The sequence below is a fragment of the Pseudomonas oleovorans subsp. oleovorans genome (assembly GCF_002197815.1).
GTDB classification, from domain to species: Bacteria; Pseudomonadota; Gammaproteobacteria; order Pseudomonadales; family Pseudomonadaceae; genus Aquipseudomonas; species Aquipseudomonas oleovorans.
The window spans coordinates 1-43,790 of the sequence record NZ_NIUB01000036.1; the positions used below are offsets into that span (position 1 = coordinate 1).

General features: G+C 62.8%; 38 protein-coding genes and 2 pseudogenes. 28 read left to right on the top strand and 12 right to left on the bottom strand.

All coding sequences use genetic code 11. The features are described from left to right. Positions 1-194 precede the first annotated feature (194 nt). Both PSOLE_RS18580 and PSOLE_RS18585 read right to left on the bottom strand, forming a co-directional pair. Positions 195-3,482 (bottom strand): sensor domain-containing protein, encoded by a 3,288-nt coding sequence (locus PSOLE_RS18580; protein ID WP_074859067.1) that lies wholly within the window; start codon positions 3,480-3,482, stop codon positions 195-197. A gap of 103 nt (positions 3,483-3,585) precedes the next feature. Then, complete coding sequence (locus PSOLE_RS18585) at positions 3,586-4,467, bottom strand: LysR family transcriptional regulator (protein ID WP_074859064.1); 882 nt, start codon at positions 4,465-4,467, stop codon at positions 3,586-3,588. Positions 4,468-4,690: 223 nt separating this feature from the next. On the opposite strand from PSOLE_RS18585, the gene leuC reads away from it, so the two are divergent. From leuC to PSOLE_RS18660, 15 genes are all read left to right on the top strand, one after another. Further along, positions 4,691-6,118, top strand: a complete 1,428-nt coding sequence (gene leuC / locus PSOLE_RS18590; protein ID WP_074859061.1) for a 3-isopropylmalate dehydratase large subunit — start codon at positions 4,691-4,693, stop codon at positions 6,116-6,118. Between the two features lie 11 nt (positions 6,119-6,129). Next, positions 6,130-6,777 carry a 3-isopropylmalate dehydratase small subunit gene (gene leuD / locus PSOLE_RS18595; RefSeq protein WP_074859058.1) on the top strand — a complete coding sequence of 216 codons (648 nt, stop codon included), beginning with the start codon at positions 6,130-6,132 and terminating at the stop codon, positions 6,775-6,777. 75 nt (positions 6,778-6,852) lie between these two features. Continuing rightward, entirely contained in the window at positions 6,853-7,935 is a 1,083-nt protein-coding gene (gene leuB / locus PSOLE_RS18600) for a 3-isopropylmalate dehydrogenase (RefSeq protein ID WP_003461105.1), read from the top strand. Positions 7,936-7,991: 56 nt separating this feature from the next. Next, complete coding sequence (asd, locus tag PSOLE_RS18605) at positions 7,992-9,104, top strand: aspartate-semialdehyde dehydrogenase (RefSeq protein ID WP_003461106.1); 1,113 nt, start codon at positions 7,992-7,994, stop codon at positions 9,102-9,104. A gap of 135 nt (positions 9,105-9,239) precedes the next feature. Further along, positions 9,240-10,250 (top strand): aspartate-semialdehyde dehydrogenase, encoded by a 1,011-nt coding sequence (locus PSOLE_RS18610; RefSeq protein WP_003461107.1) that lies wholly within the window; start codon positions 9,240-9,242, stop codon positions 10,248-10,250. Between the two features lie 154 nt (positions 10,251-10,404). Continuing rightward, on the top strand, positions 10,405-13,227 hold the full coding sequence (locus tag PSOLE_RS18615; RefSeq protein WP_074859055.1) for a FimV/HubP family polar landmark protein: 2,823 nt from the start codon (positions 10,405-10,407) through the stop codon (positions 13,225-13,227). Positions 13,228-13,234: 7 nt separating this feature from the next. Continuing rightward, positions 13,235-14,098, top strand: coding sequence for a tRNA pseudouridine(38-40) synthase TruA (gene truA, locus PSOLE_RS18620; protein ID WP_003461110.1), 864 nt, complete (start codon positions 13,235-13,237; stop codon positions 14,096-14,098). Between the two features lie 24 nt (positions 14,099-14,122). Beyond that, on the top strand, positions 14,123-14,776 hold the full coding sequence (locus PSOLE_RS18625) for a phosphoribosylanthranilate isomerase (RefSeq protein WP_074859053.1): 654 nt from the start codon (positions 14,123-14,125) through the stop codon (positions 14,774-14,776). 138 nt (positions 14,777-14,914) lie between these two features. Next, the gene (gene accD / locus PSOLE_RS18630) at positions 14,915-15,799 is read left to right on the top strand and encodes an acetyl-CoA carboxylase, carboxyltransferase subunit beta (RefSeq protein WP_003461114.1); all 885 of its coding nucleotides are present in this window, start codon (positions 14,915-14,917) and stop codon (positions 15,797-15,799) included. Beyond that, complete coding sequence (folC, locus tag PSOLE_RS18635; protein WP_074859050.1) at positions 15,796-17,073, top strand: bifunctional tetrahydrofolate synthase/dihydrofolate synthase; 1,278 nt, start codon at positions 15,796-15,798, stop codon at positions 17,071-17,073. The genes accD and folC overlap by 4 nt, the downstream gene beginning before the upstream one ends. A gap of 14 nt (positions 17,074-17,087) precedes the next feature. Then, a complete protein-coding gene (locus tag PSOLE_RS18640; protein WP_074859048.1) occupies positions 17,088-17,705 on the top strand; it encodes an SPOR domain-containing protein in 618 nt (205 codons plus the stop codon). Between the two features lie 86 nt (positions 17,706-17,791). Continuing rightward, entirely contained in the window at positions 17,792-18,313 is a 522-nt protein-coding gene (locus PSOLE_RS18645; protein ID WP_003461125.1) for a CvpA family protein, read from the top strand. 75 nt (positions 18,314-18,388) lie between these two features. Continuing rightward, on the top strand, positions 18,389-19,897 hold the full coding sequence (gene purF, locus PSOLE_RS18650) for an amidophosphoribosyltransferase (protein ID WP_003461126.1): 1,509 nt from the start codon (positions 18,389-18,391) through the stop codon (positions 19,895-19,897). Between the two features lie 47 nt (positions 19,898-19,944). After that, on the top strand, positions 19,945-21,156 hold the full coding sequence (locus PSOLE_RS18655) for an O-succinylhomoserine sulfhydrylase (RefSeq protein WP_074859045.1): 1,212 nt from the start codon (positions 19,945-19,947) through the stop codon (positions 21,154-21,156). A gap of 2 nt (positions 21,157-21,158) precedes the next feature. Further along, on the top strand, positions 21,159-21,935 hold the full coding sequence (locus PSOLE_RS18660) for an SDR family oxidoreductase (RefSeq protein ID WP_074859042.1): 777 nt from the start codon (positions 21,159-21,161) through the stop codon (positions 21,933-21,935). A gap of 122 nt (positions 21,936-22,057) precedes the next feature. Here PSOLE_RS18660 and PSOLE_RS18665 read toward each other — a convergent pair whose 3' ends face one another. After that, positions 22,058-23,722 (bottom strand): electron transfer flavoprotein-ubiquinone oxidoreductase, encoded by a 1,665-nt coding sequence (locus tag PSOLE_RS18665; protein WP_074859039.1) that lies wholly within the window; start codon positions 23,720-23,722, stop codon positions 22,058-22,060. Between the two features lie 323 nt (positions 23,723-24,045). On the opposite strand from PSOLE_RS18665, the gene PSOLE_RS18670 reads away from it, so the two are divergent. Both PSOLE_RS18670 and PSOLE_RS18675 read left to right on the top strand, forming a co-directional pair. Continuing rightward, the gene (locus tag PSOLE_RS18670) at positions 24,046-24,795 is read left to right on the top strand and encodes an electron transfer flavoprotein subunit beta/FixA family protein (protein ID WP_003461132.1); all 750 of its coding nucleotides are present in this window, start codon (positions 24,046-24,048) and stop codon (positions 24,793-24,795) included. Next, positions 24,796-25,725 carry an electron transfer flavoprotein subunit alpha/FixB family protein gene (locus tag PSOLE_RS18675; RefSeq protein ID WP_003461133.1) on the top strand — a complete coding sequence of 310 codons (930 nt, stop codon included), beginning with the start codon at positions 24,796-24,798 and terminating at the stop codon, positions 25,723-25,725. Positions 25,726-25,808: 83 nt separating this feature from the next. Here the strand turns inward: PSOLE_RS18675 and PSOLE_RS18680 are convergent, their stop codons facing one another. After that, positions 25,809-26,735 (bottom strand): alpha/beta fold hydrolase, encoded by a 927-nt coding sequence (locus PSOLE_RS18680; RefSeq protein WP_074859036.1) that lies wholly within the window; start codon positions 26,733-26,735, stop codon positions 25,809-25,811. A gap of 113 nt (positions 26,736-26,848) precedes the next feature. Between PSOLE_RS18680 and PSOLE_RS18685 the strand changes: the two genes are divergently transcribed. The 8 genes from PSOLE_RS18685 (at position 26,849) to PSOLE_RS18720 (ending at position 34,084) form a co-directional block, all read left to right on the top strand. After that, positions 26,849-27,682 (top strand): substrate-binding periplasmic protein, encoded by an 834-nt coding sequence (locus tag PSOLE_RS18685; protein WP_074859032.1) that lies wholly within the window; start codon positions 26,849-26,851, stop codon positions 27,680-27,682. Between the two features lie 9 nt (positions 27,683-27,691). Further along, on the top strand, positions 27,692-28,042 hold the full coding sequence (locus PSOLE_RS18690; RefSeq protein ID WP_074859029.1) for a DUF4398 domain-containing protein: 351 nt from the start codon (positions 27,692-27,694) through the stop codon (positions 28,040-28,042). Further along, entirely contained in the window at positions 28,042-28,854 is an 813-nt protein-coding gene (locus tag PSOLE_RS18695; protein WP_074859028.1) for an OmpA family protein, read from the top strand. The genes PSOLE_RS18690 and PSOLE_RS18695 overlap by 1 nt, the downstream gene beginning before the upstream one ends. A 176-nt stretch (positions 28,855-29,030) precedes the next feature. Then, the gene (locus tag PSOLE_RS18700; protein WP_074859025.1) at positions 29,031-30,476 is read left to right on the top strand and encodes an aminotransferase-like domain-containing protein; all 1,446 of its coding nucleotides are present in this window, start codon (positions 29,031-29,033) and stop codon (positions 30,474-30,476) included. A gap of 86 nt (positions 30,477-30,562) precedes the next feature. Beyond that, a complete protein-coding gene (locus tag PSOLE_RS18705; protein ID WP_074859022.1) occupies positions 30,563-32,263 on the top strand; it encodes a vWA domain-containing protein in 1,701 nt (566 codons plus the stop codon). Then, positions 32,260-32,832: an RNA polymerase sigma factor gene (locus PSOLE_RS18710; protein WP_039964710.1), complete on the top strand. Its 573-nt coding sequence runs from the start codon at positions 32,260-32,262 to the stop codon at positions 32,830-32,832. Before PSOLE_RS18705 ends, PSOLE_RS18710 begins: the two co-directional genes overlap by 4 nt. Continuing rightward, positions 32,829-33,500, top strand: a complete 672-nt coding sequence (locus PSOLE_RS18715) for a hypothetical protein (protein WP_003461146.1) — start codon at positions 32,829-32,831, stop codon at positions 33,498-33,500. Before PSOLE_RS18710 ends, PSOLE_RS18715 begins: the two co-directional genes overlap by 4 nt. An 89-nt stretch (positions 33,501-33,589) precedes the next feature. After that, entirely contained in the window at positions 33,590-34,084 is a 495-nt protein-coding gene (locus tag PSOLE_RS18720; protein ID WP_003461147.1) for a hypothetical protein, read from the top strand. Positions 34,085-34,156: 72 nt separating this feature from the next. Here PSOLE_RS18720 and PSOLE_RS23900 read toward each other — a convergent pair. The 8 genes and pseudogenes from PSOLE_RS23900 to PSOLE_RS18755 form a co-directional block, all read right to left on the bottom strand. Next, positions 34,157-34,285: pseudogene (locus PSOLE_RS23900) on the bottom strand (IS110 family transposase); the annotation flags it as partial. Positions 34,286-34,371: 86 nt separating this feature from the next. After that, positions 34,372-35,037, bottom strand: coding sequence for a response regulator transcription factor (locus tag PSOLE_RS18725; protein ID WP_074859020.1), 666 nt, complete (start codon positions 35,035-35,037; stop codon positions 34,372-34,374). Positions 35,038-35,060: 23 nt separating this feature from the next. Continuing rightward, positions 35,061-35,636: a PQQ-dependent catabolism-associated CXXCW motif protein gene (locus tag PSOLE_RS18730; protein ID WP_039964711.1), complete on the bottom strand. Its 576-nt coding sequence runs from the start codon at positions 35,634-35,636 to the stop codon at positions 35,061-35,063. Between the two features lie 248 nt (positions 35,637-35,884). Continuing rightward, positions 35,885-36,676, bottom strand: a complete 792-nt coding sequence (locus PSOLE_RS18735; protein ID WP_074859017.1) for an ABC transporter permease — start codon at positions 36,674-36,676, stop codon at positions 35,885-35,887. A 124-nt stretch (positions 36,677-36,800) separates the two neighbouring features. Further along, a pseudogene (locus PSOLE_RS18740) lies at positions 36,801-37,523 on the bottom strand (ABC transporter ATP-binding protein); the annotation flags it as partial. Beyond that, the gene (locus tag PSOLE_RS18745) at positions 37,520-38,485 is read right to left on the bottom strand and encodes a YVTN family beta-propeller repeat protein (RefSeq protein WP_039964712.1); all 966 of its coding nucleotides are present in this window, start codon (positions 38,483-38,485) and stop codon (positions 37,520-37,522) included. The gene PSOLE_RS18745 and the pseudogene PSOLE_RS18740, both read right to left, overlap by 4 nt. 208 nt (positions 38,486-38,693) lie before the next feature. After that, positions 38,694-39,875 (bottom strand): ABC transporter substrate-binding protein, encoded by a 1,182-nt coding sequence (locus PSOLE_RS18750; RefSeq protein ID WP_074859015.1) that lies wholly within the window; start codon positions 39,873-39,875, stop codon positions 38,694-38,696. 121 nt (positions 39,876-39,996) lie between these two features. After that, entirely contained in the window at positions 39,997-40,953 is a 957-nt protein-coding gene (locus PSOLE_RS18755; RefSeq protein WP_074859013.1) for a tetratricopeptide repeat protein, read from the bottom strand. A gap of 248 nt (positions 40,954-41,201) precedes the next feature. On the opposite strand from PSOLE_RS18755, the gene PSOLE_RS18760 reads away from it, so the two are divergent. From PSOLE_RS18760 to PSOLE_RS18770, 3 genes are read left to right on the top strand one after another with little or no spacing between them, the layout of a single operon-like run. Next, the gene (locus tag PSOLE_RS18760; RefSeq protein WP_074859011.1) at positions 41,202-41,639 is read left to right on the top strand and encodes a cupredoxin domain-containing protein; all 438 of its coding nucleotides are present in this window, start codon (positions 41,202-41,204) and stop codon (positions 41,637-41,639) included. Between the two features lie 13 nt (positions 41,640-41,652). After that, positions 41,653-42,918 carry a HAMP domain-containing sensor histidine kinase gene (locus tag PSOLE_RS18765; RefSeq protein WP_074859008.1) on the top strand — a complete coding sequence of 422 codons (1,266 nt, stop codon included), beginning with the start codon at positions 41,653-41,655 and terminating at the stop codon, positions 42,916-42,918. Further along, a complete protein-coding gene (locus tag PSOLE_RS18770; RefSeq protein ID WP_003461178.1) occupies positions 42,915-43,565 on the top strand; it encodes a response regulator transcription factor in 651 nt (216 codons plus the stop codon). Before PSOLE_RS18765 ends, PSOLE_RS18770 begins: the two co-directional genes overlap by 4 nt. Positions 43,566-43,790 lie beyond the last annotated feature (225 nt).

Here is a 43,790-nt window from a genome sequence, read left to right on the forward strand (position 1 = left end):
GGTCTGGGCGCTTAGCTACCGCAGGCGACACATCAACGGAACCAAGCTCGCTGATGCTGTTTGTCAGTAGGCAGGAACCGCCGTATACGGAACCGTACGTACGGTGGTGTGGGAGGACGGCGGGGGTGACCCCGCCTCCTACCCGATTCAAGCGATAGGCAGGGTGCGCCGTGCGCACCGAGGGTGCTGACAGGTTACGCTCGCTGCCTTTCCAGTAGTTCACGAAAGGCCTCCTGCGGTAGCGGTTTGCTGAACAGGTAGCCCTGATAGAGGTGGCAACCCTGCGCTTGTAGAAAGTCCAGTTGGTCCTGCTGCTCCACACCCTCGGCGATCAGCGCCAGGCCCAGGCTGCGCGCCATGGCGACGATGGCACGGATGATCTCGGCATCGTTGGGATCGTGGGTGGCGTCACGCACGAAGGACTGATCGATCTTCAGCATGTCCACCGGCAGGCGCTTGAGATAGGTCAGCGAGCTGTAACCTGTGCCGAAATCGTCCATGGCGAAGCTGACGCCGTGCTTTTTCAGGCGCAACATCTTGCCGACGGTGTCATCAATATTCTGAATGACGATGCCTTCGGTGATCTCCAGTTTGAGCATGGCGTTGGGTAGCTGGCTGTTGCGCAGGCTGCTGGCGACCCGGTCGACGAAGTCATGCTGGCGAAATTGTCGCGGGCTGATGTTGACGCACAGGCTGAAGCGTTCGCCGTCGACCAATCCATCTGCCATCAGGCGCGAGCAGAAATGGCAGGCCTCGGCCAGTACCCAGCCGCCGACCTCGACGATCAGCCCGCTTTCTTCCAGCACCTGGATGAACTGCGCGGGCGACTGTGGGCCCAGCTGCGGATGCTGCCAGCGCAACAGTGCCTCGGCGCCGACCACCTTGCCATCACGGGCGTCCACCTGCGGCTGGAAGTGCAGTTCGAACTCGCCACGCGCCAGGGCCAGGCGCAGATCGTTCTCCAGACGCAGGCGTGCGCTGGCGGCCTCCTGCATGGTGGTGCGAAACAGCTGGATGGCGTTACGCCCGGAGTCCTTGGCGCGGTAGAGGGCGATATCGGCGCGCTTGAGCAGATCCGCCGGTGTATTGCCGTGATCGGGAATCAGGGCGACGCCGATGCTCGGGGTTACCTGCAGGCGGTGACCGTCCAGCAGCATCGGCTCGGCGAGTAGCTGGCGCAGCTTGTCGGCGACCTGACGTACGTGGCGGGTGACCTCCGAGCGCTTGCCTTCCAGGCCGGAGAGCAGCACCACGAATTCGTCGCCGCCGAGGCGGGCCACGGTGTCCTCCAGGCGCACGCTGGCTTCCAGGCGCGCGGTGACCAGACGCAGCACGGAGTCGCCGACGGGGTGACCGAGTGAGTCGTTGATGTGCTTGAAGTGGTCGAGATCGAGAAACAACAGGGCGCCGCGCAGATCATGACGCTTGAGCAGGGCGATCTGTTGCGTCAGGCGGTCCATCAGCAGGGCGCGGTTGGGCAGGTTGGTCAGCGCGTCGTGGTAGGCCAGGTGCTGTACCTGTGCCTGCGCCTGCTTCAGTTCACTGATGTCGCGTGCGGTGAGCAGCAGGCAGGGCACATCATTGAGCTCGATGGGCTGCACGGAAACGTCGACCAGGTGCACCTCGCCGTCACGATGCCGGCCATGCATTTCCATGTGCAGCACCTGGCCCTGCTGGGTCAGGTGCTCGATCATGCGCACGCGCTCTTCGGGGTAGGCCCAGATGTCCAGCTCGAAGGCCGTGCGACCGACTACTTCGTCCGGCAGATAGCCGGTGATGCGGGTGAAGCCTTCGTTGACCTCGATATAGCGCCCGCTGTCACGTTCGGTGATGGTGATGGCGTCCGGGCTGGAGTGGAAGGCCTTGGCAAATTTCTCTTCCGAGGCTTGCAGGCGCTGCTCGCGCAGCAGTCGCTCGCTGATATCGACCAGCGTGCCGACCATGCGCTGCGGTTGGCCGGTATCGTCGAGCTGCAGTTTGGCGGTGCTTTCGAGAAAGCGCAGGCCGCCATTTTCCAGTTGCACGCGATAGGTGACCTGATAGTGGCTGCGGTGTTCTGCGACCAGGCTTTGGTAGCTCTGGCGCAGACTGTGTCGATCCTCCATCGGTACCTGACGGAAGAAGTCGAGGAAGGCGCCTTCGAACGGTAACGACTCCAGGCCGTGCAGCTGGGAGGCACGGGCGCTGGCAAACAGCCGACTACTGGGGATGTGCCAGTCCCAGGTGCCCAGGTCGGCCGACTCCAGGGCCAGGCGCAGGCGCTGCCTGCTTTCGTTGAGTGCCTGCTCCTGCGCGCGCTGCTCGGTGATGTTGCGCACGGTGAGGACCAGGCAGGTGGTGCCGTTCAACTCGATTTCGCCACCGAACAGCAAGTTGCTGGTGACGCTGCCGTCGCGGCTGAACAGTCGTACCTCAAGGTTGTTCAGGCGCCCGGTCTGCGCGGCGTCGAGCATACGCTGGCGGTCGCTGGGGTCAGCCCAGATGCCCAACTCCAGTGAGGTGCGGCCCACGGCCTCGGCGCTGCTCCAGCCAAATTGCTGCTCGAAACTCGGGTTGACCTCGATGAAGCGGCCGGTCGCCCGGTCAGTGATGGCCACCGCGTCGGGCGTATGCATGAAGGCCTTGGCGAACTTTTCCTCACTGGCGCGCAGGGCGTTTTCTGCGCGCTTGCGTTCGCTGGTATCGAGGAAGGTGCAGAGCACCAGGCGCTCGCCCTGCAGCTCGATGTACTGGCTCGACAGTACGCCATCGAGAATATCGCCACCACGGGTGCGCAGTTGTACTTCCTGAATCACCGGCTCGCGGCTCAGCGGCGCTTGCTGGCGCAACTGATCGCGTTGGCTGGCGTGAACCCAGAGATTCAGCTCATGGATGGGGCGGCCAAGAATGTCGCTGGCGTTCCAGCCGAAGGCGTGGGTGAAGTGCTGGTTGACCTCGACAATCTCGCTGTTGTCGTAGCGCACCAACATCATGATGTCGGGGCTCAGGCGGAACAGGCTGGCGAAGCGTTCCTCGGAGGCGCGCAGGGCTTCGGCACGCTCCTGCTGGGCGCTGATGTCACGGATCACGCCGAACATGCGCGGCCGACCATCGGCCTCGCGTTGCAGGCTGCCGGTGATCTCCAGCCAGTGCAGGCTGCCGTCTGGCCAGCGAATACGGTGGCGCAGGGCGTTGCCAATCTGTTCGCCCTTGAGGATGGCGTTGAATTTAGCCAGGACCTCGGCACGTTCCTCTTCGGGAATCAGCTCGATGTAGTGCAGTTCTCGCGTGACCGGGCGATTGGGGTCGAGGCCGAACAGGGCCTGGGCGCCGCGCGACCAGTTCACCTGGCCACTGCGAATGTCCCAATACCAGGTGCCGAGATGGGCGCCGTTCAGCGCGGCAAGCAAACGCGGCGCGTCTTGCCAGGTTTGCTCGAATTCGGCGGGATCCATCGCCGGTATATGTGGCAGGGGCGGGGTCTGGTCAGTCGATCTGGCCATGGCCGTACCTTCCTCTGGAGTGCGCGATGCGCGGGGCGGTCGTGAGTGGCATGTAGACACGTTTCTTATCGTTCTGTCGCCACGTTAGTCGCAGGCTAGTCGCCTATGCAAGATCATCGCGCTGGCTGTCGAGCAGATCCATGAATGCCCGCGCGGCATTCGATAGCGTACGTTCTGTATGCAGGATGTAGCCCAGCTGGCGGGTCAGTTGGATGCCCGGTATCGGCAGGCGCGCGACCTGTTCGTCGAGCATGGTGCGCGGCAGTACGCTCCAGGCCAAGCCGATGGACACCATCATCTTGATGGTTTCCAGGTAATTGGTGCTCATGGCGATGTTGGGTGTCAGGCTCTGAGCCTCGAACAGGCGCTGGACGATGTGGTGGGTGAAGGTGTTGCCGCCGGGAAAGACGGCTGGGTGCTGCGCCACGTCGGCCAGGCTGATCGCCTGGCTGCGGGCCAGGGGGTGTTCCGGCGCGGCGACGAAATCCAGCGGATCGTCCCACACGGCGACGGCGCGGATCGGTTCACGGGTTTCCGGGGCGAGGGTGATCACCGCCAGTTCGGCGCGGCCATGCAGGACTTCTTCGTATGCCACCTCCGAGTCGAGGAACTGGATATCCAGTGCCACCTGTGGATGCGCGCGAGTAAAGGCGCGCAGCAGGGCGGGCAGGCGGTGCAGGCCGATGTGGTGGCTGGTCGCCAGGGTCAGGCGGCCGCTGACTTCACCGGACAGGTTGGTCAGCGCGCGACGGGTATCGTCCAGCACGTTGAGAATCTGGTAGGCGCGCGGCAACAGGGCGCGGCCGGCCTGGGTGAGGCCGATTTCGCGGCCGAGGCGGTCGAACAGGCGCACGCCCAGTTGCTGTTCCAGGCCGGCGATGCGCTTGCTTACGGCAGGCTGGGTCAGGTGCAGGCGCTCGCCGGCTTCGGAAAAGCTGCCGGTTTCGGCGATGGCGATAAAGGCGTTGAGGTTGGCCAGATCCATGGAGCGCTCCGGTAAGTAATGATGCGCTGAGCATACATTCCTCTTCGGAATCCTTTGAATAAAAAATATGAATTTGAGTTATTTCGTCCCCGGCCATAGCATTCTCCCCATAAGCCGAAGGGCCATTTTCGCCCAGGCATAGAAAGGTGCACTTCTGACGCCGGGCGGTGATAACGCAGGCAGTTTCCGGATGTGCTCAAAAGGCGCTGATGAGGTAAGGCTGATGACTGGCAAGACGCTCTACGACAAGCTCTGGGAAATGCACGAAGTGAAACGTCGCGACGACGGTTCCTCGCTGATCTACATTGATCGTCACATCCTCCATGAGGTGACCTCACCGCAGGCTTTCGAAGGCCTGCGTCTGGCCGGGCGCAAGCCGTGGCGCATCGACGCCAACATCGCCACGCCGGATCACAACGTGCCGACCACCAAGGCCGAGCGTCAGGGCGGCCTCGAGGCCATCGCCGACGAAGTCTCGCGCATCCAGGTGCAGACCCTGGACGAGAACTGCGATGACTTTGGCATCCTCGAATTCAAGATGAACGACGTGCGCCAGGGCATCGTCCACGTGGTCGGGCCGGAGCAGGGCGCCACGCTGCCGGGCATGACCGTGGTTTGCGGCGACTCGCACACCTCCACCCATGGCGCCTTCGGTGCGCTGGCCCACGGCATCGGCACCTCCGAGGTCGAGCACGTGCTCGCCACCCAGTGCCTGGTCGCCAAGAAGATGAAGAACATGCAGGTGCGCGTTGAAGGCAAGCTGCCGTTCGGCGTTACCGCCAAGGACATCGTGCTGGCCGTGATCGGCAAGATCGGCACCGCTGGCGGCAATGGCCATGCCCTGGAGTTCGCCGGCAGCGCGATTCGCGACCTGTCGCTGGAAGGGCGCATGACCATCTGCAACATGTCCATTGAGGCCGGCGCCCGTGTCGGCCTGGTGGCGGTGGACGAGAAAACCATCGCCTACGTCAAGGATCGTCCGTTCGCGCCCAAGGGTAGCGACTGGGACAAAGCCGTGGCGCAGTGGCAGAACCTGGTGTCCGACGCCGATGCGGTGTTCGACACTGTGGTCGAGCTGCGTGCCGAGGACATCAAGCCACAGGTCAGCTGGGGCACTTCGCCGGAGATGGTTCTGGCCGTCGATCAGAACGTGCCGGACCCGGCCCGCGAAAGCGACCCGGTGAAGAAGGATTCGATCACTCGTGCGCTGAAGTACATGGGCCTGAGCGCCAATCAGCCGATCACCGATATCCAGCTCGATCGCGTGTTCATTGGTTCCTGCACCAACTCGCGCATCGAAGACCTGCGCGCTGCTGCCGAGGTGGCCAAGGGGCGCAAGGTCGCCGCCACCGTCAAGCAGGCGCTGGTGGTGCCGGGTTCTGGCCTGGTGAAACAGCAGGCCGAGGCCGAGGGGCTGGACAAGATCTTCATCGAGGCCGGTTTCGAATGGCGTGAGCCGGGTTGCTCCATGTGCCTGGCGATGAACCCGGACAAGCTGGGCAGTGGCGAGCATTGCGCGTCCACCTCCAACCGCAACTTCGAAGGCCGTCAGGGCGCCGGTGGTCGTACCCACCTGGTGAGCCCGGCCATGGCTGCCGCGGCGGCGGTTACCGGTCGTTTCATCGACGTGCGCGAATTGATCCAGGCCTGAGGAGCTAGATGATGAAAGCCTTTACCCAACACACCGGCCTGGTCTGCCCACTCGACCGTGCCAACGTCGACACCGACCAGATCATTCCCAAGCAGTTTCTGAAGTCGATCAAACGCACCGGCTTCGGCCCCAACCTGTTTGACGAGTGGCGCTACCTGGATGTCGGCCAGCCGAACCAGGACAACTCCAAGCGCCCGATCAACAAGGACTTCGTGCTCAACTTCCCGCGCTACCAGGGCGCCAGCGTTCTGCTGGCCCGCGAGAACTTCGGCTGCGGCTCTTCGCGCGAGCACGCGCCCTGGGCGCTGGACGAGTACGGTTTCCGCACGGTGATCGCGCCGAGCTTCGCCGACATCTTCTTCAATAACAGCTTCAAGAACGGCCTGCTGCCGATCGTCCTCAAGGACGAAGAAGTCGATGCGCTGTTCGAGCAGGCCGAGGCGACCGAGGGTTATCAGCTGACCGTCGACCTCGAGGCGCAGACCGTGACTCGCCCTGATGGCGTGCAGTACAGCTTCGAGGTCGATGCCTTCCGCAAGCACTGCCTGCTCAACGGCCTGGACGACATCGGCCTGACCCTGCAGGATCAGGAGGCGATCAAGGCTTTCGAAGCCAAACACCAGCAGAACAGCCCCTGGTTGTTCGGCGCGATCAGGTAGGGTGCGCTGCGCGCACCGACGGATTCATTGTTCAGGTGGTGCGCATGGCGCACCCTACGGTTTGACGAGGATGTGATGAGCAAGCAGATTCTGGTTCTCCCGGGCGACGGTATCGGCCCGGAAATCATGGCCGAGGCGGTCAAGGTGCTGAACCTGGCCAACGACAAGTACGCCCTGGGTTTCGAGCTGAGCTTCGATGACCTGGGCGGTGCCGCCATCGACCGTTACGGCGTGCCGCTGGCCGACGAAACCCTGGCGCGCGCCAAGTCTGCCGATGCCGTGCTGCTCGGCGCCGTTGGCGGGCCGAAGTGGGACACCATCGACCCGGCCATCCGTCCCGAGCGTGGCCTGCTGAAGATCCGCTCGCAGCTGGGCCTGTTCGGCAACCTGCGTCCGGCCATTCTCTACCCGCAGTTGGCCGAGGCCTCCAGCCTCAAGCCGGAAGTGGTCGCTGGCCTGGATATCCTCATCGTCCGTGAGCTGACCGGCGGCATCTACTTCGGCCAGCCGCGCGAAAGCAAGGTGCTGGAAAACGGCGAGCGCATGGCGTACGACACCCTGCCGTACAGCGAGAGCGAAATCCGCCGCATCGCCAAGGTCGGTTTCGACATGGCGCGCGTGCGTGGCAAGAAGCTGTGCTCGGTGGACAAGGCCAACGTCCTGGCGTCCAGCCAGCTGTGGCGCGCTGTGGTCGAGGAAGTGGCCAAGGATTACCCGGACGTCGAACTGAGCCACATGTACGTCGACAACGCCGCCATGCAACTGGTACGCGCACCCAAGCAATTCGACGTGATGGTCACCGACAACATGTTTGGTGACATTTTGTCTGACGAAGCTTCGATGCTGACCGGTTCCATCGGCATGCTGCCGTCGGCATCCTTGGACGCCAACAACAAGGGCATGTACGAGCCGTGCCATGGCTCCGCGCCGGACATCGCCGGCAAGGGCATCGCCAACCCGCTGGCCACCATTCTCTCGGTCTCGATGATGCTGCGTTACAGCTTCGGCCAGGTCGCTGCCGCCGATGCCATCGAGAAAGCGGTGAGCCTGGTGCTGGATCAGGGCCTGCGCACCGGTGACATCTGGTCCGAGGGCAAGACCAAGGTCGGTACCGCTGCCATGGGTGATGCAGTGGCCTCCGCGCTGCGTAGTCTGTAATCTTCCCAGCCCCGCCGGGGTGGTTCCGGCGGGCTGTTTATATAGGTGTAGTCGTTATGAAACGTGTAGGTCTGATCGGTTGGCGTGGCATGGTCGGTTCCGTGCTCATGCAGCGCATGCTGGAAGAGCGGGACTTCGACCTGATCGAGCCGGTGTTCTTCACCACTTCCAATGTCGGTGGCCAGGGCCCTGCCATTGGCAAGGACATCGCTGCGCTGAAAGATGCCTACAGCATTGACGACCTCAAGGGTCTGGACGTGATCCTGACCTGCCAGGGCGGCGACTACACCAATGAAGTATTCCCCAAGCTGCGTGAAGCCGGCTGGCAGGGCTACTGGATCGACGCGGCCTCCAGCCTGCGCATGGATGACGACTCGGTGATCGTGCTCGATCCGGTCAACCGCAAGGTGATCGACCAGGCGCTGGACGCCGGCACCAAGAACTACATCGGCGGCAACTGCACCGTCAGCCTGATGCTGATGGCGCTCGGCGGTCTGTACGAGGCTGGTCTGGTGGAGTGGATGAGTGCCATGACCTACCAGGCTGCTTCCGGTGCTGGCGCGCAGAACATGCGTGAGCTGATCAAGCAGATGGGCGCAATCAACGGCGCTGTCGCTGATGAACTGGCCGACCCGGCCAGCGCCATCCTCGATATCGATCGCAAGGTGGCCGAGGCCATGCGTGGCGAAGGCTTCCCGGTCGACAACTTCGGTGTGCCGCTGGCTGGCAGCCTGATCCCCTACATCGACAAGGAACTGCCGAACGGGCAGAGCCGTGAAGAGTGGAAGGCTCAGGCCGAAACCAACAAGATTCTCGGTCGTTTCAAGAACCCGATCCCGGTCGATGGCATTTGCGTGCGCATCGGTGCCATGCGTTGCCACAGCCAGGCGCTGACCATCAAGCTGAACAAGGATGTGCCGATGGCTGACATCGAAGGCCTGATCAGCCAGCACAATCCCTGGGTCAAACTGGTGCCGAACCACCGCGAAGATTCCATCCGTGACCTCGGCCCGACTGCCGTGACCGGCACCCTGAGCGTTCCGGTCGGCCGTCTGCGCAAGCTCAACATGGGCTCGCAGTACCTGGGGGCGTTCACCGTCGGTGACCAACTGCTGTGGGGGGCTGCCGAACCGCTGCGTCGCATGCTGCGGATTCTGCTGGAGCGCTAAGCGCGAAGCCGGCATCCAGTATCAAACAAAGCCCTTCTGTCTCGGCAGAGGGGCTTTGTGTTTTCTGGAGGAGCCGATTGCCTGGGCGATGGGCCGCAGTTACAGTGCCGCTCCCTCTGTGTTGTAGGTCAGCTCATGAGTCAGTCCATCAATATCGCCGTGATCGGCGCCACCAGCAACGTCGGCGAAGCGCTGGTCGAATTGCTCGAAGAGCGTGAGTTTCCGGTGAAGGATCTGCATCTGCTGGCCAGCAGCGAGTCGGCTGGACAGAGTCTTTCTTTCCGTGGTCGGCAGGTGCGGGTCAGATCGCTCGATGCCTTCGATTTCACTCAGGTGCAACTGGCGTTCTTTGCTGCGGGCTCTGACGTGACGCGCAGCCATCATGAGCGCGTGGTCGCAGCCGGTTGTTCCGTTATCGATCTGAGTGCTGCTTTTTCGCTGGAGCAAGCACCATGCGTATTGCCCGAACTTGGCGCCGCAGGTTTGCCGGCATTGACCAAGCCGTGGTGTGTCAGTGCGCCTACGCCTTCGGCGGTTGCCTGTGCGCTGGTGCTGGCGACGCTGAGGCCTGTACTGCAACCCCAGCAGCTGCAGGTGACTGCCATGCTGTCGATCTCCACTCTGGGGCGTAGCGGTGTGCAGGAGCTGGCGCGGCAGACCGCCGAGCTGCTCAACGGGCGCCCGCTGGAATCGAAGGCGGTAGATCGACAGATCGCGTTCAATCTGCTGGCGCAGGTCGGCGAGGTGGATGACCACGGGCATGCTCAGTTGGAGAAGCGTCTGGTGGCCGAGATTCAACAGTTATTGAGTCTGCCTGGGCTTCCGGTAGCAGCCACCTGCGCCTTGGTGCCGGTGTTCTTTGGCGATAGTCTCGCACTGGGCGTGTATGCTGATTCGGCTATCGATATCAGTACAGTGCTGCAATTGCTCGAGGTCGCGCCGGGCATCGAGTTGGTAGAGGTCGGCGATTACCCGACTGCAGTGGGTGATGCAGTGGGGCAGGATCAGGTCTATGTGGGGCGTGTCCGGCGCGGCGTGAGCGATCCAAGGCAACTCAATTTGTGGATTGCGTCTGATAATGTAAGAAAAGGCGCCGCCCTTAATGCTGTGCAGATAGCTGAGTTATTGATAAAACACTATCTGTAAAAGATACTTACCTAGAATTTTGAAGAATCTTTCTAGCTTGGCAATACTGGCTGAGTTGATTGCTGAATGGGGAGCCGCTCGTGGAGCGGAGGCAGGCAGCAATTCTCAAGACCCACTCGCATGCCGAGAAAAAGATAAAACAAGGGATAACGCTATGGTTCGGGTTCGCAAACTGGTGCTGGCAATCGCAGCCGCTTCCGCGCTGTCTTCCGGTATGGCGCATGCGCTGGGGCTGGGTGAAGTTACCCTGCAATCGTCGCTGAATCAGCCGTTGGTAGCGGAAATCGAATTGCTGGAGGTACGCGACCTTGCTTCCAATGAGGTGATTCCCAGCCTCGCGTCCCCTGAGGAGTTCATCAAAGCTGGCGTCGACCGTCAGTACTTTTTGACCGACCTCAAGTTCACCCCGGTATTGAAGCCCAACGGCAAGAGCGTTATCCGCATCACCTCGAGCAAGAGCGTGCGTGAGCCTTACCTCAACTTCCTGGTTGAAGTGCTCTGGCCGAACGGGCGCTTGTTGCGTGAATACACCCTGCTGCTCGATCCGCCGCTTTACTCTCCGCAAACTACCGTAGCCGCTGCGCCGCAACTGCCTATCGCCGCGCCTGCACCGCGTCCGTCTGCGGCGCTTGCTTCCGCTTCTGCGTCGCGCACTGCAGCACCCGCTCCGGCCCCGCGTCCTGCCGCACCGGCCCCGGCGTCGCGCGCCATTGCCGGTAACGAATACAGAACCACTGCCAACGATACGCTCTGGGAAATCGCCCAGCGCGTCGGTGGTGGCTCGGTCAATCAGGTCATGCTGGCCATTCAGGATCTGAATCCGGATGCCTTCATCGGCGGCAATATCAACCGTATGAAGAGCGGTCAGGTACTTCGCCTGCCGGACGAACAGCAGATTCGCAGCCGCAGCAATGCCGAGGCGATCGCTCAGGTTGCCGAGCAGAATGCCGCCTGGCGTGAAGGCCGTGCTGTCGCTTCGCGTCAGCTGGATGCCACTCGCCGCACCACAGCGGGCGCTGCGCCGGCGACTGCAGAGGCGGGTGATAGCCTGAAACTGGTCGCTGCTGAAGCAGGTCAGTCCACTCGCGGTAGCGATACCGGTGCGGCTGGCAGCAAGGCGCTGGCCGACAAGCTGGCAGTGACTCAGGAAAGCCTGGATTCGACTCGTCGTGAGAACGCCGAACTGCAGAGCCGTGTCAGTGACCTGCAAAGCCAGCTGGACAAGCTGCAGCGTCTGGTGGAGCTGAAGGACAGCCAGTTGGCCAAGTTGCAGGCCGACCTGTCGGCTGCGCCCGCAGCTCCTGCTGCAACGGAAGAACCGCCTGCGGAAACTCCGGCAGCAGCGCCTGAGGCCGCGCCGCCCGCTGTGGAGGCGGCCACGCCGCCGACTACGCCGACTGAGGAGGCAGCGCCTGACTACAACTATTCCGAGGAACCGGCTGCGCCCGTCGAGGACAGCACCGCCGCAACCCAACAGCCGGCCAGTGAGCCGGCTGCTGCCGTTGAACCAGCCGCCCCGGTCAAGCCGGCCGAAGCAGTCAAACCTGCTACACCTGCTCCTGCGCCTGCACCGGCCCCACAGAGCTTCATTGATGACCTGCTGGCTAACCCGATGACGCTGGGTCTGGCCGGTGGTGGGGCGCTTCTGCTTCTGTTGGCCGGCCTGATGGCGCTGTCGCGCCGCAACGCCCAGAAAGAGTCCGAGCTGCAAGATGAACTGGCCGACGACCTGTCTCAGGAACAGGCGTTTGCCTCCGACCTGGACATGCCTGAAGACAGTTTCGCTGGCCTCGACGATGAGCCTGTCCAGACCGCCCAGGCCGCTGGCGAGGAGCGTGTCACGGCGCAGACTGGCGACGCGTTGGGCGAGGCTGATATCTACATTGCTTACGGGCGCTTCAATCAGGCGGCCGAACTGCTGCAGAACGCGATTAATGACGAGCCGCACCGCGCCGATCTGCGTCTGAAGCTGATGGAAGTCTACGCCGAGCTGGGTGACCGCGAAGGCTTTGCCCGTCAGGATAACGAGCTGCGCGAGATCGGCGGGGTGAATGCCGAAGCCGAGCTGCTGAAGTCCAAGTATCCAGCGATCGCAGCCTTCGCAGGTGTGGGTGCCGCAGCTGCCGCTGCCTCCGTCGATGACGACATGGGCGACTTCAGTCTGGACGACCTCAGTCTGGATGAACCGACCGCAGAAACGCCTGCTTCCACCGGCGCTGATCTGGATGATGCCTTCGATCTGAGCCTCGATGACCTGGAGGCCGATCTGGAGAGCGATGTTCAGTCGAGCAAGGCTGAGCAAGCGCCGTTGTCGCTGGATGATGATCTGGACTTCGGTCTGGTCGATGAACCCGCCGCGCCGGCAGCTTCTGCCGACGACGATCTGGGCTTCGATCTCGCCCTGGATGATGACAAGGTTGAGCTGTCCCAGCCGACCGACGATCTGTCCGCCTTCAGCCTGGATCTGGATGAGGCGGCTCCGGCAGCCAGCGATGAAGCTGATGATTTCCTGCTGAGCCTCGATGACGATGCACCGCTGAACCAGCCGGCCGAGGATCTTTCCGATCTGAGCCTGGATCTGGCTGAAGAAGCGCCATCTGCCAATCTCGATCTGCCGGCTGACTTCGATCTCTCGCTCGAAGACGAAACTCCGGTTCAGCCGGCTGTTGCATCCGACAGCTTCGCTGCGCAGCTGGATGAAGTGACCGCCGAGCTGGATCAGCTGTCAGCTGACCTCGAAGAGCCGCAAGCAGCTCCGCTGGCGCCGGCCAGCAGCCTGTCCAGTGATCTGGATGGCGATGATGACTTCGACTTCCTGTCCGGCACCGATGAAACTGCGACCAAGCTGGATCTGGCTCGGGCTTATATAGACATGGGCGACACCGAAGGTGCGCGCGACATTCTCGAAGAAGTGGTTGCCGAGGGCAGTGACGCCCAGCAGCAAGAAGCTCGTGAGATGATTAGCAAGTTGGTTTGATTGATAAATGTCTGATGCAGTACCTGTAGCGGCCGCCGAAATGGCGGCCGCTGGCTTTTTCAGAATCGCCCTGGGCCTCGAATACAAGGGCGCACGTTATCGCGGGTTCCAGCGCCAGGGCGCGAATGTTCCGTCGATCCAGGGTCACCTGGAAAATGCCTTGTCCAAGGTCGCCGGTGGTGCCCCGGTCAGCATTCTGTGCGCAGGGCGTACCGATGCTTCTGTGCATTCCAGTGGTCAGGTGGTGCATTTCGATACCACTGTCGAGCGTTCGCTGCACGCGTGGATCATGGGCGCCAACATGAATTTGCCCGGTGACATTAGCGTGACCTGGGCGAAGGTGATGCCGGCGCACTTTCATGCACGCTTCTCGGCCATCGCGCGACGCTACCGCTACGTGATCTACAACGATCCGATTCGCCCGGCGCATATGGCCGAGGAAGTCACCTGGAATCATCGGCCGCTGAATGTGGCGCGCATGCGTGAAGCGGCCCTGGCGCTGGTCGGCACTCATGATTTCAGCGCCTTCCGGGCAACCCGTTGCCAGGCCAAGTCACCGATCAAGACCGTGCACCACCTGCAACTTATCGAGCATGGTCGCTTCATCGTGCTGGATATTCGCGCCAATGCTTTTCTGCATCATATGGTGCGTAACATCGCCGGCGTGTTGATGACCATTGGTGCGGGTGAGCGGCCGCCGGAATGGGCGCGCGAGGTGCTCGAGCGCGGCGATCGACATAGCGGGGGAGTGACGGCGCACCCCTACGGTCTCTATCTGATACAAGTCGATTACCCGGAGGAGTTCGAATTGCCGCAGCGCTATCTCGGGCCGCATTTTCTCTCCGGTCTGCCGGACGTGCGACAGCTATAACCCTTTGTTACCATCCGAGCCCGGATGGCGAGAGGTATGAACGTGACGGTCGTACGTAGCAAGATTTGTGGGATCACCCGCATCGAGGATGCTCTGGCAGCGGTGGAGGCGGGAGCCGACGCCATTGGTCTGGTGTTCTACGGGAAAAGCCCGCGAGCAGTCAGCATCGAGCAGGCCGCAGCTATCCTGCAGGCGTTACCGCCGTTCGTGACCAGTGTCGGGCTGTTCGTCGACATGCCGCACGACGAGCTGCAACAGTTGTTGCAGCGCCTGCCGCTGGATCTGCTGCAGTTTCACGGTGATGAGTCGCCGGCCGACTGTGAAGGCCATGGCCGCCCCTATATCAAGGCGCTGCGGGTTCGCCCCGGTGAGGACGTATCGGCCGCCATGGCGCCGTACGCTGGTGCGCGGGGTATTCTGCTCGATACCTTCGTCGAGGGCGTTCCGGGTGGTACGGGCGCTTCGTTCGATTGGTCGCTGGTGCCGGAAAATGCCGCCAAGCCAATCATCCTGGCCGGCGGCCTGGATGCAGGCAATGTCGCGACGGCTATTCGCCAGGTGCGGCCCTATGCCGTGGATGTCAGCGGCGGGGTAGAGGCCGGTAAAGGCATAAAGGATGCAGGCAAGATTCGTGCATTCGTGCGGGCAGTGCGTGATGCTCGATGTGACGGCGATTGAAACAGGGCCGTCAATTAGCCTGTCACGCCGCCTTGGCTCGTTTCGGCGGGCGCTGGGTGCGGCAGAAAAGAATTGCTGGAGATGGGCGTTTCACGATGAGGCGTTCATCCGAACCAACGGTTATGGAGAAATGACAGCATGAGCAACTGGTTGGTAGACAAACTCATTCCCTCGATCATGCGTTCCGAGGTGAAGAAGAGCTCTGTGCCCGAGGGCCTGTGGCACAAATGTCCGTCCTGTGATGCCGTGCTCTACCGTCCTGAGCTGGAAAAGGCACTCGATGTCTGCCCCAAGTGCAATCACCACATGCGTATCGGTGCTCGTGCGCGTATCGACCTCTTCCTCGATGCCGAGGGGCGCGAGGAGATCGGTGCCGATCTCGAGCCGGTCGACCGCCTGAAATTCCGCGACAGCAAGAAGTACAAGGATCGTCTGAGCGCTGCGCAGAAGCAGACTGGCGAGAAAGACGCGCTGATCTCCATGAGCGGCACCCTCGAAGGTATGCCGATCGCCGTTTGCGCGTTCGAGTTTTCCTTCATGGGTGGTTCCATGGGCGCCGTCGTTGGCGAGCGTTTCGTTCGGGCGGCCAATGTCGCGCTGGAAAAACGCTGCCCGCTGGTGTGCTTCTCCGCTTCCGGCGGCGCGCGCATGCAGGAAGCGCTGATCTCGCTGATGCAGATGGCCAAGACTGCCGCCGCCCTGGCGCGCCTGCGTGAAGAAGGCCTGCCGTTCATCTCCGTGCTGACTGATCCGGTCTATGGCGGTGTTTCCGCCAGCCTGGCGATGCTTGGTGATGTCATCGTGGCCGAGCCGAAGGCGCTGATCGGTTTTGCCGGCCCGCGCGTGATCGAGCAGACCGTGCGCGAGAAGCTGCCGGAAGGCTTCCAGCGTAGCGAGTTCCTGCTGGAACATGGCGCCATCGACATGATCATTTCGCGCAATGAACTGCGTCCACGCCTGGCGCGTCTGCTTGCGCAAATGATGAATCGTCCGTCTCCGGTTTCCCTGCCGGCCACTGCATGACCGAACGTAGCCTGGGCGAGTGGCTCGCCTACCTCGAGCGGTTGCATCCGTCGGCCATCGACATGGGGTTGGAGCGCTCGCGTGAGGTGGCGCAGCGGCTCGGCCTGGGCAAACCCGCGCCATTGGTGGTTACCGTCACCGGTACCAATGGCAAGGGCTCTACCTGCGCCTTTCTCGCCAGCCTGATCGCAGCTCAGGGGCAGCGTGTCGGTGTCTACAGTTCACCGCACCTGCTGCGTTACAACGAGCGTGTGTTGCTGGATGGGCGCGAGGCGGGCGATGAAGAGCTGTGTCGGGCTTTCACTGCGGTCGAGGCCGCGCGTGGTGAAATTTCCCTGACCTATTTCGAGATGGGTACGCTGGCGGCCTTCTGGCTGTTCGAGCGTGCTCAGCTGGATGCCGTGGTGCTCGAAGTCGGCCTCGGTGGACGCCTGGATGCGGTGAACCTGGTCGATGCCGATCTGGCCCTGATCACCAGCATTGGTCTGGATCACGCCGACTGGCTGGGCGATACCCGTGAATCGGTCGCCTTCGAAAAGGCCGGGATCATGCGCGCCGGCATGCCTGCGTTGTGCGGTGATCTCGACCCACCGCAGCCCTTGCTGGAGCAGGCGGTGACTTTGGACACGCCGTTGTTCCTGCGTGGTCGTGACTACGACCTCAGTGTGCAGGCGCAGGACTGGTCCTGGTATGGCCTCGATGCGCATGGCCAGGTGCTGCGGTTGGAGCAGCTGCCGCTTCTCGATCTGCCGATGGAAAACGCGGCGCTGGCGTTGCAGGCCTATGCGCTTCTGCCGCTGCCGTGGAATCACCAGCAGGTCGTTCAGGCCCTGCTCGCCACGCGGGTAACCGGGCGTCTGGATCGTCGTGCGCTGGATTGGCGAGGCAAGTCACTCACACTGTTGCTCGATGTTGGGCATAATCCTCATGCCGCCGATTATCTGGCGCAGCGCCTGGAGAGTCGCCCGCTGGCCGGGCAGCGCTGGGCGGTGTTCGGTTTGTTGGCCGACAAGGATCTGCCCGGCGTGGTGTCGCCGCTTCTGAGTCTGGTTGCTGGCTGGGCCGTGGCGCCGCTGGATACGCCGCGTTCACGCTCTGCCGATGACCTGGCCGAGCACCTGCGGGGGCAGGGCGCGGCGGTGGTGCAGTACCCGGATGTGCGTACTGCGCTCGATGCGCAGTGCGAGCAGGCGGCAGAGGGTGACGAGATACTGTTGTTCGGATCGTTTTTCTGCGTGGCCGAGGCCCTGGATTGGCTGGCCCGCCCGGCTTGATAAGGGGATTGGGGATGGCAATGCTGGACAGTGGGCTCAAACAGCGCATGGTCGGTGCTCTGGTACTGGTGGCGCTGGCGGTGATTTTCCTGCCGATGCTGCTGTCGCGCGAGGACGAGATGCGCCGCGTGGTAGTGGATGCGCCGGCCATGCCGCAAGCGCCCGCTGCTGCCGAGGTCATCGTGCAGCCTGCCGAGGTCGTCGAGCCCGAGGAGTTGCCGCGGGAGCCGGTTCCCGTCGAAGAGGTGGAGCCTCAGATCGTCGAGGTGCCTGAGCAGCCCAAGCCGACCCCGCCGCCTGTCGCGCAACAGAGCAAGCCCGATCCGGTCAAGACCGAACAGGCGGCGAGCGCTGCTCCTGCCAAGCCGGAAGGGCGCCTGGACGCCAACAGTCTGCCGATCAGCTGGTCAGTGCAGTTGGCCAGTCTGTCCAGTCGCGCTGGAGCAGAAAATCTGCAGAAAACGCTGCGCAGTCAGGGCTACAACGCCTATATCCGTACTTTCGATGGCATGAATCGGGTGTTTGTCGGGCCGTTGATCGAGCGCGCCGAGGCCGAGCGTCTGCGTGACCAGCTCAACCGCCAGCACAAACTCAGCGGTTTTGTCGTGCGCTTCCAGCCGGAAGCAGGCTAAGCACGCAAGGGACTTTGCAGCGCCTGGTTACCCGATGCGCCGGGCTCTGCTAAAATGCTCCGCCTTTTCCGCTGGTAGGCCGCACCGTGGTATTCACCTGGGTCGATTGGGCGATCATCGCCGTCATCGCCATTTCTAGTTTGATCAGTCTGAAGCGCGGTTTCGTCAAGGAAGCCCTGTCGCTGCTGACCTGGATCATCGCAGGTGTGGTCGCCTGGATGTTCGGTGGCGCACTGGCCCAGCATCTCGTCGAATTTATCGAAACGCCTTCCGCGCGGGTCATCGCAGCCTGTGCCATTCTCTTCATCGCCACCTTGCTGGTGGGCGCTCTGGTCAATTTCCTCATCGGTGAGCTGATCCGCGTGACTGGTCTGTCCGGTACCGACCGTTTTCTCGGTATGGTTTTCGGCGCCGCACGTGGTGGTTTGTTGGTGGTGCTGCTGGTCGGGCTGATCAGCCTGGCGCCAGTGGAGCAGGATACGTGGTGGCAACAGTCGCAACTGGTGCCGCATTTTCTGATGGTCGCCGACTGGTCGAAGAACCTCATTCTGGGGTGGTCCGATCAGTGGTTTACCGGTGGATCGGCTCACCCAGCTGATCTGCTTTAAAAGAGTGACCGCTGCGGAGTAACCGCTGCATCGGTCGCTGAATTAGCCTGAACTATCTAGCAGGGGTCGTGGCACATGTGTGGCATCGTCGGTATCGTCGGTAAATCGAACGTCAATCAGGCGCTGTATGACGGGCTCACCGTCCTTCAGCACCGCGGCCAGGATGCTGCCGGTATTGTCACCAGCCATGATGGCCGCCTGTTCCTGCGCAAGGACAACGGCCTGGTGCGTGACGTGTTCCAGCAGCGCCACATGCAGCGCCTGGTTGGCCATATGGGCATCGGCCATGTGCGCTACCCGACCGCTGGCAGCTCCAGCTCGGCCGAAGCTCAGCCGTTCTACGTCAACTCGCCGTACGGCATCACCCTGGCGCACAACGGCAACCTGACCAACGTCGAGCAGTTGGCCAAGGAAATCTACGAGTCCGATCTGCGTCACGTGAACACCAACTCCGATTCGGAAGTGCTGCTCAACGTGTTCGCCCATGAGTTGGCCCAGCGCGGCAAGCTGCAGCCGACCGAAGAAGATGTGTTCGCCGCCGTTACCCACGTGCACGAGCGCTGCCTGGGCGGTTACGCCGTCGTCGCGATGATCACCGGCTATGGCATCGTCGGCTTCCGCGACCCGAATGGCATTCGTCCGATCGTCTTCGGCCAGCGCCATACCGATGAAGGTGTCGAGTACATGATCGCGTCCGAGAGCGTATCGCTGGACGTGCTCGGCTTCACCCTGATCCGCGACCTGGCGCCGGGCGAGGCGGTCTACATCACCGAAGAGGGTAAGCTGTTCACCCGTCAGTGCGCGGCCAACCCGCAGTATGCGCCCTGCATCTTCGAGCACGTTTACCTGGCGCGCCCGGACTCGATCATGGACGGTATCTCGGTGTACAAGGCGCGTCTGCGCATGGGCGAGAAGCTGGCCGACAAGATCCTGCGCGAGCGTCCGGATCATGACATCGACGTGGTCATCCCGATTCCTGACACCAGCCGTACCGCGGCGTTGGAGCTGGCCAATCACCTGGGCGTGAAATTCCGCGAAGGTTTCGTCAAGAACCGCTACATCGGCCGCACCTTCATCATGCCCGGCCAGGCGGCGCGCAAGAAATCCGTACGGCAGAAGCTCAACGCCATCGAGCTGGAGTTCCGCGGCAAGAACGTGATGCTGGTGGACGACTCCATCGTCCGTGGCACCACCTGCAAGCAGATCATTCAGATGGCCCGCGAGGCCGGCGCGAAGAATGTCTACTTCTGCTCGGCAGCCCCGGCGGTGCGCTACCCGAACGTCTACGGCATCGACATGCCCAGCGCCCATGAGCTGATCGCCCATGGCCGCAGCACCGAGGAGGTCTGCGAGCTGATCGGTGCCGACTGGCTGGTTTATCAGGACCTGCCGGACCTGATCGAAGCAGTCAGCGGCAGCAAGAAGATCAAGATCGACAACTTCGACTGCGCAGTGTTTGACGGCAAGTACGTCACTGGTGACGTCGATGAGGCCTACCTGGATAAGATCGAGCAGGCGCGCAACGATGCCAGCAAGGTCAAGTCGCAGGCAGTCAGCGCGATCATCGATCTGTATAACAACTGATTGGAGCGGGCAGGGCAGTAGTCCTGCCCTTTTTGTGAGGTAGCGATATGGCTGTGGAATGGGAAGCCGGCAGGCTTGATAGTGACCTGGATGGCGTAGGCTTCGACACCCTGGCGGTGCGTGCCGGCCAGCACCGTTCGCCTGAGGGTGAGCATGGCGAAGCGTTGTACCTGACGTCCAGTTACGTGTTCCGCACCGCTGCCGATGCCGCTGCGCGCTTTGCTGGGGAAGTGCCGGGCAACGTCTATTCGCGCTACACCAACCCCACCGTACGTACCTTCGAGGAGCGCATTGCCGCACTGGAAGGCGCCGAGCAGGCGGTGGCCACTGCCTCCGGTATGTCGGCGATTCTTGCCATTGTCATGAGCCTGTGCAGTGGCGGTGACCATGTATTGGTGTCGCGCAGCGTATTCGGTTCGACCATCAGCCTGTTCGAGAAGTACCTCAAGCGCTTTGGCATCGAAGTGGATTACGTACCGCTGGCGGATCTGGATGCCTGGCAGGGCGCCTTCAAACCCAACACCAAGCTGTTGTTCGTCGAATCGCCTTCCAACCCGCTGGCCGAACTGGTGGATATCGCCGCACTGGCCGAGATCGCCCATGCTCGCGGCGCGCTGCTGGCGGTGGACAACTGTTTCTGCACGCCGGCCCTGCAGCAGCCGCTGAAACTTGGCGCAGATATCGTCATGCATTCGGCGACCAAGTACATCGACGGCCAGGGCCGTGGTCTGGGCGGTGTGGTTGCCGGTCGCAGTGAGCAGATGAAGGAAGTGGTGGGTTTCCTGCGCACCGCCGGGCCGACCCTCAGCCCGTTCAACGCCTGGATGTTCGTCAAGGGCCTGGAGACGCTGCGTATCCGTATGCGCGCGCAGAGCGAGAGTGCCCTGCAACTGGCGCTGTGGCTGGAACAGCAGCCGCAGGTCGAGCGTGTGCATTACGCCGGTCTGCCCAGCCATCCGCAGCACGAGCTGGCGAAGACGCAGCAGAGCGCCTTTGGCGCGGTGGTCAGTTTCGAGGTCAAGGGTGGCCGTGACGCCGCCTGGAAGGTGATCGATGGCACTCGCGTCATTTCGATCACCACTAACCTCGGCGACACCAAGACCACCGTCGCCCATCCTGCTACCACCTCGCATGGCCGTCTGACCCCGCAGGAGCGGGCCAATGCCGGCATTCGCGACAGCCTGATTCGCGTTGCAGTGGGCCTGGAAGAGCTGGAAGACCTCAAGACAGATCTGGCGCGCGGCCTGGCTGCGCTCTGAGCATGTTGGAGTGGGGCACGAATGACACGCCCAGCAACGGGCGTGTCGCGTTGGTCACCGGAGCCGCGCGCGGTATCGGCCTGGGCATCAGCGCCTGGCTGATAACTGAGGGCTGGCAGGTGGTGCTGGCCGACGTGGACCGTGAGCGGGGCTCCAAAGTAGCGCGTGTGCTGGGTAACAATGCCTGGTTCGTCGCCATGGACGTAGCAAAGGAAGATCAGGTCAGTGTCGGTGTTGCCGAGATACTCGGTCAGTTCGGCCGCCTCGATGCGCTGGTGTGCAATGCGGCTATCTCCGATCCGCACACCCCGCCGCTGGAGTCGCTCGATCTCAAACGCTGGAATCGTACGCTGGCGGTCAACCTGACCGGTGCCATGCTGCTGGCCAAGCACTGCGCGCCGTATCTGCGTGGGCATCGCGGCACCATCGTCAATATCGCCTCGACCCGTGCCAGCCAGTCCGAAGCCGATTGCGAGGCCTACGCTGCTAGCAAGGGCGGCCTCGTTGCGCTCACGCATGCGCTGTCGATCAGCCTGGGGCCAGAGGTGAGAGTCAACTGCGTCAGCCCTGGCTGGATCGACGCTCGTGACCCGTCGCAGCAACGCCTGGAACCACTGTCAGTATTCGATCATGCGCAGCATCCGGTCGGCCGTGTCGGCACGGTAGAGGATGTCGCGGCGCAGGTCGCCTGGCTGCTCTCCGATGCGGCCGGTTTCGTCACCGGGCAGGAGTTCGTCATCGATGGCGGCATGAGCCGCAAGATGATCTATCAGGATTGAGTGCGGTAGGGCGGGTGCAACCCGCCGGCAGACTGTGGCGGGTTAAACCCGCCCTACAACTGTTGCAGATTTGGCAAAAACGAAAAAGGCTCCCGAAGGAGCCTTTTTCATGTGTGGCCGAATTACATGTTGGGGTAATTCGGGCCGCCGGTGCCTTCCGGCGCCACCCAGGTGATGTTCTGGGCCGGGTCCTTGATGTCGCAGGTCTTGCAGTGCACGCAGTTCTGTGCGTTGATCTGGAACTTCTTCTCGCCGTCTTCCTGCGTCACCACTTCGTACACGCCGGCCGGGCAGTAGCGCTGCGCCGGTTCGTCGTACAGCGGCAGGTTCTTCGTCAGCGGAATGCTCGGGTCGGTGAGCTTCAGGTGGCAGGGCTGCTCTTCTTCGTGGTTGGTGTTGGAGAGGAATACCGAGCTCAGTTTGTCGAAGCTCAGTTTGCCGTCCGGTTTCGGGTAGGCGATCTTCGCGCATTCGGCTGCAGGCTTCAGGCAGGCGTAATCCGGCTTGTTGTCGTGCAGGGTGAAGGGCGCCTTGCCGCCGAAGATGTTCTGGTCCAGCCAGTTGATACCGCCGCCGACGATGGCGCCGTACTTGTGGATGGCCGCACCGAAGTTGCGGCTGCGGAACAGCTCGTCGTACAGCCAGCTGGCTTTGAAACTATCGACGTAGTTGTTCAGCTCGTCACCGCCTTCGCGGCCGGCTGCCAGGGCTTCGGTGATGGCGTCGGCAGCGAGCATACCGGACTTCATCGCGGTGTGGCTGCCCTTGATCTTGGCGAAATTCAGGGTGCCGAGATCGCAGCCGATCAGCGCGCCGCCCGGGAAGACCATTTTCGGCAGCGAATTCAGGCCGCCTTTGCAGATGGCGCGGGCACCATAGGCAACGCGCTTGCCGCCTTCCAGGTACTGGGCAATCACCGGGTGATGCTTGTAGCGCTGGAACTCGTCGAACGGCGACAGGTGCGGGTTGGCGTAGGACAGGTCGATGATCAGACCTACCACGACCTGGTTGTTCTCCAGGTGATAGAGGAAGGAGCCGCCGGTGTTCTCGGTGCCCATGATGTCCATCGGCCAGCCAGCAGTGTGTACCACCAGGCCCTGGTCATGCTTGGCCGGGTCGATATCCCAGATTTCCTTGATGCCGATGCCGTAATGCTGGGCATCGGCTTCGCTGTCGAGGTTGTACTTCTTGATCAGCTGCTTGCCGATGTGGCCACGGCAGCCTTCGGCGAACAGGGTGTACTTGGCACGCAGTTCCATGCCCGGGGTGTAATAGCCTTCCTTCGGATTGCCTTCGCGATCGACGCCCAGATCACCGGTGACGATGCCGCGTACCACGCCGTTGTCGTCGATCAGCGCTTCCTGAGCGGCGAAGCCTGGGTAGATCTCCACGCCCAGGTTCTCGGCCTGCTGAGCCAGCCAGCGGCACAGGTTGCCCAGGGAAATAATGTAATTGCCTTCGTTGTGCATGGTTTTCGGCACAAAGAAGTCAGGAATTCGGGTAGCCTTGTCAGCGTCGCGCAGCAGGTAGATGTCATCGCGCTTGACCGGGGTGTTCAGCGGGGCGCCGAGTTCTTTCCAGTCGGGGAAGAGTTCGTTCAGTGCGCGCGGTTCGAACACCGCGCCAGAGAGGATGTGAGCACCAACTTCGGAGCCTTTCTCGACCACGCAGACGCTGATCTCCTGACCCGCTTCAGCGGCTTTCTGCTTCAGTCGGCAGGCGGCGGACAGTCCGGACGGGCCGGCGCCGACGATGACGACGTCGAACTCCATAAATTCGCGTTCCACAGGCTATCTCCTACTCAAGGCTCTTCGATATTTTATGTTGGAGGGGCGGCTCGCTCCCTAAGCACGGCGTGGGCATTATATCTACACCCTCTCAGTGGGCCAATACAAACGTTTGTTTGAATTTTCTGTAGGCCTGTTAGAATCCTACTACATCGCGGATGACTGGCCAGTTCGCTGTATTGACCGGGCCAGGCCGCGGGGTCAAGATACGGGCGGTTTTGCGCTCGCCGTCTGAGCTGAAAGGTTGGTTGCGGCCGATTTTGCATCACCGGCCAGGCTCGCCTTGGCGACATTCTTATTCACCGGAGAGTAACGAGGAATCCATGAAGGTTCTTGTAGCTGTCAAACGAGTGGTTGACTACAACGTCAAGGTTCGCGTCAAGGCGGACAACAGCGGCGTCGACCTCGCCAACGTCAAGATGTCCATGAACCCCTTCTGCGAAATCGCCGTGGAAGAAGCCGTACGCCTGAAGGAGAAAGGCGTGGCGAGCGAAATCGTCGTCGTCTCCATCGGCCCGGCTACCGCCCAGGAGCAACTGCGCACTGCGCTGGCTCTGGGGGCCGACCGCGCCATCCTGGTCGAATCCAATGACGAGCTGAACTCCCTGGCCGTGGCCAAGCTGCTCAAGGCAGTGGTCGACAAGGAGCAGCCGCAGCTGGTGATCATGGGCAAGCAGGCCATCGACAGCGACAACAACCAGACCGGCCAGATGCTGGGCGCTCTGACTGGCTTCGGCCAAGGCACCTTCGCCTCCAAGGTCGAAGTAGCCGGCGACAAGGTCAATGTCACCCGTGAGATCGATGGCGGTCTGCAGACCGTTGCGCTGAACCTGCCGGCGATCATCACCACCGACCTGCGTCTGAACGAGCCGCGCTACGCGTCGCTGCCGAACATCATGAAGGCCAAGAAAAAGCCGCTGGAAACCGTTACCCCGGACGCGCTGGGCGTTTCCACCGCTTCCACCGTCAAGACCCTGAAAGTCGAAGCACCGGCTGCTCGCAGCGCTGGCATCAAGGTCAAGTCCGTGGCTGAACTGGTCGAGAAACTGAAGAACGAGGCGAAGGTAATCTAAATGACTATCCTGGTTATCGCTGAACACACCAATGCCGCCCTGGCGCCCGCTACCCTGAACACTGTTGCTGCGGCGCAGAAGATCGGTGGCGATATTCACGTTCTGGTCGCCGGTGCCAACGCTGGCGCCGCTGCCGAAGCCGCTGCCAAGATCGCTGGCGTAGCCAAGGTGCTGGTTGCCGACAACGCTGCCTATGCCAATCAGTTGCCGGAAAATGTCGCGCCGCTGGTAGCCGAACTGGGCAAGAACTACAGCCACATCCTGGCTGCCGCCACCAGCAACGGCAAGAACATCCTGCCGCGCGTCGCTGCAGCCCTGGACGTCGATCAGATCTCCGAGATCATCGCCGTTGAAAGCGCCGACACCTTCAAGCGTCCGATCTATGCCGGTAACGCCATCGCCACCGTGCAGTCCTCGGCTGCTATCAAGGTGATCACCGTGCGTAGCACCGGTTTTGACGCCGCTGCTGCCGAAGGCGGCAGCGCTGCCATTGAAGCCGTTTCCGGCCCGGCTGACGCCGGCAAGTCCGCCTTCGTTGGCGAAGAGCTGGCCAAGTCCGACCGTCCGGAACTGACCGCTGCCAAGATTGTCGTTTCCGGTGGCCGCGGTATGGGCAATGGCGACAACTTCAAGCACCTGTACGCCCTGGCCGACAAGCTGGGCGCTGCCGTCGGCGCTTCTCGCGCTGCCGTCGATGCCGGTTTCGTGCCGAACGACATGCAGGTCGGTCAGACCGGCAAGATCGTTGCGCCGCAGCTGTACATTGCCGTCGGTATCTCCGGCGCGATCCAGCACCTGGCCGGTATGAAGGACTCCAAGGTGATCGTCGCGATCAACAAGGACGAAGAGGCGCCGATCTTCCAGGTCGCCGACTACGGCCTGGTCGCCGACCTGTTCGAAGCTGTACCGGAGCTGGAGAAGTCGCTCTAAGCCGCTTTTCCCGCAACGAGAAACCCGCTCACCAGAGCGGGTTTTTTATTGCCTGCGCCTTGCTCGCGATCAGCGCCTGGCCATCACTTCAGGCCTTCGAGAAAGCCTCGGTAGAGTAGGGCGCTTTCTTCAGGGCGTTCGAGCATGGGCGCGTGGCCGACGTTGTCCATGATCACCACATTGGGTTTGTTCAGCAGCGGTTGCATCACCTCGATGCTGGAGACATCCAGCACGCGGTCCTGTCTGCCCCAGAGCAGCAGCGTCGGCGCCTGAATCTTGGGCAGCTCGGGCGCCAGGGGCACTGGGCGCTCCACGAGTTGCTTGAATACCTGGTCGTAATGCGTGGCCTTGGCCATGGCGCGTTCGCCCAGATAGCGTTTGAGCGATTCCGGCAGGTAGGGCGGTTCGACGAAGACGAAACGCAGCAGCTTGTCGAAATCCTGCGGCTGTTTGACCACCAGCGGGTTTGGCGAGCCACTGGTCAGCAGTTGATACAGTTCGCTCTTGTGTGGGCTCTCGATTCCGGCATTGGCGAACAGTGCCAGCGAGCGGACGCGTTCCGGGTAGCGCGCGGCGAAGAGGGCGGCAATCTGTCCGCCCATCGAGTTGCCCAGCACGTGCGCCTGTTGGACGCCCAGCTCATCGAGGATATCCGCCAGGCGCTCGGCCTGGGTGCCGACGTCGTAGCTGCCTGGCGGCAGATCGCTGTCGCCGAAGCCGGGCAGGTCCAGTGCGATGACGCGATAGTCCTGAGTCAGGGGGCGGGAAAAGCGCAGCCAGTTATCCTTGTCTGCAGCGAACCCGTGGAGCAGTACCAGGGTTTCGCCGCTTGCCGGTCCTCCCCGGTAATAATGGATGTTAAGATTGTGGACAGATAGTTGCTCGTGACTGAGCCCGGCACGGTACTGTTCTATCAGGCGCAGGCTGGCCAGTTGAGTCGCTGGAACGAAATACAGCGTGGCGGCGCTGCCTGATAGTAGAAGCAGCAGTGCGAACAGCAGTTTTTTCATGGCGCGTCCTTATCGCGAATTATTATGGCGGCGCCATTAAGCTAGCATGAACACCGAGGATGCCGGGGTGCCAAGACCATCCCACCGATCAACGCATAAACCGAGATTAGCCAATGCCAGAGCGTTGTCTGTTTAAGTCGCTGTTGCTGTGGTGCGCCCTGGCTCTGATGCCAGCCTCTGCTCTGGCTGCCGGTAAGTGCGAGCGCCTGGTGGCGACCGGCAACCCGGAGTATCCCCCTTATCTCTGGCGTGACCCGCAGAATCCACAGCAGCTGATCGGCGCCAATGCCGACCTGCTCAAGCATCTGGCCAAGGAACTGGGCGTGGTGGTCGATGTGATCTACACCGGGCCTTGGTCACGCGCGCAGGATGAAGTGCGTACCGGTCGTGTCGATCTGATTGCGGGCGCGTTCATCACCCTGCCGCGTCTGGAGCAAATGGATTATGTGCACCCAGCGTTCTTCTATACGCCCAGCGTAGTCTGGGTGCGCAAGGGTGAAGCCTTCCCCTATGGCAGCTGGATCGACCTGCAGGGACATACCGGCGATACGCTGGTGGGCAACAGTTTCGGTCAGCAGTTCGACACCTTTGCCAAGCAGAACCTGACGCTCGAAGGGGTATCGAGCCTGACTCAGGCCTTCCAGAAGTTACTGCTCGGTCGCACCGATTATGTGCTGTACGAACGCTATCCCGGCCTGGCACTCGCTGAAACGCTGGGGATGGATGATGACCTCGAGGTGCTGGATCCGCCGATTTCCAGCGAAGGCCTCTACCTTACCCTGTCGCACAATTCGGCGTGCAACGAGCCCTGGCTGCGTGGCCAGCTGGCGCGGAAGATGACAGAAATGGTCGCCGCCGGGCTGCCTGAGCAGTTCCTGCAACGCAATCTGGATCTGTGGAAGGCGCAGCAGATGCAGCCTGATCCGGTTGGCGACGTCACTCAGTAGGAAAATCTCGTGATCAATCGAACCCTTCCCTTGCTTCTGGCGCTGGGCCTGACGGCCTGTGCGAGCGATCCTGCACCCGTCGAACAACTGCGTCTGACCGAACAGGCGTTGGCGCAGACCAAGTCCCTGGGTGTGGTCAGCGAGCAATCGGAGTCCCTGCGCCAGGCTGAGGACAAGTTCGCGCAGGCCCAGGCCGCCATGCGGGACGATGAGAACAAGCAGGCGCGCCAGCTCGCCGAACAGGCCGAGCTGGATGCGCGCCTGGCTGAAGCTGAGCACCTCAATGCCAAAGGTCGGGAGCAACTGACCGAACTCCATCAACGCATCGGCCGTCTGCGCCAGCAACTGGGAGCCATGTGATGAAGACTTTTGGTCATCTGGGCGGTCTGATGCTGGTCGGTACGCTGTTGAGTGGTTGTGCGTCCAGTCAGTTGGCGAGTGAGCAGGCTCTGGAAGAAGCGCGTCTGAGTTTTCAGTCGGTCAAGGAAGATCCCAGTGTGCTGCGCGCCGCACCCAAGGACGTGATTCGCGCAGGCGAATCGCTGGGCCGTGCTGAGCGCCTGTCCAGTTACTGGGGCAGTGGCGACGATGTGCGTCATTACGCCTACCTTAGCCAGCGCTATGCCGAGATCGCCCGGCAACACAGCGATATCAGTCTCAACCAGGAACGCGCAGCCAAGCTCGAGCTGGAACGCCAGCGTCTGCAGTTGACCTTGCGCGAAGCCAAGCTGATGAGCGTGCAGCAGCACAACGACTGGTTGGAAGAGCAGATGGTCAGACTCGCCGCCAACGAGACCGAGCGCGGCCTGGTGATGACCCTGGGCGATATGTTGTTCGACGCCGGTCGCGCCGATCTGCAACCAGCAGCCAACCGTACGGCGCTCAAGCTCGTGCAGTTCCTGCAGATCAATCCGCAGCGCCGAGTGCGGATCGAAGGCTATACCGACAATACCGGTGATGCCGCCGAGAATCTCGAACTGTCGCGCGCGCGCGCGCAGGCTGTGGCCGATCTGCTGGTGGATCTGGGCGTGGAAGCCAAGCGTATTCAGGTCGTCGGTTACGGTGTCGACTTCCCGGTTGCGGAAAATGCATCGGCACGTGGCCGGGCGCAGAATCGGCGGGTGGAAATCGTCTTCTCCGACGAGCGAGGCCAGCTTGGTGCCGAGCGCTGAGCGAAATGCCTGACAGAACCCCGGCAGAGTCCGAGGTTTTTTATGCACTGAAATGGCGACGATGCCGTGCACGGTTGGCAAGCAATGGCGTAAGGGGAAAACAGATCCTATCTGTGCCGGTACAATTGTGTAGCAATAGGTTACTGTTATGCTCCAGTGACCCGGAGGATACCGCTATGACCAATCTGCTGCTCTATCAACGTATCGCCCAGCAGTTGGCCGAAGATATTCGTCGCGGTGTCTACCAGCCCGGCGAGCGCGTGCCTTCGGTGCGCAAGATGAGTGCGCAGCTCAATGTCAGCCACGCCACGGTGTTGCAGGCCTACGCCAACCTCGAAGATCAGGGGTTGATTCGTGCACGCCCGCAATCCGGCTTCTACGTGCACCAGACGCCAGCGCTGACCGCGCCGACGCCGGACATCGCCAAGGTCGAGCGACCAGGTCTGGTCACCCGCGCCAGCATCATCAACCAGGTCCTCACCGAGTCGCGTCGTGAGGGCGTATTTCCGCTGGGCGCCGCGGTGCCGCATGTCGACTATTTGCCGGTGCGAGCGTTGCACCAGCAACTGGCCAAGGTCACCCGTTTTCACAGCCCGCGCGCTTTCAGCTACATGTTCAGCCCCGGCTTCGAACCGTTGCGCCGCCAGGTGGCGATTCGCATGCGTGATGCCGGTGTGGTGGTCGATCCGTCCGAGGTAGTGATCACCCATGGCTGTGTCGATGCGCTGCAGATGAGCCTGCGCGTGTTGACCAAGCCGGGCGACCTGATCGCGGTGGAGTCGCCGACCTACTATGGTCTGCTGCAACTGGCCGATCTGCTCGGCCTCAAGGTCATCGAGATCCCGTGCGATCCGACCACCGGCATCAGCCTCGAAGCGCTGCAACTGGCGGCCAACCAGTGGCCGATCAAGGCACTGGTGCTGACGGCACGCCTATCCAATCCACTGGGTGGCACCATCCCCGAGGAGCGTCAGCGCCAGTTGCTGCGCCTGGCCGGCGATTACGATTTCCAGATCGTCGAAGATGATATTTACGGCGAACTGATGTTCGAACAGGGCCCGACCAAGGCGCTCAAATCCCATGATCGCGACAGCCAGGTGATCTATTGTTCGAGCTTCTCCAAGACGCTGTCGCCCGGTGTGCGCATCGGCTGGATCGTCGCCGGCAAGTATCAGGACGAGATCCAGCGGCTGCAGACCTTCTCCACCCATTCGGCGTGCAGCGTCACCCAGATGGCGGTGGCGGCCTACCTGGAAAATGGCGGGTATGACCGCCATCTGCGGCATATCCGTCAGGAGTACCGCAAGAACCTCAGCGCCTTCCAGCTGGCGGTGCAGCAGTATTTCCCGGTCGGTACGCAGATGACCCGGCCCAAGGGCGGCTTCATCCTCTGGGTCAGCCTGCCGGCGCGGGTCAACACCAAGGATCTGCACGTGCGCGCGCTGCAGCAGGGCATTTCCATCGCCCCCGGGCTGATCTTCAGCAATACCGAACAGTTCAACCATTGTGTGCGCCTCAACTGCGGCATTCCATGGAATCGTGAGGCGGAGAGGGCGCTGATGACGTTGGGCATGCTGGCCACGCAGCTGTGCCAGGAGGCGGGCGATTCGTGGGAAGGTTGAACAGGCACGTTCTGGTTTAACCCGATTCACCTCAGGGCTGCGTCTACCTGAGCGAAGGTCTTGTGCCATTGCTCAGGAGGTGCACCATGCCCGTTTATTCCTTGTTGCTCGTTCGTCCGTTCGCCGTCGGTTTTTCCGCGGGTACCGTGCTGTTGCTTGCCGCCTGCAGCGCCTCTGGCCCGGAGCCGGAAGCCCAGACCAACTCGGAGCCGGCGCCGTCACTCGTACGTGAACGCCTGGCTGCGCCTGCGGCTGCCGAGATGCATGTCGAGGCCAGCCAGAAGCGCATGTCGACCCTGGCTCACGCACCGTCTCCCATCGCCGATATCCTGCCGCCGGGCTACCGTGACGAATCGCGCGAGCAGTACCAGGCCTACGCCGACAACCCGGTGTTCGCTGTCGCCGAGACGCCGGTATCCACCTTCAGCATCGACGTCGATACCGGTAGCTACGCCAACGTGCGGCGCTTCCTCAACGGCGGGCAACTGCCACCGAAGGACGCCGTGCGTCTGGAGGAACTGGTCAACTACTTTCCCTACGCCTACCCGTTGCCGCAGGGCGATGCGCCTTTCGGCGTCAGCACTGAACTGGCGGTGACGCCGTGGAATCCGCAAACGCGCCTGCTGCGCATCGCCATCAAGGCGTCGGATCGCAGCGTTGAGGAGCTGCCGCCGGCCAACCTGGTGTTTCTGGTCGATGTGTCCGGCTCGATGCATCGCCGCGAAGGCCTGCCGATGGTGCAGGGCACCCTCAAATTGCTGGTCGAGCAGTTGCGCCCGCAGGATCGCGTCTCGCTGGTCACCTATGCCGGTGACTGCCAGGTGGTGCTCGATTCCACGCCCGGTAGCGACAAGGCGAAGATCCGTGCGGCCATCGATCAACTCAGCGCCGGTGGTTCGACGGCCGGGGAGTCGGGCATCCAACTGGCCTACCAGCAGGCGGGCAAGCACCTGATCGATGGCGGCATCAATCGCATCCTGCTGACCACCGATGGCGACTTCAACGTCGGCATCAGCGACTTCGACAGCCTCAAGCAACTGGCTGCCGACAAGCGCAAGAGCGGCGTCTCGCTGACCACCCTGGGTTTTGGCGTGGACAACTACAACGAGCGCCTGATGGAGCAGCTGGCCGACGCTGGTAACGGCAATTACGCCTACATCGACAACCTGCGCGAGGCGCGCAAGGTGCTGGTCGATCAGCTCGGCTCGACCCTGGCCACCTTGGCCAGCGACGTGAAACTGCAACTGGAATTCAACCCGAGCGAGGTCAGCGAGTACCGCCTGCTGGGCTACGACAACCGTGCGCTCAAGCGCGAGGACTTCAGTAGCGACAAGGTCGATGCCGGTGATATTGGCGCCGGGCACACCGTGACTGCGCTCTACGAGATCGTCCCGGCGGGCAGCAAAGGCTGGCTGGAGCCGCTGCGTTATCAGGCCAGTGCCCAGCCTGCGAGCAAGAGCGGCGAACTGGCCTGGTTGCGGATTCGCTACAAGGCGCCGGGGGAAGCATCCAGCCGGCTGCTGGAGCGGCCTATCGCACGCGGCGAGGCCAAGCCGGTTGCGGCTGCCAGCGAGGACCTGCGCTTCGCCGCAGCGGTAGCCGCCTTCGCCCAGCAGCTCAAGGGTGGGCGCTACACGGGCGACTTCGATCTGGCGCAGAGTATCGAGTTGGCGCGCTCGGCCAAGGGTGAGGATCGCTTCGGCCTGCGCGGCGAATTCATCCAACTGGCCGAAATCGCCCAGAGCCTGCACACTTCCGGCTCCACGCCAGCACGAGTTCAGCAGTGAACGCACCCCTCATGGATGACGACGCCGCTTTGTTGCGGCGTTACCGTCGCGGCGATGCCGCGGCCTTCAACGCGCTCTACCAGCGCCATCGGCTGGGCCTGTTTCGCTTTCTGCTCGGCCTGTGCGGCGATCACGCCCTGGCCGAAGAAGTGTTCCAGGAAACCTGGGTGAGCCTGATCCGCAGCCAGAGTGAGCAGCGCGAGTCGGTGCTGTTCAAGACCTGGCTGTACCAGATCGCGCGCAACCGCCTGATCGACCACTGGCGCAAGACGGGCCGCCATCAGGCCGGGCATGACGAATACGATGAAGGCCAGCATGCCCAGGCCGATCCGCAACCCGGTCCGGAACAGCAGTGGAGCCTGAGTCGCGACAGTGAGCGGCTGCAGGCGGCGTTGGCCGACCTGCCGGAAGATCAGCGCGAAGTGTTCCTGCTGCGCGCCCATGGCGACCTGGAATTGAACGAGATTGCCGAGTTGACCCGCACGCCGGCCGAGACGGTCAAGAGCCGTCTGCGCTATGCCCTGCAGAAGCTGCGCCGGCTGCTGGCCACCGAGGAGTTGTCCGCATGAAAGATCAACGAGAACCTCTGGATCACGAGCAGGCGCTGCTGGCGCATTTCTGTGCCCATGGCAGCGGCGAACCCTCGGCCGAGCTGGATGCGCGCATCCTGGCGGCGGCCAGTGCGGCCGCCCGTGAAGCGCAGCAGTCCGGCACGGCTGAATCCGGCTGGGCGCAGCGCCTGCATCAATGGCTGTTCGGCAGTGGCCGCCAGCGCTGGTCGGTGGCGGTGGCCGGGCTGGCTTGCGTCGGCATCGGCGTCAGCCTGACCTGGCACACCCTGGAGCAGACGCCGGAGGCTTTCGATGCTGTACCACCCAGCGTGGCGATGAGCCCCGTCGCACCGGCGCCGATGGCGGCCAAGCGTGGGCCAGAGCAGGAGACGGTTGCACCTGTGGCTGCCCCGCAGGAACGCATGACAAGCCAGGCCATGGCACGTCAGGCGCCGTCTGCCGATATGGCTGAGGCCCCGATGGCCAGTGGCGCTGCGCTGGCACCCATGGCCGAACTGGTGATCCAGAGCGAACCGCGCGAGGCGCTGCTGCGTCTGCTGGAGCTGCGCAAGGCGGGTGAGCAGGAGGAGGCGCAGCGGTTGCTGGAGCAGCTAAAGGCCGACTATCCACACCTGGATATCGAGGCTGAGCTCGCTCATCTGGCCACCGAGTCGCCGCGTGAATGAGGCACGAGGTAAAGGTCGTGTAAGTCGGCTTGTCAGGCGCGCCCAGGCGGAGGAACATGGGCGCGTACTGATCGAGCTGCCCTTGTCCCATGATGCGTAAGTCCATTCTTCTATTGCTGTGCCTGGGTTGGCTGAGCGCCTGTGAGCGTGAGCCGGAACCCGTTGCACAGCAGCCCGCGCCAGCGCCGGCAGTGGTCACTGCTACTGCGCCCGTTGCCGAGGTCGCCAAGCCAGAGCCTGTCGAACCAGCACCGCCTGCCAAGGTGGTTGAAAGCAAGCCCGTGCCCGCCGCCAAATCGCCCGTCGTCGCCAAGCCCAAGCCTGTTGTAGCGCCACAGCCCAAGCCGGTGGAGCCTGAATCGAAATTGGCATTGGATCTGAGCGTGCCGCAGGAGCTGTTCGAGCAGGCGCTGGAAAGTGAAACCCGCGAGGATTTCTCTCCCTTGCTGCCGCCGCTGTTTGGTGAGAAAACCGAAGTCCAGAGCCCGTTCCAGATCAGCGGTCGGCTGATCAGCAATGAGCGAGTGGACGACTACTGGGATTCCATCGAAGGCGCTGAGCTGCAGTTCGAGTTCAAGCAGTAGTAGGGAGCGGCGTACCCTACCCATGGCCAGGCTTCATTCTGCTCAGAAACGGTAGTGTCGCTGTGACTAATGCGTTCGAGCCTTCATCAGCCGGCCTCTGATCCGATGCACCGAGTGGCTCGCCTGTTGCTCTGCTGTCTTGACCTCGACATAACGCATGGTGGGCCTGCTGGCTGCTTCACAAATTGCCTGCGCATCGTTCGTCACTCCCGCGAAGGCGGGAGCCCAGGTGCTTCTTGAATTCTGGCTTCCCGCCTGCGCGGGAATGACAGCCAACCTGTCGGACGCTAACGGCGCAGGTAGGAGGCGAAGTCGATATCGCCGGCCGAGAGGATCGCCTGCACGCGGTTGTGCACGCCCAGCTTGCGCAGGATGGCCGAGACATGCGCTTTGACCGTGGTTTCGGCGATATCCAGGCTGTAGGCGATCTGCTTGTTCGATTCGCCCTTGGTCATGCGTTCGAGCACCAGCAGCTGCTTGCGCGTCAGGGCCTGCAGCAGTTCCGGCGAGATGCTGTGGTGGTCGGGGTGGTGGCGATGGCCGCCGCTCTTCTGTGAGCGGATGATGTCCGGGGGCAGGTAGACGTTGCCGTCGAGAATCTGCGCGATGGCCTCGGTCATTTGCGCCCGCGGCGAGGACTTGGTGATGAAACCCACTGCGCCGTAGGTGATGGCCTGCAACACGATCTGCTTGTCCTGCTCGGCGGAGACGATCACCACCGGGATGGTCGGCGCCTCGTTACGCAGGTTCATCAGCCCGCCCAGGCCGTGCATGCCGGGCATGTTCAGGTCGAGCAGGATCAGATCCAGGTCGTCGTGGCTTTGGGTCAGCTCCAGGGCACTGTCCAGGTCAGCGGTTTCCATGATCTCGCTGCCGGGAAAACCGTCGGCGATGACGTTATGGATGGCTTCACGAAACAGCGGATGGTCGTCGGCAATCAGAATCTTGTACATGGCCTTGCACCTCGTTGTTGTGATTATGGTGTGGCAGTGGGCGTGAGGAAAGCAGCAGGCAGTTCGGCGGGTTGAGCAGGCGCCATCGGCAGGCCGGCCTGCTCCCAGGCGTCGATGCCATCACGGTACCAGTAGAGCTGGCGATAGCCCATGGCATGGGCGCGGCGCGCGGCATTCCAGCTCGGCCAGCAGTCGGGGCGGCAGTAGAAAACCAAAGGCTTGTTCAGATCGCCTTTACTGGCCTGGCTCAGGTAGTGGGTGAAGTAGCGCAGCCATAGCGTTTCCAGGTTGCCGCTGCCGGTGTTGGGTAGCCACAGACTGCCGGGGATGTTGGCGTGGGGCTCTTCTTCGATGAAGCGATCATGGCGCCACAGCTGACGATAGACATCGATCAGTTGAACATCGGGGCGTTCGTCGAGTAGTTTTTTCAGAGCAGGAGTATCGAGAATCTGGACACCTTCAAGCGTTGACGGTGTCGGGCTGCGGTACTGGTTGCTGCGATAGCCCTCGGCATCGAACAGTTCTTCGGAGTGCACGACGCAGACCAGCAGCAGGGAGGCGAGCATCAAGCCTGCTTGCACGGGCAGACGGTACTTCATGGCAAGGTCTCTACTTATTGTTGTGCCGGTATTACAGGCCATGGTCGCAGGCTTGGGAATTCTACGTTGGAGAGGGAAACCAGTACCAAAGTAGTAGAGGGGCTGCTGAGACGTTCGTAGGGCGGGTGCAACCCGCCGTCGCGCTATTGGCGGGTTGCACCCGCCCTACGGATTTGGGCTGCATTCGGCAGCGGACGCAGAGCCATTCCCACGTGGAGCGAGAGCAACGATCAAGTGCATTGCTGGTTTCAGCCCGCCTTGCGCAGCGCCGCGTGTTGCGGGTTGAAGCTGGCCACGGCGAGCAGGGTGAGCACCAGCGTCAGGCCGGTACACACCGCCAGCGCCTCGACATGCAGGCGCAGGTACAGCGCATTTCGCACCAACTCCACCGCATGGGTGAAGGGGTTGAACGCACACAGCCAGTACAGCCACTCGCTGGACTCGCGCATTTTCCACAGCGGGTACAGCGCCGAGGAGAGGAAGAACATCGGGAAGATGACGAAATTCATCACCCCGGCGAAGTTCTCCAACTGCCGAATGCCGTTGGACAGCAGCAAGCCCAGGGCGCTGAGCAGCAATGCCACCAGCAGCAGTGCCGGCAACGCGGCGAGCAGGCCCCAGGCCGGAGGTTGCACGCCGTAGACCCAGGCAATGGCGAGGAAGGCATAGACCTGCAGCAGCGAGATCAGCGCCGTGGCCAGCAGTTTGGCCACCAGCAGGAAGGCACGCGGCAGCGGGCTGGTGAGCAGCACGCGCATGCTACCCATCTCGCGGTCGTAGACCATCGACAGCGAGCCCTGCATGCCGTTGAACAGCAGGATCATGCAGGCCAGGCCCGGCACGATGTAGGTGTCGTAGGTGATGTAGGTGTCGTACGGCTCGATGATGGCGATGCCCAGCGCGGCGCGAAAACCGGCGGCGAACACCAGCAACCAGAGCAGCGGGCGCACCAGGGCGCTGAGAAAGCGCGAGCGCTGCAACACGAAGCGCAGCCATTCGCGCAGGACGATGCCACGCAGGCATTCCCAATAGGCGGTCATGGTTGCGGCTCCTTTGCGGAGTCTGTGGGGGGGTGGGAGGGGCTTTAGCCGCGAGATCCACGATATCGAAGAGCTCGCGGCTAAAGCCCCTCCCACCGTTCGGCCGTAGCGCCTCACGTACATGGCCACGACCCAGCGCCTCGTCGCCGGTCAGACGGGCGAAGCTGATGACCAGGTCGTCGCCGAACTGGCTGGCCTTGCCCCAGGCCACGCGCGCGCCGCGATGCAGGATCAGCAGCTCGTCGGCGGGTTCGATCTCGTCCAGCAGGTGGGTGGTCCACAGCACGCTCAGGCCCTGCTCGCGACACAGATTGCGCACATGTCGGCCCAGCGCCAGGCGGCTGGCCGGGTCGAGCCCGGCGCTGGCTTCGTCGAGCAGCAGCAGGCGCGGCTGGTGGAGCAGGGCGCGGGCAATCTCCACGCGGCGGCGGTGGCCGCCGTTGAGCGTGCGCACCTTGTCGTGACGACGCTCGGCTAGATCCTGGCGCAACAGCTCCTCGTCGATACGCGCCTGCGCCTCGCGGCGCGGCATGCCATGCAGCGTGGCATGATAGGCGAGGTTCTGTTGCACCGAGAGGTCGAGATCCAGCGTGCTCTGCTGGAACACCACGCCGAGCTGACGCAACGCCTGGCGTGGCTGCTCGCGCAGGCTGTGGCCGAAGATGCGGATATCGCCCTGCTGCAGGTCGTACAGGCGGGTGAGCAGGGCGATCAGCGTGGACTTGCCGGCGCCGTTGGGGCCGAGCAGGGCACCGAAGCGGCCTGGCGCCAGATCGAAGGCCAGGTCGTTGAGCGCCTGGCGGGCACCATAGGCGAAACCGACGCCGCTCACCTCCAGCGCATTCATGGCGTGACCACCACGCCCCAGGGATAGCGGCCAACCTTGATCGACTTGGTCACCTTGAGCGTATCGACATCGATCACCGATACGTCGCCGCTGACGCCGTTGGTGGTCAGCAGACGCTTCTGATCCGGGGTGAACGCCAGGTGCCAGACGCGCCGGCCGACCAGCAGGTAATCGAGAATCTCGTAGGTCTTGGCATCCACCACCGCTACATGGTTGGCCGGGCCGAGGGCGACGAAGGCGTACTTGCCATCGTCCGTGAGCTTGACCCCCACCGGCTGCACCTTGTCCGGGTGCACGCCCTTGATGGCGAAGTTGAGCACCTTGAGCACCTGGCGCGAGTCGACGTCCAGCACCGTCACTGTGCCGCCGATTTCGGCCGAGGCCCACAGGCGTTTGCCGTCCTTGTCGAATTCGACGTGACGCGGGCGCTGGTCGACCAGGGTGTTGTCCACCAGTTGATTGGTGGCGGTGTCGATCCAGTGCAGCATGTTGGTGGTCTCGCTGGTGTTTACCGCCCACTTGCCGTCCGGGCTCACCGCCATGCCTTCGGGCTCCACGCCCACTTCGATCTGCGCCAGCACCTCGTCGCTTTGCACGTCGACCACGGTGACCAGAGCATCGTCTTCATTGGAGATGTACAGCCAGCGGTCGTTGGGGTGCAGGGCGAATTGCTCGGGGTCGGCGCCGGAGGGTAACTCCTTGACGATCTTGCGCGTGGCCAGGTCCATCACCTGCACGCGGTCCGAGTCGCTGGCGCAGATGTACAGAAGTTTATTGTCGGAAGACAGCAGCAGCCCGCGCGGGCGCATGCCAACGGCCAGGGTGGCGGTGACTTCCAGGCTGTCGAGGTCGATGACGCTGATGCTGTCGTCCTTCTCGTTGGACACGTAGGCAGTGGCGGCGAAGGCCGAGTGACAGGCCAGGCCGAAGGCGACGGCACAGGCGAGACGGGTCAGGCGCATGGGGTTGATCCTCTTGTTGTAGTGGTTGGTAGCCGTTGCTTTTGTGGGAGGGGCTTTCGACTCGGGCATCCTGCTTCGTTCTACCTCCTGCATCCCTGCAGTCGCAGCCGCGACAGTCGCCGCTGAAGCGCCTCCCACAAGTGTTCTGCTTTTCTGTAGGAGCCCGCTTGCGGGCGATACCTTGCGATGATCGCCGGCAAGCCGGCTCCTACAGAGGTATTCCCGCCAGATCACAGCTCACCTCAGGCCTGTCGTAACCGAGGCTGTCCATTTCATTGCTCGGATGGAGAAAACCGTCCTGCGGCGAGGTGCTGACCAGCGCGCGCGGGTGTACCAGTGGAAGCGGCTGGCGCAGCTCGCCATTCCACGGGCGGAAGCTCAGCTTGCGGCCCTTGAAACCGTCCAGCGGCAGTTGTTCGCTCAACAGCAGGTGGCGAATGCCCTGTGGCTCGGCGGTGCGCTGCTTGGTGATGGCCGTGGCCACGCTGCGCACGGCCATCCAGGCGGCGAAGTCGCGGTCGTTCATCCAGCGTCCGGCCAGCGCCTCGAAGCGTTTCTGCAACTGCGCGGCGCCGAAGGTTTCCACCGTCTTGTGCCAGGCGGTCGGGGTCAGGCCCTGGGTGCCGGCCACTGGGCGCGGATACCAGGTGTTGTAGGGCAGGTATTCGCCGAAGTCGCCGCGCTCGTCGGCCACCAGCACCACGTCGTACTCGCCGGCCTGGGTAAACAGCGGCATCTCCGCCTGGGCGCTGCGGCGCTGGTCGTTGTCGAAGCTCCACGGCTTCTCGGCGATGATCGTGTGGCCGAAGCGTTTGGCGGCGCGCTTGAGCGCGTCGGCGTAGGCGATGTCGTCCTCGGTGGTACCTGTAACCAGCAGCCAGCGCGTCCATTTGCGCACGGCAAGAAACTGCGCCAGGGCATCGGCCAGCATGGCGCGGCTGGGCAGGGTGTGCAGCACGTTGCCCAGGCACTGCTCGCGGCGCAGGCCGTCATCGCTGCTGCCGGCATTGAACAGTAGGCTGTCCGGCAGGCGCTGGCTGAGCTGGCGCAGGGTCGCGGCGGGGGCGTTGACCACGAACAGGCGAATGCCTTGCGCATGCAGGTCATCGGCCGTGGTCAGTAGAGTCGCCGCATCCTCGCTCTCGGCTGCCTCGAGGCTGTAGCTCTGCTTGAGAAAGCGTCCGGTGCTGTTGCTGTCGGCGATCGCCAGTTCGGCGCCACGACGGCCGGCATCGGTTGGTTCGGGGATGACGTTAGACAGCAGCGGGCCTTGCGGCGGCAGGTGGGCCAGGTAGCCGATGCGCACCTGCAGTTCATCTGCTACCGCACTCGTCGCCAGGCCGAGCGCGGCAGTGAGGCAGAACAATAGATGGCAGCTGATCCGGTGCATGGGGCGACTCCTGCAGAGGTTGTCGCCAGCATAGGAAGTGTCGCCAGGTCGGGAAATATGCCCAAGGTCGCGCCGGCTTAGTACAAAGGTCGTAGCTCTTCAGGGCCGTTCTTCAAGGCCTTCACTCGCCTTGTTGGCGGATATCCAGGCGCAGGCCATGGATGCTGGCCTTGCCGTCGCGGACGCGTAACTGGGCGTTTTCGCGAATTTCCAGCTGCTGTATCCGGTCACCGCGTTTCAGCTTCTCCCGGATCAGCGAGAAGGCCAGGATAGTGCCGCCTGCGTTTATCAGTTCGGGCTCATTGCGCTGGTAGCTGTACTCGTCGGCCTGGGCAAAGGTCTGCTGCCAGAGCGTGCGCAGCTGCGCCTTGCTCAGATGCTGCCAGTTACGCTCGTGCGGCAGGCGCACCAGGATCTGCGCGTCATCGTCGATTAGCGTCACCAGTGCCTCGGCATCCTGGCGTTGGGCTGCCTGGTCGACCGTCGCGAGGGCCGCCAGTGAGGCGCGGCGTTCGTGCTCGGTCGGGGTGATGGTGGTGCGGCTGCCTTCGCGGCTGGCGAGAAACTGCTGGGCCTGCGGATGTTCTCCCTGCCTGGCCGCAGCCCGTATCCAGCTCAGCCCGTCACTGTGCTGGCCTTGCTTGTACAGGCGTTCACCCAGCGTCCACTGCGCCTCGGCGTTGTCCTGCTCGGCAGCACGTCGATACCACTGCGCCGCCTGGTCCGGGTCGGCCTCGGTGCCCAGCCCCAGGTCATGGGCGCGGGCTACCTCGTACATGCCGATGGCGTCACCCGCATCGGCGGCGCGCTGGTACCAGGTCAACGCCTGCTCGAGGTCGGCTGCGCTGCCCAGACCGGCGGCGTACATGTTGCCGAGGTTGAGCATGCCCTGGCGGTTACCGGCTTCGGCGAGCTGGCGATAGCGCTCTAAGGCCTCATCGAAGTCGCCCATCTTGTATACCGCATAGGCGTCCAGCACCTGGATCATCTCGCGGGCGATACGCGTCTGTTCGTCGTCGCCGGCACTCAGCGGCGTGCTCAGCAGTGTGCCCAGCAGCAGGCAGGCGAGATGACGCATGGCGGTACTCCAGAGGGTGGAAGCGGTGAATTAGGCTAACAAGCCGGGTACGTGCGGTATTTAGTTCGATGGTGGCGGATGGATGCGCCGTTGGTGGCGGGTAGGGCAGGGGCGATGGGCATTCGGCCCGGATCTGGCGGGAAATCTGCCCAAAGTACCAGCTGGGCAGTACCAAGGTAGTAACCCGGTGTGGGCCTTTACTTCCTAGCATGGCAGGCGACGTCCAATAACAAGAACAGGTGAACGCCATGCGTATTTTCAAGGCCCTGCTACTGCCGCTGTTGCTGATCATCAGCCTGCTCGGTGTCGATCAACTGCATGCAGCCGGTGATATGACCCGCCGCCCGGTGGCATTGCCTGACCTGGTGCTGGGTAACGACGATAGCGACTACTTCATGTCGCAGACCGAATACCAGCTGGAAACCGGCCAGGCCTACCAGCTCAAGATCATCGCCAGCGGGCAGAAGGAATACGCCTTCCAGGCGCCGGAGTTCGCCACCGCCATCTACCTGCGCAAGGTCGAGGCCGGCGGCGTGGAGATCAAGGCGGTGACTCTCACCGAGCTGGAGTTCGAGGACGCCGGCGAGGCGGAGATCTTCTTCCTGCCGGTCAAGCCGGGCAAATACCGCTTCTACGCCAAGGGCCTGGAGGGCAAGGGCATGCTCGGCCATTTTGTTGTCAAGTAGCGTGGTCAAGTAGATGACCGCCCTCGGTCGCATCAACCTCGGCGTCAGCCTGCTGTTCGTGCTGGTCACCCTGGCCGGGCTGGCGCTGTTGTTGCGCCAGTCCGGCCACGACGTGCGCCGCGAGTTGCTGGCGGCCGAGGCGGTGGTCGAGTACCTGGGCGAAGTGGCGCGCAGCAACCCCGGCAGCCTGCGTCCGGAGCTGACCGAGAACCTGCGGCATATCCGCGTGAGCTGGCTGCGCCCGGGCGAAGAGCCCAAGCAGCAAACCGAAAGTGCCATCGAGCTTTGGATCGCCGAACGCCTGCTGGGCTCGGCCTCACTGGTGGCCGATGCCTGGCCGCTGGAGGATGGCCGCGAGTTGCGTATTGCCCTCGATCCCTATGACGAGATCGAGGAAATCTACGACTCGCTGCTGCAACTGCTGCTGCTCAGCGCCTTCGCCCTAATCCTCAGCTTGCTCACCATCCGCTTTGCCGTGCGCCGCGCCCGCCGTGTGCTGGACGAACTGCTCGCCGGCCTGCGCCAGGTCGGCGCCGGTCACTTCGATACGCGCTTGCATGACCACAGCCTGGCCGAGGCCAAACACCTGGCGGCGCACTTCAACGAGATGACCATCACCCTGCAACAGGTGCAGGCGGACAACGCCGAGCTGACCCAGGCGTTGCTGGCGTTGCAGGAGCGCGAGCGCACGCGCCTTGGCCAGACCCTGCACGACGACCTCGGCCAGTACCTGAGTGGCATCCGTGCCCAGGCCTGTCTGCTCAAAGTGATTGCCGACCGGCCGCAGCAGGTGCAGGACACCGCGCGCCTGCTCGACGACAACTGCGAGCGCCTGCAGCAGGGCTTTCGCAGCCTGATCCGCGACCTCTACCCGGTGGTGCTGGAGCGCCTGGAGCTGGGCCCGGCGCTGCAGCAACTGGCCGCCGACTGGCAGCAGGCGCAAGGCATTCGCTGCCGTCTGCAACTGGGCGAGCACCTGCCGAGCCTGCCGCTGGCGAGCAAGGCCCACCTCTATCGCCTGGTGCAGGAGGCGCTGACCAACGTCGCCCGCCATGCCGAGGCCAGCGAAGTACGCATTCGCCTGCAACGCCGTGGTCATGGCTTGCGCCTGCTGGTGCGCGACAACGGCCAGGGTACTGCACTGCCGCTGCGCCCCGGTATCGGCCTGCGCTCGATGCGCGAACGCAGCCGCAGCCTCGGCGGCGAACTGCGCCTGCACAGTCGACCGCAAGCCGGCTGGGCGTTGTGTCTGAACATTCCTCTGGAGGCGACGCGATGAAGGTTCTACTGGTGGACGATCACGCCGTGGTGCGCCAGGGCTACGCCAGCCTGCTGCGCGCCCTGTTGCCCGATGTGCAACTGCGTGAGGCCTGCGACGGCGAACAGGCCCTGCAACGGGTGCAGGAAGAGATTCCCAACCTGGTGATCATGGACATCGGCCTGCCCGGCATCAGCGGCCTGGAAACCACCCGCCGCCTGCGTCAGCGCCTGCCGCAACTGCGCGTGCTGTTCTTCAGCATGCACGACGAACTGCCCCTGGTGCGCCAGGCGCTGGATGCTGGCGCCATCGGCTACCTGACCAAAAACTCGTCGCCGGAAGTGCTGGTGGAGGCGGTCAAACGCACCGCCGCCGGCCACGCCTATATCGAACAGCAACTGGCTACTCAACTGGCCTGTAACCCCGCCAGCGCAGGCGGCTTCGACCCACGTTTGCGCGAACTGACCCAGCGCGAGTTCGAAATCTTCGTCATGCTCGCCCGCGGCCTGCCACCTCGGCAGATCGCCGAGAAGCTGTGCATCAGCGCCAAGACCCTGTCCAATTATCAGACTTTGGTAAAGAACAAATTGCAGATCAGCTCGCAGGCGGAGTTGGTGCATTTGGCGATTGATAGTGGGGTGGTGCGGGTGGGGTTGGAGAGTGCTTGATTCAGGGTGGGTTCGCGGCTGAAGCCGCTCCTACGCAAATCAGCGTTCGGCCGCAGACCGTAGGAGCGGCTTCAGCCGCGATGTTCATGAGCGCTTCGCGGCTGAAACGAAATGCTGCCAGCCGCTCCTACGGGGTAAACGACGGGTTGGTGTTGGCTGTGCGCTTCGTTGGTGGGCTGAAGCGGATCGCCGCCCGCCCCCCCAAAAAACATCGTAGGGCGGGGA

What these genes read in the sequence shown, in the direction of transcription:
- PSOLE_RS18745 (WP_039964712.1), bottom strand. Translation starts at nt 38,485, where the DNA reads ATGCGCCTGACCCGTCTCGCCTGTGCCGTCGCCTTCGGCCTGGCCTGT.
- PSOLE_RS18685 (WP_074859032.1), top strand. Translation starts at nt 26,849, where the DNA reads ATGCCAGAGCGTTGTCTGTTTAAGTCGCTGTTGCTGTGGTGCGCCCTG.
- PSOLE_RS18580 (WP_074859067.1), bottom strand. Translation starts at nt 3,482, where the DNA reads ATGGCCAGATCGACTGACCAGACCCCGCCCCTGCCACATATACCGGCG.
- PSOLE_RS18655 (WP_074859045.1), top strand. Translation starts at nt 19,945, where the DNA reads ATGGCTGTGGAATGGGAAGCCGGCAGGCTTGATAGTGACCTGGATGGC.
- asd (WP_003461106.1), top strand. Translation starts at nt 7,992, where the DNA reads ATGAAACGTGTAGGTCTGATCGGTTGGCGTGGCATGGTCGGTTCCGTG.
- PSOLE_RS18705 (WP_074859022.1), top strand. Translation starts at nt 30,563, where the DNA reads ATGCCCGTTTATTCCTTGTTGCTCGTTCGTCCGTTCGCCGTCGGTTTT.
- PSOLE_RS18715 (WP_003461146.1), top strand. Translation starts at nt 32,829, where the DNA reads ATGAAAGATCAACGAGAACCTCTGGATCACGAGCAGGCGCTGCTGGCG.
- PSOLE_RS18755 (WP_074859013.1), bottom strand. Translation starts at nt 40,953, where the DNA reads ATGCGTCATCTCGCCTGCCTGCTGCTGGGCACACTGCTGAGCACGCCG.
- PSOLE_RS18730 (WP_039964711.1), bottom strand. Translation starts at nt 35,636, where the DNA reads ATGAAGTACCGTCTGCCCGTGCAAGCAGGCTTGATGCTCGCCTCCCTG.
- PSOLE_RS18610 (WP_003461107.1), top strand. Translation starts at nt 9,240, where the DNA reads ATGAGTCAGTCCATCAATATCGCCGTGATCGGCGCCACCAGCAACGTC.
- PSOLE_RS18770 (WP_003461178.1), top strand. Translation starts at nt 42,915, where the DNA reads ATGAAGGTTCTACTGGTGGACGATCACGCCGTGGTGCGCCAGGGCTAC.
- PSOLE_RS18750 (WP_074859015.1), bottom strand. Translation starts at nt 39,875, where the DNA reads ATGCACCGGATCAGCTGCCATCTATTGTTCTGCCTCACTGCCGCGCTC.
- PSOLE_RS18735 (WP_074859017.1), bottom strand. Translation starts at nt 36,676, where the DNA reads ATGACCGCCTATTGGGAATGCCTGCGTGGCATCGTCCTGCGCGAATGG.
- accD (WP_003461114.1), top strand. Translation starts at nt 14,915, where the DNA reads ATGAGCAACTGGTTGGTAGACAAACTCATTCCCTCGATCATGCGTTCC.
- PSOLE_RS18695 (WP_074859028.1), top strand. Translation starts at nt 28,042, where the DNA reads ATGAAGACTTTTGGTCATCTGGGCGGTCTGATGCTGGTCGGTACGCTG.
- PSOLE_RS18615 (WP_074859055.1), top strand. Translation starts at nt 10,405, where the DNA reads ATGGTTCGGGTTCGCAAACTGGTGCTGGCAATCGCAGCCGCTTCCGCG.
- PSOLE_RS18675 (WP_003461133.1), top strand. Translation starts at nt 24,796, where the DNA reads ATGACTATCCTGGTTATCGCTGAACACACCAATGCCGCCCTGGCGCCC.
- truA (WP_003461110.1), top strand. Translation starts at nt 13,235, where the DNA reads ATGTCTGATGCAGTACCTGTAGCGGCCGCCGAAATGGCGGCCGCTGGC.
- leuC (WP_074859061.1), top strand. Translation starts at nt 4,691, where the DNA reads ATGACTGGCAAGACGCTCTACGACAAGCTCTGGGAAATGCACGAAGTG.
- PSOLE_RS18680 (WP_074859036.1), bottom strand. Translation starts at nt 26,735, where the DNA reads ATGAAAAAACTGCTGTTCGCACTGCTGCTTCTACTATCAGGCAGCGCC.
- PSOLE_RS18640 (WP_074859048.1), top strand. Translation starts at nt 17,088, where the DNA reads ATGGCAATGCTGGACAGTGGGCTCAAACAGCGCATGGTCGGTGCTCTG.
- PSOLE_RS18585 (WP_074859064.1), bottom strand. Translation starts at nt 4,467, where the DNA reads ATGGATCTGGCCAACCTCAACGCCTTTATCGCCATCGCCGAAACCGGC.
- PSOLE_RS18725 (WP_074859020.1), bottom strand. Translation starts at nt 35,037, where the DNA reads ATGTACAAGATTCTGATTGCCGACGACCATCCGCTGTTTCGTGAAGCC.
- PSOLE_RS18625 (WP_074859053.1), top strand. Translation starts at nt 14,123, where the DNA reads ATGGCGAGAGGTATGAACGTGACGGTCGTACGTAGCAAGATTTGTGGG.
- PSOLE_RS18700 (WP_074859025.1), top strand. Translation starts at nt 29,031, where the DNA reads ATGACCAATCTGCTGCTCTATCAACGTATCGCCCAGCAGTTGGCCGAA.
- PSOLE_RS18760 (WP_074859011.1), top strand. Translation starts at nt 41,202, where the DNA reads ATGCGTATTTTCAAGGCCCTGCTACTGCCGCTGTTGCTGATCATCAGC.
- PSOLE_RS18660 (WP_074859042.1), top strand. Translation starts at nt 21,159, where the DNA reads ATGTTGGAGTGGGGCACGAATGACACGCCCAGCAACGGGCGTGTCGCG.
- PSOLE_RS18670 (WP_003461132.1), top strand. Translation starts at nt 24,046, where the DNA reads ATGAAGGTTCTTGTAGCTGTCAAACGAGTGGTTGACTACAACGTCAAG.
- folC (WP_074859050.1), top strand. Translation starts at nt 15,796, where the DNA reads ATGACCGAACGTAGCCTGGGCGAGTGGCTCGCCTACCTCGAGCGGTTG.
- leuD (WP_074859058.1), top strand. Translation starts at nt 6,130, where the DNA reads ATGAAAGCCTTTACCCAACACACCGGCCTGGTCTGCCCACTCGACCGT.
- leuB (WP_003461105.1), top strand. Translation starts at nt 6,853, where the DNA reads ATGAGCAAGCAGATTCTGGTTCTCCCGGGCGACGGTATCGGCCCGGAA.
- PSOLE_RS18765 (WP_074859008.1), top strand. Translation starts at nt 41,653, where the DNA reads ATGACCGCCCTCGGTCGCATCAACCTCGGCGTCAGCCTGCTGTTCGTG.
- PSOLE_RS18720 (WP_003461147.1), top strand. Translation starts at nt 33,590, where the DNA reads ATGATGCGTAAGTCCATTCTTCTATTGCTGTGCCTGGGTTGGCTGAGC.
- purF (WP_003461126.1), top strand. Translation starts at nt 18,389, where the DNA reads ATGTGTGGCATCGTCGGTATCGTCGGTAAATCGAACGTCAATCAGGCG.